The organism is Pseudomonas sp. TWR2-1-1, assembly GCF_049897045.1.
Lineage (GTDB): Bacteria > Pseudomonadota > Gammaproteobacteria > Pseudomonadales > Pseudomonadaceae > Aquipseudomonas > Aquipseudomonas versuta.
Genome location: NZ_JAFCVM010000007.1, coordinates 57,672 through 114,216, shown reverse-complemented (window position 1 = coordinate 114,216; position 56,545 = coordinate 57,672). Strand labels below are relative to the sequence as shown.

The window sequence follows — 56,545 nt, the reverse complement described above, 5'->3', positions numbered from 1 at the left end:
GAACGTGTCCTTTGAAGTGCGCAAGGGCGAAATTTTCGGTATTTCAGGTCTGATCGGGGCAGGGCGTACCGAGCTTTTGCGTTTGATCTACGGGGCCGATTTGCCCGATAGCGGCACCGTGGCTGTGGGCTCTCCTTTGCAGGTGGCCAGTATCCGGTCGCCGGCCGATGCGGTTAAGCAAGGGATCGCCTTGATTACCGAGGACCGCAAAGGCGAAGGCCTGCTTTTGACCCAGTCGATCAGTGCCAACATCGGTCTGGGCAATATGCACCGGGTTTCCAGTCTGGGGGTGGTGAGCGGTGCGCAGGAAGCTGCGTTGGCACAGCGCCAGATAGACGCGATGGGGATCCGCAGTTCAGGGCCGGAACAAGTGGTGTCGCAACTTTCCGGAGGCAATCAGCAGAAGGTGGTCATCGGCCGGTGGCTGGAGCGCGACTGCGCAGTCTTGCTGTTTGATGAGCCCACCCGTGGCATCGATATTGGTGCCAAGTTTGATATCTACCGGTTGCTTGGTGAGTTGACCCGTCAGGGCAGGGCACTGGTTGTGGTGTCGAGCGATCTGCGGGAGTTGATGTTGATCTGTGATCGTATCGGCGTGTTGTCTGCCGGGCGCCTGATAGAAACGTTCGAGCGTAACAACTGGAGTCAGGAGCAGCTGCTGGCAGCCGCTTTTGCAGGTTATCAAACACGAGATGCGTTGCTCGCTGAAGCCGCGCCAAAGGAAGCCTCATGAAGTCCACCTCTGCAGTGCCAAAAAGCGCTCGCAACTATTTCGGCACGGGCACTTATCTGGGGCTGGCCGGTGCGTTGCTGGCCATGATTGTGCTGTTTTCGAGCCTCAGCGATCACTTCTTTTCCTACGACACGTTAAGCACTCTGGCCAATCAGATTCCGGACTTGATGGTGCTGTCGGTGGGGATGACGTTTGTATTGATTATTGGCGGAATCGACCTGTCGGTAGGGTCGGTGCTCGCATTGGCGGCTTCAGCGGTCAGTGTGGCAATTCTGGGCTGGGGCTGGGGGATCTTTCCTGCGGCCCTGCTGGGAATGGCATGCGCTGCGCTGGCAGGTACGATCACGGGGTCGATCAGCGTCGCCTGGCGGATTCCTTCCTTTATTGTTTCTCTGGGTGTGCTGGAGATGGCTCGGGGCGCGGCCTATCAGATGACGGGTTCTCGTACAGCCTATATCGGTGATGCGTTTGCCTGGCTGTCCAATCCGATTGCATTCGGCATTTCACCCTCTTTCATTATTGCGCTGCTGATCATTTTTATTGCTCAGGCCGTTCTGACACGGACCGTGTTTGGCCGTTACCTGATCGGGATCGGTACGAACGAGGAAGCCGTTCGCCTTTCCGGTATCAATCCCAAGCCCTACAAGATTTTAGTGTTCAGCCTGATGGGTTTGTTGGCGGGCGTGGCTGCGCTGTTTCAGATATCCCGTCTGGAGGCTGCAGACCCCAATGCCGGTTCGGGTCTTGAGTTGCAGGTGATTGCTGCGGTGGTTATCGGCGGTACGAGTTTGATGGGCGGACGCGGGTCGGTCATCAGTACTTTTTTCGGGGTGCTGATTATTTCGGTACTGGCCGCGGGGCTGGCTCAAATCGGTGCAACCGAGCCGACAAAGCGTATTATCACCGGTGCTGTCATAGTGATGGCAGTAGTCCTGGATACTTACCGCAGTCAACGCGCACGGCGACGGAATTGAACAATGGCAACCATTAAAGATGTCGCAGCAATGGCCGGCATTTCTTACACCACGGTGTCGCATGTCCTGAATAAAACGCGCCCGGTAAGTGAGCCGGTGCGCTTGAAAGTTGAGGAGGCCATTGCGCGTCTCGACTATGTGCCAAGCGCTGTCGCACGCTCCTTGAAGGCCAAGACCACCGCGACTATCGGCCTGCTGGTTGCCAATAGCCTGAACCCGTACTTCGCCGAGTTGGCGCGGGGTATCGAGGATTACTGCGAGCGCAACAATTACTGCGTGATCCTGTGCAACGGTGACGACGATCCTGACAAGCAGCGCAACTATCTGCGGGTGCTGCTTGAGAAGCGCGTGGATGGTCTGGTTGTGGCTTCGGCCGGAGGCGATCTTGGCCTGGCGAGCGGGCTGGTCGGTGTGCGAACGCCCATGGTCATTGTCGATCGGAACCTCGAAGGTATCGACGCAGACCTGGTACGAATCGATCACGAACTGGGTGCGTATCTGGCCACCCGGCATTTGCTTGATTTGGGGCACAGGGCTATCGCCTGTATTGGTGGCCCTGCAATCACCCGCGTTGCACAGCTGCGCACTGCAGGCTACCTGCGAGCCCTGGCTGAGGCCGGTGTCACAGCGTCCGCACCCTGGATGATCGAGAGTGATTTCAGCAGTGTCGGGGGTTATCAGGCGGCAGTCAGCTTGCTGGAAAACAACCGGCCTTCGGCTATTTTTGCGTGCAACGACATGATGGGGATCGGTGTTTTGCGGGCGGCTGCAGAGCGCAATATCCGGGTGCCGGATCAGTTGTCTGTGATTGGTTTTGATGATGTGCAAATGAGCCGTTATGTCTATCCGGCGCTGACGACAGTCGGGCAGTCGATTTTGCAGCTGGGTGAAATGGCCGCGCAGTTATTGTTGCGCCGTATTGCATCGCCTGAACGGGCGGTGGAGCAGCGAATTGTGACACCAAGCATCGTGCTGCGAGAGTCGACGGCAGCCTATGTTGGGGCGCCGGTGCAATCCTTGCGAAAATCCCATGGGTGAGTCTCGATAACATGCAAGCAAACGTAGTGGTGGTTGGCAGTCTCAACATGGATCTGGTCACCCGCGCAGAGCGCCTGCCGCGCCCGGGAGAAACAGTATTCGGACAGTCTTTCGGTACGGTTCATGGTGGCAAGGGGGCGAACCAGGCTGTGGCAGCGTCGCGCCTGGGAGCACAGGTGGCGATGATCGGGTGCGTAGGCAGTGATGCGTATGGCGTGCAACTGCGTGAAGGGCTGGAGGCCGAGAACATCGATTGTCAGGCCGTTCGTACTGTCACGCAGGGGGTGAGCGGTGTTGCGCTGATCGTCGTTGATGCCAACAGTCAGAACACCATTGTGGTAGTGCCGGGCACCAATGGATGCCTTGCCTCTCAAGACATCATGGCGTTTGACGGCATGCTGCAAGAAACGAAGGTCATCATTTGCCAGCTTGAGGTGCCAATGGAGACGGTCGGCCACACCCTCAAGCGCGGGCGTGAGCTGGATAAAATTGTCATTCTCAACCCGGCCCCCGCCAGTGGACCGTTACCGGTGCAGTGGTATGCCTCGGTGGATTACTTGATCCCCAATGAAAGTGAAGCGGGGGCTCTGACTGGCGTTACAGTCGATTCGCTTGCGTCTGCAGAACTGGCTGCACGCAGCCTCCTGGCGCTCGGAGCGGGCAAAATTATTGTGACGCTGGGCGCGCAGGGCGCGTTGCTTGTCAGTGCGCAGCGCGTCATGCACTTTGCTGCACCCCAGGTTGAGGCGGTCGATGCAACGGCGGCCGGCGATACATTTGTCGGAGCTTTCTCGGCTGCACTGGCCGCGGGAAAAGGGGAGGACGATGCGATTCGTTTTGCCCAGATAGCGGCAGCATTATCAGTGACCTGCGCGGGCGCGCAGCCCTCTATACCTCGGCTGCAGGATGTAAAGGACTTTGCCTTGTCATGAAAAAAACACCTTTGCTCAACATCGCGCTTTCGCGACTTATTGCTTCGCTGGGGCATGGTGACATCGTGGTTATTGCCGATGCCGGTTTGCCTGTGCCCAATGGCGTGGAGCTGATTGATCTGGCGCTGACCCAAGGCGTGCCTGATGTTTGCAGTACGCTGAGCACCGTGCTCAGTGAGATGCAGGTGCAAAGTCATGTTCTGGCGCACGAGCTGCTGCAAATGCCTTGCCCGGCATTGTCATGCATCGATATGCACAACACTCGGGGAGATCTGGGGAGCAGGAGTTTGCTCGATCACAATGCGTTCAAGGCGCTATGCCTGCGGGCAAAAGTGATTGTGAGAACGGGAGAATGCCGTCCCTACTGCAACATCGCTCTGATCGCCGGAGTTACTTTTTAATACGTCATACAGGGAATAACTCATGTCGCGTTTTATGCGGATTTTTCATCACCTGATCAGGAGTGTCGTGTTTTTGTCTGTTCTCAGTATTTCAAGTGTCCATGCTGCCGAAAAAATCGATCTGATCATCGACACTGACCCCGGTGCTGATGACGTCGTTGCTTTGCTGCTGGCGCTTGCGTCGCCAGAGCAGCTCAATGTCTTGGGGATTACCACCGTGGCGGGTAATGTCCGTCTGGACAAGACCTCGCGTAATGCCCGCCTTGCACGGGAGTGGGCAGGCCGCGAAGACGTCCCCGTGTACGCCGGGGCACCCAAGCCTCTGGTGCGCACGCCCATCTATGCCGAGAATATTCATGGTCAGGAAGGTGTAACGGGTGTCCCGGTACATGAACCTGCCAAAGGGCTCGAGCAGGCCAATGCGGTTAACTATCTTATCGATACATTGCGTGCGGCGAAGCCAGGCAGTGTGACAATTGCCATGCTCGGACCACAAACCAACCTGGCGCTGGCGCTGATTCAGGCGCCTGATATCACCAAGGGTATCAAGGAGGTCGTGGTCATGGGCGGTGCTCATTTCAACGGCGGCAACATTACCCCTGTGGCCGAATTCAACCTCTACGCCGATCCGCATGCGGCAGATGTGGTTTTGAAAAGTGGCGTCAAGCTGGTTTATGTCCCGCTTGATGTGACACACAAGATCCTGACCAGTGACCAGCGTTTGAAACAGATTGCCTCACTTGGCAATCAGGCCGGCAAGCTGGTTGGCGATATTTTGAATGAGTATGTGAAGAACGATATGGCGCACTACGGATTGCCGGGTGGTCCTGTACACGATGCCAGTGTTATCGCCTACCTGCTCAAGCCAGAACTGTTCTCCGGGCGCGAGGTTAATCTGGTAGTGGATACCCGCGAAGGGCCTACCTTTGGCCAAACCATTGCAGACTGGTACGACACGCTAAAGCAGCCGAAAAATGCGTTTTGGGTTGAGAATGGCGATGCCCAAGGATTTTTTGACTTGCTGACCGCACGACTGGGGCGGCTGCAGTGATATGAGTCTGCGCCACCTTATGTCAGTTTCGAAAACGCCGTGTCCTTGTACTTTTCGAATATTTGGCTGACAAAGGCTCTGGCTGACTCGGTGCCAAGCTCTTTGACTAACAGGTCGATACCGATGATTGCCAGCTCCTCCGGGCTTCCAGGGCTGTAGGAGCACTGACCTTGAGGCCATTTGGCTTTGATGTCTGCATCGATGGTGACTGTAGTCATGAGTATCTCAAGAGGGGTGTTAAAAACGCGATTTTAGCAAAAAGACCTCCTGATGCTATCAGGAGCTCAAAGTTAATCATGTTACGGGTCTTTTGGGGCTTCAACTTTCGCATGAGGCCCGTGTGCATGCCACACTTGAATTTTTGAGGTCGGGGCCTTCACATGCACATTGATTTAAACAACCCGGATGGGCTGACGCTTGCAGCAGTCAGCCAGCTACTGGCCTCGGCCAGTGATGATGCACATACTCAGTTACGCGTCACGAAGGCAGGTATTGCCTATATCTCTTCTGGTGTTGTGGGTGGTGCCGATATCGAAGGGCTGCTGTTCAGGCTTGAGACTTGGGCTGCCGGCTCCGGGTATGTCGGTAATATTGCCGCAAGCGATGAGGTCTGGGTCATGCAGATTCGTAATGCGCTGAAGGACAATTGGCCGTGCCCTCCTTTCGATTACATTGATGTTTATTAGCGGCTTACACATTCCGTCACGATTAGATGTGCGCGTTTATGATGTGCTCGGGCAATATCTTGTGCCCTGCGGTTAATCAATTTTTGCCGTAAGACTCTGTGCAACCTATTTGCGAAAAAGCTGTCGCAAAGGTTTCGACTATTTATCTTAAGGAGGCTTCATGTCTTGGAAGCTAGCGTCATTGGTTTCGTTGTTGGCGGTTGTAGCGCTGTCAGGTTGTAGTACGCCGAACGCTGCAAAAGAGCCAGTGGCTGAGGCAGGTCACAGTCGTTGCGATGCTAAAGCAGCCAGCTTTGTGATTGGCCAAAAGGCGTCGCCAGAGCTGTTGGAACAGGCCCGCATCAAGGCAGGGGCACAGAATGCACGCATCCTGGCGCCACATGACATCATGACGCTGGAGTACCGTTCGGATCGTTTGAATCTTAATGCGGATGACAACGCCATCATTACCCGAGTTAACTGCGGTTAAGATCATTTAGCGTTGTTGCAGGCATAAAAAACCCCGTCACATGGACGGGGTTTTTTTGTTCGAAGGAGATTTACTCCGGACGAACCTGTGCAGCTTGCATACCCTTTTGGCCTTTCTCAGCCACGAAGGAAACAGTCTGGCCTTCTTTCAGGCTTTTGAAACCGTCGCTTTCGATAGCTTTGAAGTGTACGAACAGGTCGTCACCGCCACCTTGAGGAGTGATGAAGCCGAAGCCTTTTTCATCGTTGAACCATTTTACGGTGCCGGTTTGGCGATTAGACATGGTGTATCTCCAAGAAACTTATATTTTCAGTAGTACTGTGCTGCTCAGGCCAACTGGGCACACCGAGCTATCATAGTCGAAATGTGCGGTTTGGGAGCCCCCCTGAGCTGCAGTTTGCATCATTGTTAGCATTTGTCTGGCGCTTGAAGTGCCTTAAGTCCCCGTTTTATGGGGGTTTAGCGGCTAAAGCGCCTTCGAAAAAAAGCAGTAAAGGATGCATATTTTTTAGCAAAAAGACGTTTCAAGGTCTTTTTTGCTTGGCTCAAGGCTTAAATCAGCCCCCGAAAGATGCTTTATTTTGTTGCCCTGCAGGCCTGGATGGCATCCAGGGCCTTGGTCCGCAGCTCTACGCTCGGCATTTTTGTCTTGCTCATCAACTCTTTGATCTCGGCAGTCGAAAATTTCTCGGAAATTTTATCTGCACCGCATGCGCAATGTTGCTGGGCGGTTTTCTGATCGACACTTTGGCTGGCGGCTGCAGTGCAATCCTTCATATAGGCTTCTTTGGCGCCTGCAGGCCAACTTTCGGCCTGGGCGCTCAAGGGCAAGAGCATTGCCAGAGGTGCTGCTAGGGCAAGCAGGTGAGTCAAGCGCATGTGATTCTCCTTATAGACTTTAAATCTGAATTTGTTGCACTGAGTATCTGAGGGGATAGTGGAGCTCAAGTTCACCATTTTGCAAAAACCGCCTCATTGCTTCGAGTGAGCACCGGCGGGAGGGCGGCGTCCATTCTTCTGTGCTAGCATGCCGCCCTTGGCGTTTTTATGCTATTGCGTGCTCCCGAGCCGCTAAGCAGAGCCATTAACCCTTTTATTTGAACTCCAGTCACTCTGGTTCGGTTTAGTGTTGGCCGCAAGGCTCCTGCCACTGTGAGGCAGGTATACCTCCGAATCGCGTACTGGCTCATCCCAACCCACGTGACCTTTGGTAGGGGTCACCACTAGGAGAGGAGGCGCCATGCCAACTATTACTCTTCCCGACGGCAGTCAACGTACATTTGATCATCCGGTATCTGTAGCTGAAGTAGCCGCTTCAATTGGCGCAGGTCTGGCCAAGGCCACCGTAGCCGGTAAGGTCGACGGCAAGCTGGTTGATGCCTGCGATTTGATCGAACATGACGCCACCTTGCAAATCATCACTCCCAAGGATGAAGAGGGGCTGGAGATTATTCGCCACTCTTGCGCCCACCTGGTGGGGCATGCAGTCAAGCAGTTGTATCCAACAGCCAGAATGGTAATTGGACCTGTTATTGACGAAGGCTTTTATTACGATATCGCCTATGAGCGTCCGTTTACTCCGGATGACATGGCGGCTATTGAAAAGCGCATGCAGCAATTGATCGAAAAAGACTACGACGTCATCAAGAAAGTGACACCGCGTGCTGAGGTCATCGAGCTTTTTGCCCAGCGTGGTGAAGATTACAAGCTGCGTCTGATTGAAGACATGCCGAACGAACAAGCCATGGGTCTGTATTTCCATGAGGAGTACGTTGACATGTGCCGTGGGCCTCACGTGCCGAATACGCGCTTCTTGAAGTCGTTCAAGCTGACCAAGCTGTCCGGTGCCTACTGGCGCGGCGATGCTAAAAACGAGCAGCTGCAGCGAATTTATGGTACGGCGTGGGCTGACAAGAAGCAGCTCGCTGCCTATGTCCTTCGCATTGAAGAAGCGGAAAAGCGCGATCACCGTAAAATCGGTAAGCGCCTGGGGTTGTTTCACACTCAGGAAGAAGCGCCGGGAATGGTGTTCTGGCATCCGAACGGTTGGACGCTTTACCAGGTACTCGAACAGTACATGCGTAAAATACAGCGCGAAAATGGCTATCTGGAGATTAAAACTCCTCAGGTGGTTGATCGCAGCTTGTGGGAAAAGTCTGGGCATTGGGCTAACTACGCTGAAAACATGTTCACCACTGAATCGGAAAACCGCGATTACGCGATCAAGCCGATGAACTGTCCTTGTCACGTGCAGGTCTTCAATCAGGGGCTGAAAAGCTACCGTGAATTGCCAATGCGTCTGGCCGAGTTCGGTGCGTGCCACCGTAATGAGCCGTCGGGCGCATTGCATGGCATCATGCGTGTTCGTGCGTTTACCCAGGATGATGCACATATTTTCTGCACTGAAGAACAGATGCAGGCCGAGTCTGCAGCGTTCATCAAGCTGACACTCGATGTGTATGCAGACTTTGGTTTCAAGGATATTGAGCTTAAGTTGTCGACTCGTCCTGAAAAGCGTGTTGGCTCTGATGAGTTGTGGGATCGCGCTGAAAGCGCTTTGGCCGCAGCCCTTGATAGTGCTGGTCTGGCGTATGATTTGCAGCCGGGCGAAGGTGCCTTCTACGGTCCCAAGATCGAATTTTCTCTGAAAGATTGTCTGGGTCGTGTCTGGCAATGTGGTACCTTACAGCTCGATTTCAACCTGCCGATCCGTCTTGGCGCAGAATATGTGTCCGAAGACAACAGCCGTAAGCATCCCGTTATGCTGCACCGCGCGATCCTTGGATCGTTCGAACGTTTCGTCGGTATTTTGATTGAGCATTACGAAGGTGCCTTCCCTGCGTGGCTTGCGCCAACCCAGGCAGTGATCCTGAATATCACTGATAAACAGGCAGATTTTGCCCTTGAAGTTGAAAAAACTCTCAATCAGAGCGGATTTCGTGCCAAGTCTGACTTGAGAAATGAAAAGATCGGCTTTAAAATCCGCGAGCATACTTTGCTCAAGGTTCCTTATCTCTTGGTTATCGGAGATAGAGAAGTCGAGATGCAGACTGTCGCTGTGCGTACACGTGAAGGTGCTGACCTGGGCTCGATGCCCGTCGCGCAATTCGCTGAATTCCTCGCACAAGCGGTTTCCCGGCGTGGTCGCCATGATTCGGAGTAATTATTATTAAGCGTGAAATGAGACAAGATAAACGAGCTGCACCGAAGGCCCCGATCAACGAGAATATCTCGGCACGCGAGGTTCGGTTAATTGGGGCTGAAGGCGAGCAGCTTGGGATTGTGTCAATTGAAGACGCGCTTCTTAAAGCTGAAGAGGCCAAACTGGATTTGGTGGAAATTTCCGCTGATGCAGTACCCCCAGTTTGTAAGCTGATGGACTACGGCAAATCTATCTTCGAGAAGAAGAAACAGGTTGCCGCTGCAAAGAAAAACCAGAAACAGATCCAGGTTAAAGAAATCAAGTTTCGTCCAGGGACGGAGGAAGGGGATTACCAGGTAAAACTGCGCAACCTGGTACGTTTCCTGAGTGATGGGGACAGGGCCAAGGTGTCGTTAAGATTCCGTGGTCGTGAGATGGCCCACCAGGAGTTGGGTATGGAACTGTTGAAGCGGGTTGAAGGTGACCTGCTTGAATACGGGACCGTCGAACAGCATCCTAAGATGGAAGGACGCCAGCTGATTATGGTCATCGCCCCGAAAAAGAAGAAGTAATCACTAGGGCACGGCAGGCCTTTTGATTATGTTTATCAACTGAATGCGGAGTACCGAACATGCCAAAGATGAAAACTAAGAGTGGTGCTGCTAAGCGGTTTCTGAAAACTGCTAACGGCATCAAGCACAAGCACGCTTTCAAGAGCCACATCCTGACCAAAATGTCGACTAAGCGTAAGCGTCAATTGCGCGGTAGCAGCTTGCTGCATCCGTCTGACGTGGCAAAAGTGAAGCGCATGCTGCGCCTTTGCTAATTTCGGTCAAGAATAGAGGAAGTAACTCATGGCTCGTGTAAAGCGTGGCGTTGTCGCCCGTAAACGTCACAAAAAAATTCTGAAACTGGCTAAAGGCTACTACGGCGCACGCTCACGCGTATTCCGTGTTGCCAAGCAAGCGGTAATCAAGGCAGGCCAATACGCCTACCGTGACCGTCGTCAGAAAAAACGTCAGTTCCGCGCTCTGTGGATCGCTCGTATCAACGCTGGTGCTCGTATCAACGGTCTGTCCTACAGCCGTTTCATCGCCGGCCTGAAAAAAGCTTCCATTGAGATCGACCGTAAGGTTCTGTCTGATCTGGCAGTGAACGAAAAAGCGGCGTTTGCTGCGATTGTCGAGAAAGCTAAAGCCACCTTGGCTTAAGTACCCCCGACAGTTACCAGAGCTTACCTGTGTGAGCTCTGGTGCTAAACGTCTTAAATAGGGGAAGAGCCTTCAAGCTCTTCCCCTATTTTGTATCTGGAGTCTGTACATGGAAAACCTGGATGCGCTGGTCTCTCAAGCACTAGAGGCTGTGCAAAGCGCTGAAGATATCAATGCCCTGGAGCAAATCCGGGTTCAATACCTTGGTAAAAAAGGTGAATTGACTCAGGTGATGAAGACCCTGGGGAATTTGCCGGCTGAAGAGCGTCCGCAGGTCGGTGCTCTGATCAACGTTGCCAAGGAGCGTGTCACAGAGGTTCTCAATACTCGCAAGGCACTGTTTGAAGAGGCCGAACTGGCCGCCAAACTGTCTGCCGAGTCAATTGATGTGACCCTGCCTGGCCGTGGCCAGACCTCAGGCGGTCTGCATCCGGTTACACGGACTCTGGAGCGTATCGAGCAGTTCTTCACCCACATTGGCTACGGCATTGCCGAAGGTCCAGAGGTCGAAGACGACTATCACAATTTCGAGGCGCTCAACATCCCTGGCCATCACCCGGCCCGTTCGATGCATGACACCTTCTATTTCAATGCGAACATGCTGTTGCGCACCCATACCTCTCCGGTACAGGTCCGCACCATGGAATCGCAGCAGCCGCCGATCCGCATTGTCTGTCCAGGACGTGTATACCGTAGCGACTCCGATATCACCCATTCGCCGATGTTCCACCAGGTAGAAGGCCTGTTGGTCGATCGCGATATCAACTTCGCGGACCTTAAAGGAACTATTGAAGAGTTCCTGCGGGTGTTCTTCGAAAAAGAACTTGCCGTGCGTTTCCGTCCGTCGTACTTCCCGTTTACTGAGCCATCCGCTGAAGTGGATATGGAATGTGTGATGTGCAGCGGTAAAGGCTGTCGCGTCTGCAAACAGACAGGCTGGCTGGAAGTCATGGGCTGCGGCATGGTTCATCCGAACGTGCTGCGTATGTCCGGGATTGACCCGGAAGAGTTCTCGGGCTTTGCCTTCGGCATGGGCGTTGAGCGTCTGGCCATGCTGCGTTACGGCGTGAACGACTTACGTCTGTTCTTCGACAACGACTTGCGGTTCCTCGCGCAATTTCGCTAGTCGTAACGAATTCTTAGGAGAGCAGGATGAAATTCAGTGAACAATGGCTGCGTGGTTGGGTAAACCCGCAGGTAGGTCGCGATGAGCTGGTTGCTCGTCTGTCGATGGCCGGTCTTGAGGTCGATAGCGTTACCCCGGCCGCCGGTGTATTCAGTGGCGTTGTAGTTGGTGAAGTGCTCAGCACAGAGCAGCACCCGGATGCCGATAAGCTGCGTGTTTGCCAGGTCAGCAATGGTACAGAGACTTTTCAGGTAGTTTGCGGTGCGCCCAATGTGCGCCCGGGCCTGAAGATCCCGTTCGCCATGATCGGGGCAGAGCTGCCCGGCGATTTCAAAATCAAAAAAGCCAAGCTGCGTGGCGTTGAGTCCAACGGCATGCTCTGCTCGCAAGCAGAGCTGCAAGTGGGCGAAGGCAATGATGGCTTGATGGAACTGCCGGCAGATGCGCCGGTAGGCGAAGACATTCGCGTATATCTGGACCTCGAAGATGCCAGCATTGAGGTCGACCTTACCCCTAACCGTGGTGACTGCCTGTCTCTGGCTGGCTTGGCTCGTGAAGTAGGGGCATTGTATGCGGCCCCGGTCGCACGTCCATCAGTGGCGACTGTCCCTGCAGTGCACGACGAAGTACGTCCGGTTGAAGTGCTTGCACCTGCAGCTTGCCCGCGCTACTTGGGGCGTGTCATCCGCAATGTTGACCTGTCAAAGCCAACGCCACTGTGGATGGTTGAGCGTCTGCGGCGCGCGGATGTGCGCAGCATTGATGCGGCAGTCGACATCACTAACTACGTGATGCTTGAGCTGGGTCAACCGTTGCACGCTTTTGATCTCGCCGAGATCAATGGTGGTATCCGTGTGCGTATGGCTGAAGAAGGCGAGAAGCTGGTATTGCTGGATGGGCAGGAAGTTACTTTGCGTAGCGATACGCTTGTGATTGCTGACCATACCCGTGCGCTGGCCATTGCCGGTGTGATGGGGGGGGAGCACAGTGGCGTTTCTGCTTCGACCCGTGATGTGTTCCTCGAAAGTGCTTTCTTCGACCAAATTGCAGTGGCCGGCAAGGCCCGCTCTTATGGCCTGCACACTGATGCTTCGCATCGTTATGAGCGTGGTGTGGACTGGAAGCTGGCCCGTGAAGCCATGGAGCGTGCTACAGGCCTGCTGCTGGAAATCACTGGCGGCGAAGCCGGTCCGGTTATTGAGACGGTCAACGAGCAGTATCTGCCTTCGATCGCACCGATCACCTTGCGTGCTGCGCGTATCAGCCAGATGCTGGGCATGGAAATGGACTCAGCTGAAATCGAGCGTCTGCTCAGCGCGTTGGGTCTGGCCATATCAGCTGACGGTGCCGGGCAGTGGCGTGTAGAAGTACCTAGTCATCGTTTCGATATCAGCCTTGAAGTTGATTTGATCGAAGAGTTGGCTCGTCTTTACGGCTATAACCGTTTGCCAGTCCGCTATCCGCAAGCCCGCTTGGCTCCTCAGGCCAAGGCTGAAGCACGCAGTGATCTGCCGGAATTGCGTCGATTGCTGGTAGCTCGCGGCTACCAGGAAGCTATTACTTATAGCTTTATTGATCCGAAACAGTTCGAGCTGTTCAGCCCGGGCGTCGAGCCTCTGTTGTTGGCTAACCCCATTTCGAACGATATGGCCGCGATGCGTGCTTCCTTGTGGCCAGGTCTGGTCAAGTCGTTGCAGCACAACTTGAATCGTCAGCAAGATCGCGTCCGCTTGTTTGAAAGTGGCCTGCGTTTTGTCGGTCAGTTGGAAGGTCTAAAGCAAGAACCAATGCTAGCGGGTGTGGTTTGTGGCAGTCGTCTTCCAGAGGGTTGGGCACAAGGGCGCGACGTCGTTGACTTCTTTGATGTCAAAGCTGATGTAGAAGCCGTGCTAGGTTTCGCTGGTGCTCTGGACTCCTTCACCTTTGTGCCAGGGAAACACCCTGCGTTGCACCCGGGTCAAACTGCACGTATTGAACGTGATGGTCGCGAAGTCGGCTATGTCGGCGCGATCCATCCTGAACTGTCAAAAAATCTTGGCCTTGATCGTCCAGTATTTGTTTTTGAGCTGGTTCTTGCAGAAGTCGCATTGGGAAAAATGCCTAAATTCCAGGAGTTGTCGCGCTTTCCTGAAGTGCGTCGTGACCTGGCGCTGTTGGCTGATCGTGATGTCGCAGCCAGTGCGGTACTGGAAGTAATACGTGAAAATGCAGGCGAATGGCTCACAGACCTAAGGTTATTTGACGTTTACCAGGGTAAAGGCATTGATCCGCATAGAAAAAGCCTTGCAGTTGGCTTGACCTGGCAGCATCCATCGCGCACTCTTAATGACGATGAGGTGAATACCACGACACAAAACATCCTCACCTCGCTCGAAAAAAGGTTGAACGCCACGTTAAGGAAGTGACGTATGGGGGCTCTGACGAAAGCTGAAATGGCGGAACGTCTTTATGAAGAGCTGGGCCTGAATAAACGTGAAGCCAAAGAATTGGTCGAGCTGTTTTTCGAAGAAATCAGGCACGCTCTTGAAGACAATGAACAAGTCAAATTATCCGGTTTCGGCAATTTTGATTTGCGTGACAAGCGACAGCGGCCTGGCCGCAATCCGAAAACGGGAGAGGAAATCCCGATCACGGCTCGCCGTGTGGTCACCTTTCGTCCAGGGCAGAAGTTGAAGGCCCGAGTAGAGGCTTATGCTGGAACCAAGTCATAACGACGAGCTCCCGCCGATTCCGGGCAAACGCTACTTCGCCATTGGCGAAGTCAGCGAGCTCTGTGCGGTAAAACCGCACGTGCTTCGTTATTGGGAGCAAGAGTTTCCTCAGCTCAATCCCGTAAAACGTCGCGGAAACCGCCGGTATTATCAGCGCCAGGATGTGCTGATGATCCGGCAAATTCGTGCATTGCTTTACGATCAAGGTTTCACGATCGGCGGAGCGCGCTTGCGTCTTTCCGGCGATGAAGCCAAAGATGACACCACGCAATACAAACAATTGATCCGCCAGACGATCTCCGAGCTGGAGGATGTTTTGCTGGTACTTCGTAAATAACTCTGGCTTTAAAATACTTTCGTATTTCAAAAGGTTAAGGTATATTTCTCGACGTTCCATCAAGTTGTAACGCCTAGTCGGGGCGTAGCGCAGTCCGGTAGCGCACTAGCATGGGGTGCTAGGGGTCGAGTGTTCGAATCACTCCGTCCCGACCATATTATTCAATGACTTAGCCACCTTCTCGGTGGCTTTTTCATTTCTACCCTAGTGACTTTTCGAGTGACCTTGGGCTTTACTGTGAGCCCTGCAGGTGCCCCCGATTTTCTTCCTGCATTTCCTCCAGCACTTCAGCTCACTGCCTTTACCAGCGCATGTACAAACATCGCTTGGGGCGAGTGAGCGTTGGCTGCTTATCCAGGCCACGAAGTCATACTTTGTAGCCTTTTTGCTTATGCATTCTCCCGTGTCCGCCACTCAGTCGCTTCGGCCTGGCCCTGCTTCGATATCTCAGCAGTCTTTGGTGAGGTCAAGATTCCCTGGGCAGTTCACTGAACCTTGGCGTTCTTGATGTCGCCTATGATTTGCTTGGCAATAGCTTCAACCTGCTCTTGGGTCATAGCCGACATAACGCCCTCCCAAGCTGAAGAGGAAGTGTCGTAGGTCCGAGAGCCGATCAACTGACCAGACTTCAAATCTGTAAAGTCTGCGCTTGAGTTGATCCAGGCGTTACCGACCATCACTCCGGCGCCATAACGCGCACCTGGTGTCAGGTATCGAAAGTTGGTCACATTGACCTTGATGCCAACACCGTCTTTTCCATTGGGGCCAAATGGCTGGATTTCAGTCAGGTAATAACCAGCTTGGGTAGCCTCAAAATGCAAGGCGTCAGTCCATTCATCCCTCAATCGAGGCCAGTCCTTATTTTGCTGAACCGCGGTGTTCCCTTGGAGGTCAAGGATGAGGTTTCCCTTGGCTGATTCTTGGATTGCCAAGGTTTCAGTGCCGCCGCTTTTGACCGAGGCAGCGCAGCCGCCCAACATTGAAATGGCAAGAGCGCAGGGCAGGGCAAGTAAGATTTTGCTGCGGCTCATTGAATTTCCTTATCCACAAAAATTAAGACAAACCTCAAGGGGTGCACCAATCCAGATCACTTGGCCTTCACCCCACGTATCAAGGCCCGCTTTTACACAAAACAGTGAGTTTGTTGAATGTGCGGCCATCCGCGCAAGCCGGGAGAGATCACCCTGCAAGAGTGGCGTGGGAATCTGTATAGCATCGTTTATGCCAAGCCCGGCCATTGCGCCGGGCTTTTACGTTTTCTGAAAGAACCGGCCTCAGATAAAGATGGTGCCGCGCATGTACAGCGCGCCGTGGCCGCTGATGATGACTCGGTCGCCGTCCGCGACTTCACAGTGCAGTTGCCCCTTGCGCGCTCCACCTTGCTCTGCACTCAGGCTGCGCTTGCCTAAGCGCTTGGCCCAATAGGGCGCCAGAGAGGTGTGGGCCGAGCCGGTTACCGGGTCTTCATTCACCCCCACTCGGGGGCCGAACCAGCGCGAAACAAAGTCGAAATGACGACTCGGCGCGGTAACCGCGACACCGCGCACGTCGAACGTGGCCAGCGCAGCAAAGTCGGGCTTGAGGCCGGCGATGATGGCGTCATCCTCGACCACTACTAGGTAATCATCTGAGCGATAAAGCGCCTCGATCCGTTCCAGGCCCAAGGCTTGCAAAAGGCCTGGCGGCACCGCTACGGGTTCAGGCTGCTTGGCCGGGAAGTCCATCGCCAGGCGTGCGCCTTCACGGCGGACCCGCAACTCGCCACTGCGAGTGGAAAAGCGCAATACGTCGCGGTTTTCACCCAGCTGTTCGAACAGCACCCAGGCCGCTGCCAAGGTGGCATGGCCACACAGGTCGACTTCCACCGTGGGAGTAAACCAGCGCAACTCGAACACCTCACCGCTGCGCACAACATAGGCAGTCTCGGACAGGTTGTTCTCTGCGGCGATTTGTTGCAGCGTCGCATCAGGCAACCACGCCTGCAGCGGACAAACCGCCGCCGGGTTGCCACCGAAAGTCTCAGAGGAAAAAGCGTCTACCTGGAAAATATCGAGCTGCATTTTGATCATTCCTGCCCGCTTGGGTTTTCTGTATCCCGGATCTGCTCCAGGTAGTTGTAGATGGTGTATCGGGTGACGCCGAGCGCGGCAGCGGCTTTTTCAATCCCACCTTTGACGATGAATATCCCGCGATCCTGCATTTGCCGCACAGCTTCGACCTTTTGAGGTTTTTTCATCCCTGCCACACCGCCGGGGCAAGCGACCTGAATGATCTCGGCCATCAATTGCTCCATATCTCGGGGCTCATCGGCGCGCGGCTCAGGTGCGCTTCCCAGGCCCAGAATTCCTGCGAGAACGGAGTGGGCGGCGGCAACCCGGCTCAAGTCGGCATTGATACACAGACTGGCGAAAGGTTGCCCGCTGCTGTCGCGATAGACCACGGTGGAACTGCGCAGCAGACGGCCGTCAGGCGCGAGCGTCGAATAGTTCTCCACCATGATGGGATCAGAGCTGGAGTGATCTTCCATGGCGCGCCTGACGGCGATGATCCCTAAGTCCTGGCGTGGGCCGCCCAAGACTGACCCGCCCACCTGTCTTCCCGTGACATGGCCATTGGCAATGGCAAGGATGGATCGCTCCGGGTTGGCCAGGTCATGTAATACGATCTCCGTATGCAGGCCTAGCGCATTGCTGAGCATTTTGAGGGTGCTGTGAAGCACGCCAAGAATCAGCGTCCGCTCGGTTGTTAATGCCTCAGAAACCTTCATGGGAGCCTGCAAGTGATTTATCGAAGGCTGAGAAAAATATCAACAATAAGTTTAATTATCAATTTTTTGTTGAATTATGCAGATTTCAGAAGCGTCCCGTCCGGGGCCAGTCTGGTTGATTCGGTCAGGCTCAAGCGGCTCGCTAATTATCAGGCTTCACCCTCGGTGTGAAATCCAGAGGCATCGATAACCCAGCTTGATTTACCCGCCATGCGTTGCATATCGGCAGTTTCAATTTCGCCGAGGCTGGCCCACTCATTACGCTTCCAGCAGACGAAGTGAAAGTAGGGAAAAGTGTGTTCGCCATCTTGATCATTGGTCAGCTTTGCGTCACGCCAGAACCAGCGCTTTGGGAAATTGCTGCTGGCGTCATGCCATTTAATGCAGCCTCCAGGGGTACTGAAGGCTTCGGTAAATTCACTGCGCCGGCGCGAGGGGTTGAATTTTCCCAGCAGGTTGAACAAAGGCGTCGGGAAATTCTTGCGCCACAGGAATATACGGCTGAAAGCGCCCTCATCCAGAGCGTGGTGTTCATCGCGGGTAAAGCGTTCTCGCCAATTGTCGATACGCATAAACAGACGCCGCTCACGCTCAGTATTGCGGATCAAACACAGATGCCCTGATACACGTCTTTCGTGAGTGGAGAGCAGGTGGTAGCGCTTGAGTCGAGCTTCATTAAAGTACTGGCGCAGATTGCCATAAACCAAGTCGATATCACCGAAGGCCCAGAAGTCAAAACCTTGAATACGGTCGGCATGTATGAAGCCCAGGGCCGGCTTTAGATCGCAAAGTTTGTAGGGGGAAGAGGGCTTGAAGTCGATATTCAGTCGATCCGAAACCAGTTGATAGTAATCACTCTTTTTCATTGGCTCGATGCAAACATTGGGGGGTAAGTCCCCGGGGCTGCCGCAATCGCTGAATAACAGCCAGTGGATGTCAGGGTTATGCCTGCAGCTTTCAAGAAAGAAAGGCATCCAGAACGGCCACTTGCCGAAGTAGGGAATCAAGAAAATTATGCTGGGTGGGCTGTTCACAGTTATTTACCGGGTTATCTGTGGAGTGAAAAATATTCGAACTAAGGCCCGGTCGCGAAGTATGTCGTCCCTGAATCTAATAATGACGGGTTGTATAGCTTTACAAGCCGTCTGCAGTGAGAGGCTATGAAAGCAACAGTTGAGTCACACTTATTAGTTTGTCTTGAGCGGTCGAGGGGGCGGGATTTTAAGCGTGGTTATATAGAGGTGCAAGAAGGGAAATGTTATCATTTGTGTATTTTTCCTGGGGGGTCGCTGCGCGTGGCGGTTGCCTGGGCGTAGCCACCGAGCACGGGTCAAATAATGATATAGGGGAATTGCAACAGGGTGCGGGGTATTACTTAACTTTATTGTTTTTTACAAACAACTAACACTTATAGATTGCGACAGGGCAAGTTGCTGCCATGGGTTTTTTAAATATTGAAATCACAGCCCGGTAACGGCTGCCCACCCTCTTGAATAGCGGGGTGGTGCGGGTGAAGTCGACCCGGAAGTTACCGATATCGCCAGCGCCGGAGCGGCTCAGGCCACGAATTAAACCGGCCGCCGCGACTACTCCCGAGGTGGCGCCGACGTACATCAGAAAGATGATCCGCTGGCGATATAAATGAACGTAAGTGTGAGCATGGTGTAACGCCCCTCAGTGAATAAGCCGCCACGGCGGACGCGGCGAGGTTAATCGCTGGAGTATCAAGTTCGGGCATTGATCGGGCGAAGCGGTATTAAGACGCTATATAGAAGACGGTATATAGAAAAATTCAGGCCGGGCGCACGAAAAAAGGGATAGCCCGTTGCTGGGTCATCCCTTGAACAATCAGGGGTTCAACGGATGTTAATAACCCGTTTATTTGGTTTTCTTTTTCTTTTCGCTGCGGGTAGAGAGGTGCTCGAAGCAAAACGCGGCAGTGCCGAAGAGCGCAATCATTGACAGGACAAGCATGCCTAAAGTTGAACTTTCCACGATAACTTCCTACGGCTGTTGGGGTAAGCGGCGACGGTAGAGGATCTGGGCCTGCTGACTCAATAGAGTCGACGTAATCGTTATGGCAAACAGGCAATCTATATGAACTCTTTACGAGGAAATTCTCCCGCAGCGCTGACTCTCGTGTCAGCGCTGTGGCTCCTGCTTTTTACCGTGTAAGGATTAGACCGACAGCACTTGCCTGGCCGACGCTTCAAGCGTCAGCGAGCTGAAACCGGTAGCCCACGCCATACAACGACTCGATGGGCGTTTCCCCGGGGCACGCCCGCTCCAGCTTGCGCCGTAGATTGCGAATATGGCTGTCCACCGTGCGATCGGTGACCACGCGGTGGTCGGAGTAGATCTTGTCGAGCAGCTGGTCGCGTGAAAATACCCGCCCGGCGGAATGTGCAAAGGTGCTGAGCAGTCGCAGTTCCAGGGGCGTGAGGTCCAGTGCGACACCGTCGAGAGACGCTCGGTAATGGGCTTCGTCGATCAGCAGTCGCGGCGGCGCGCTGGTCAGCAGTTGGGGGCCGCGGCGCAGGATGGCCTTGACCCTGGCAACCACCTCGCGCGGGCTGAAAGGCTTGCAGATGTAGTCGTCGGCCCCCAGGTCAAGACCCTGCAGACGATCCACTTCTTCGACGCGGGCGGTGATCATGATGATCGGTACGGCACTGAAAACACGCAGGTCCTGGCAAACTTGCATACCGTCACGACCGGGCAGCATCAGGTCGAGCAAGATCAGGCGCGGGGCCCGGGCGCGCACTGTCGGCACCACTTGCAAGCCGTTGTCCAGGCACAGGGTCGGGTAGCCCGCCGCGACCAGGTAATCCTGCATCAATGCGGCCAGCTTCGGCTCATCTTCGACAATCAGGACCGGGTTTTCGCTGGTCATGGTTCAGTTATCCCGTGGCAGGCGCAGTGTCAGCCACAGGCCCCCGAGGGGCGAGTGAGCCGCGCTGAGGCTGCCGCCGTGGGCGAGGGCGATGCTGTGACAAATTGCCAGGCCCAGACCGGCACCGCCACTGGCACGGTTGCGCGATGATTCGCCGCGATAGAAGCGCTCGAACAGTCGTGGCAGTTGCCCGGCCGAAACCCCGGGGCCGGAATCGAGAAATTCAATGCACACCTGCGTGCGTTCCAGAACAGCGCGGATGCGTATCAGCCCATTCGGGTCGGTGTAGCGCACGGCGTTTTCCAGCAGGTTGGAAAACAATTGCTGCAAGCGACCGGCATCGGCCAACAACTCCAGGGGCTGGGACGGCAGGTCCAGTTCGACGCGCAGGTGCCGGGCGTTCAAGCGTTCCTGGAACATCGACACGCTCTCTTGCAGCAGTTGGTCCAGTGCGCACGGGTTCTTGCGGTAGGTCAGCGCGCCAACATCCGCCAGGGACAGTTCATACAGGTCATCCACCAGCTTGCTGAGCATGCTCACCTCCACTTGCAAAGACTTCATCGAGCCTTGATTCAGGGTGCGTACGCCATCCTCGATGGCCTCCAGTTCGCCGCGCAACACCGACAGCGGAGTGCGCAATTCGTGGGACACATCGGCCATGAATTCGCGGCGCATCTGTTCATTGCGCTCCAGGGTGTAGGCAAGCTGGTTGAAGTCGCGGGCCAATTGGCCCACCTCATCGTTGGAAGCCACCGCTACCCGGCTGCTGTAATCGCCACTGGCCAGGCGGTGCGTCGCAGCAGCCACCCGTTTGACCGGCTCCAACAGCGTGCGGGCGATCCACCAGGCAATCAGCATCGCCAGCAACAGCGAAAATGCGCCCATGACCAGGCTGGTGCGTAACTGGTATTGCTGGAACCGTTCGCCGCCGGCTTCGGTCACGCTCTGGAACGGGGTTACGGCCAGCCAGCCAACGGTTTCGCCGGCCACCTCAATCGGGCGTAGCAGGGCGTCGGTGCCGATATCCGGGTAGCCGTTCACGCGGTTTTTGTGTTTATCCAGCAAGGCGATGCGAAACAGCGCGCCCGTCAGGTCCGAGGCCATGGGCGTGCGCAGGTCGTTCTTGGCCGGATCTTCACCGAGCTCGGGTCGCATCATGTCGAACCAGCGGTCTGGCTGGTTGCGCAGGAACTCCCAATTGCCCTCACGCGCGTAGGCACTGGCCAGGCGCGGCAGCACGGGTGCCATGCGGTCCAGCGCCTGCTCATTGAGATAGCCGAGAAAGCCCCGCCCAAAACTCCAGCTCGTCGCCAAACCCATGCTCAGGATGACCAGCAGCACACCGGCCAGTACCGCAACAAACAGCTTGGTGGAAATACTCAACTTCATGGAGGTGGGCCGTTAAGAATGGACCGGACCATTTAGGCCCTGACGCAGAAAAGATTCAACCCGGGTGGGTAATCTTCAATTTTCCTGCACATTTGCCTCGCAGGATGGCGCCGACTCAAGCCATCCCGTCTTGCAGAGGCCGCTATGTCGACGAAAATTATCGCCAAATTCCTGGTAACCGCCGCGGTTTGCCTGTCCTTGTTCATTCTGTTCTTGCTGGGCGGCTGCTCCAGCGGCGAGCCGGCACCTCAAGCCGTCACCCCTAAAGTCTCGGTGCTCAGCATTAAACCTCAGAGCCAGGTGCTGACCACCGAGCTGGCAGGGCGTACCCAGGCCTTCATGGTGGCGCAGATTCGTCCGCAAGTCGGCGGCATCGTCCAGCGGCGGCTGTTCGTCGAGGGTGCCGATGTCAAGGTCGGGCAAGCGCTTTACCAGTTGGATGCGGCGGCCTATTCCGCTGCCCTGGCACAGTCCCGGGCGAGTCTGGTCAAGTACCGGGCCACCCTCAAATCGGCGCAGGCCACCGCCAGGCGCGACGCCGAACTGGTGAAGATCAACGCCATCAGTCAGCAAGCTAACGAGGACGCCCAGGCGACCTTGCTGACGGCCGCCGCCGACGTACAGGTCGCTGAGGCCGAAGTCCAGAGCGCACGCATCAACCTGGCTTACACGCGTATCACCTCACCGGTCAGCGGGCGTATTGAGACGTCCACGGTGACGCCGGGGGCGTTGGTGGTGGCGAACCAGGACAGCGCCTTGACCACCGTGCAGCAACTCGACCCGATCTATGTGGACGTTACCCAGTCGACCACCGAGCTCCTGCGGCTCAAGCGAGATCTGGCCAGCGGCGTATTGCAGTCCAATGGCAATGGCGAGGCACGGATCAGCCTGAAGCTGGACGACGGCACCCCTTACAACCAGCAGGGGCGGCTCAAGGTCAGCGGTATCAGTGTCAACGAGGGGACGGGCACCGTCACCCTGCGTGCTGAATTCGCCAACCCGGATCACCTGCTGCTGCCGGGCATGTATGTACGCGCGGTGCTGGAACAGGCGCGCAATGACCAGGCCATCCTGATTCCGCAAAAAGCGGTGACCCGCAGTGCCAGCGGTGTGACCACTGCGTTGCTGGTGGTCGACGGCAAGGTTGAACAACGTGAGCTGACCATCGATCGCGCGGTGGGTAATCAGTGGTGGGTCACGGCGGGCCTGAAGGCGGGTGACCAACTGGTCGTCGAAGGCGGACAAAAAGTCCGGCCCGGTGCCGCCGTACAAGCGCAGGACATCAATACTTTGGCGGCCACGGCATCCACCCCGGCGAAGGAGAGTTAAGCGTGGCGCATTTTTTTATTGATCGACCGATTTTCGCCTGGGTCATCGCCATCGTGATCATGCTCGCTGGCGGCCTGTCCATCAGCCAGTTGCCGCTGGAACAGTACCCGGACATCGCACCGCCCACGGTGAAGATTTCCGCCACTTACACCGGGGCCTCGGCCAAGACCGTTGAAGACTCGGTCACCCAGGTGATCGAACAACAGATGAAAGGCCTGGATAACCTGACCTATATGTCGGCCACCAGCAGCTCGGCAGGCAGTGCCAGCATCAGTTTGACCTTTAGCGCCGGGACCGACCCGGATGTCGCTCAGATGCAGGTGCAGAACAAGCTGCAACAAGCCGAGTCGAGGCTGCCGCAATCCGTCCAGAGTGAAGGCCTGACCGTGACCAAGGGCGGCTCGGACTTCCTGATGATTGTCGCCCTCGCATCGGATGACCCCGGTGTTACCGGCACTCAGATCGGCGACTACATATCCACCACCTTGCTGGACTCCATCAGCCGCATCGACGGCGTTGGCGATGTGCAGACCCTGGGCTCAGGCTACGCCATGCGGATCTGGCTGGACCCGGCCCTGCTGGAGAAATACGCACTGATGCCTTCGGATGTCAGCAGTGCCCTGGAGGCGCAGAACACCGAGGTCTCCGCCGGGCAGCTCGGAGCCTTGCCGGCGATCAAGGGGCAACAGTTGAACGCCACGATCAGCGCCCGCAGCAAACTGCAGACCGTTGAAGAGTTTCGCAATGTGGTGGTCAAGGCCAGCAGCGATGGTGCCGTGGTACTGCTGGGCGATATCGCGACCCTGGAGCTGGGCAGTGACAGCTACGACATCAGCACCGCCCTCAACGGCAAGCCCGCCGCGGCCATGGGTGTGCAGCTGGCGGCAGGCGCCAATGCGCTGAGCGTCGGTCAGGCGGTCAAGGCCAGGCTCAAAGAGATGGAGCCGTTCTACCCGACACAGATGCAGCTCAACAATGTGATTGCCTACGACACCACGCCGTTTGTCAGCCTGTCCATCGAGGAAGTGGTCAAGGCCTTGGGCGAGGCCATCGTGCTGGTGGTGTTGATCATGTTTGTGTTCCTGCAAAACCTGCGGGCGACGCTGATCCCGGCGATCACCGTACCGGTGGTGTTGCTGGGCACGTTCGGCGTGTTGGCAATGTTTGGCTACTCGATCAACACCTTGACCATGTTTGCCATGGTCCTGGCGATCGGCTTGCTGGTGGACGACGCCATTGTGGTGGTGGAAAACGTTGAGCGGCTGATGGGCGAGGGGCTATCGCCCGTGGCAGCCACGCGCCAATCGATGGGTGAAATCAGCAGCGCCCTGGTCGGCATCACTCTGGTGTTGAGCGCGGTGTTTGTTCCCATGGCGTTTTTCGGGGGCTCCACCGGGATTATCTATCGGCAGTTTTCGGTGACCATTGTTTCGGCCATGGTGCTGTCGGTGCTGGTGGCGATGACCCTGACACCCGCGCTCTGCGCATCGTTGCTCAAAACCCGCGACGGTCAGGGGCATGCCGCTCAGCACGGGTTCTTCGGCGGGTTCAACCGCACCTTTGAGCGCGCCAGTGCCGGATACGAGCGCTGGGTGGGTGTGGTGTTGCAGCGTTGGGGGCGCAGCCTGCTGCTCTATGGGCTGGTGCTGGCGGTCATGGCGGCGGGCTACATGAGCCTGGCCACTTCGTTCCTGCCGGACGAAGACCAAGGGATCCTCCTGGCACAGATCCAGTTGCCGGTAGGGGCCACGGACAGCCGCACGCAGGCCGTGATCAAGCAGTTCGAGGACTACATCCTGAAACAGCCCGAAGTCGACGCGATGATCAGCATCAGCGGGTTGGGCATGGGGGGGAACAGCCAGAACACCGCGCGGGCGTTTATTCGCCTCAAGGACTGGGCCCAACGCACTGGCCCCGGCCAGAGCGGGGCGGCCATTGCCCAGCGGGCGACCATGGCACTGGCCAGCATCGGTGATGCCGATGCGTTCGTCATGCAACCTCCGACTGTTCGCGGTCTGGGCCAGAGCTCGGGGTTCGACCTGCAACTCAAGGACCTCGGTGGCCTGGGCCATGATGCGTTGGTGGCGGCCCGTGAACAGTTTCTTGAGCTGGCCAGAAAAGATCCACGCTTGCTGGGGGTTCGCAGCAACGGCCTGGACGATGCACCGCAGCTCAAGGTCAGCATTGACGATCGCAAGGCCGGAGCCCTGAGCCTGAGTACCAGCGATATCAACAGCACCTTGTCGACGGCGTTGGGCGGCACCTATGTGAATGACTTTCTCAACCAAGGCCGGGTGAAAAAAGTCTATGTACAGGGCCAGGCATCCTCGCGCATGCAGGCCGCGGACCTTGATCACTGGTTTGTGCGCAACAGTAACAGTGAGATGGTGCCGTTTTCATCGTTTGCCAGCAGCACCTGGAGTTACGGTTCACCCTTGCTGGAGCGCTACAACGGTAACGCCTCCCTGGAAATTGTGGGTGACCCCGCACCCGGGGTGAGTTCCGGGGACGCGATGGAGGCGGTGGAAGCCATCGTCCGTAAATTGCCCCAGGGCATCGGTTACGAATGGACCGGGCAGTCCTATCAGCTGCGGCTGTCCGGGTCCCAGGCCCCGCTGCTCTATGCAATCTCCGTATTGTTTGTATTCCTGTGCCTGGCCGCGCTCTACGAGAGTTGGTCGGTGCCGTTCTCGGTGATTCTGGTGGTGCCCCTGGGGGTGATCGGTGCCGTACTGGCGACCCGCGTTGCCGGCTTGAGCAACGACGTGTATTTCCAGGTGGGGCTGTTGACCACTGTGGGCCTGGCCGCGAAAAACGCGATCCTGATCGTTGAGTTCGCCAAGCACCTGCAAGAGCAGGGCAACAGCGTGATCGACGCGACGCTGATCGCGGTTCGTCAACGTCTGCGGCCGATCCTGATGACGTCCCTGGCATTCATGTTCGGGGTGTTGCCGCTGGCCCTGAGTACCGGCGCAGGCTCCGCCGGGCGCCGGGCCATCGGTACCGGAGTACTGGGCGGTATGTTAAGCGCCACGGTGCTGGGGATCTTCTTTGTACCGCTGTTTTTTGTGCTGATCCGCCGCCGTTTTGGCCGCGTGCGCAGCGCTGACCCATCTGCCCCTACAGGTGATGCATGATCAAGTCACACTGGCCTTTGCTGGCCGTCATGGCCCTGGGCGGCTGCGTTAATCTGGCACCGCCGTATGAGCGTCCTGAAGCACCTGTCGCCGGGCAATGGCTGGCGGCGGTCAGCCTGCCCAAAGGGCAGGTGAGCGCTGATATCAAATGGCAGCAGTTCTTTACCGACAGCCGCCTGGTGCAATTGCAGGCGCTGGCGCTGGCCAATAACCGCGACTTGCGCCTGGCCAGCCTGAATGTTGAAAAGGCCCGGGCGCAGTACCGCATCAAGCGTGCAGATCTGTTTCCCACCCTTGATACGAGCGTCAGCGGCACCCATAGCCGTACGCCGGGGTCGCTGTCCAGCTCCGGCACGGCGGCCACTACCCACGATTACAGTGCGCAATTGGGGCTGAGCAGTTATGAACTGGATGTGTTTGGCCGGGTACGCAACCTTCGGGACGAGGCGCTGGAAGATTACCTGGCGCTGAGCGAAACCCGACGCAGCACGCAAATCAGTCTGGTGGCCGAAGTGGGCACCGCCTGGCTGACCCTGGCCGCCGACAATGAACGGCTGCTGCTGGCCCGGCAAACACTGACCAGCCAGCTGGCCTCTTACGACCTGACCCAGCGTAGTTATGTATTGGGCGGTTCCGCCGCCCTGGCCGTGGCGCAAGCCCAGACCACGGTCGAGTCGGCGCGGGGCGATGTGGCGACTTACGAGAGCCAGATTCTGCAGGATCGCAATGCCTTGCGCCTGCTGGTAGGCAGTGACCTGCCCGAGGCACTTTTGCCGGGTACGCACCTGGAATCGTCGGCGGCGCTGGTGGACATACCGGCGGGACTGCCCTCCAGCGTGCTGCAACAGCGCCCGGATGTGCTCGCGGCGGAACACACCCTCAAGTCCGCCAATATCGACATTGGCGCGGCCCGTGCGGCGTTTTATCCCAGTATAAGCCTGACCGCCAACGCGGGCTCGTCCAGCTCGGCGCTAGCCGGTCTTTTCAAATCCGGCAGTGGCGCCTGGACCTTTGCCCCGAGCATCAGCGTGCCGATTTTTGACGCGGGAAGTAACCGCGCGACCCTGGATTCGGCCAAGGTCGAACGCGAGATTCAGGTGCAGACCTACCAGCAAACCCTGCAGACCGCGTTCCGTGAAGTGGCCGACGCGCTGGCCGTGCGCAGCACCCTGGATCGGCGTATCGCCGCGCAACAGGCGCTGACCGACGCCAGCCGCAAAAGCTACGAGCTCTCGGATGCCTTGTATCGCGGCGGATCGCAAAGCTACCTCGAAGCGCTGGATGCGCAACGCTCTCTCTACAGCGCACAGCAGGACCTGATTACCCTGCGCCTGACCGAGCAGAGTAACCGCATCATGTTGTACAAAGTGTTGGGGGGCGGCTGGAATTAATGACTTATACGAAATGGCTCTTCCACGTGCACACATAACCGCAGTGCTGAAACGTCTTGCGCGTCTCAAATCGGTTTACATCATCCAATGGGGAATAAACATGTGTGCCTGTCGTTCCAATTTCAGCCGTTGTATCTAGGCACAGGCCTGCGCCTGTTTCATCATGATTTCACCGCTTTGCCGTGCGGATGCCGACGTGGATCCATGGGAAAGTTTTAACCGGCCTGTCTTTGCATTCAATGACAGGCTGGATACGTACGCGCTGAAGCCACTTGCCCGGGGGTATCAATTCGTCACTCCGCGCATTGCTCAAGACGGCGTGCATGACTTCTTCAATAATCTGGGGGAGGTCAAAAATCTGGCTAACAATCTTCGCGATGCGCCAGCCATGCTGCCCGACGCCTACGCCAACCCCGTTCGTTACATCGCCGACGTCCCGACGCGTAACAGCCTGTACGGCGTCAGCATAATCGACGGACGCGCTCAATATTTAAAAGCCGAGAAGCTCATCACTGGCGATAAATACAACTTTATTCGAAGTGTTTATCTGCAAATGCGGGTCGTGCCATCGAGCCAGGATCAGAATGAAGCTGCAATTGCCTGTGGGAGTTGTTGATCTGACATACACGGCTGGCGACAGGTCGCTCTGTTGCATCGGGCCGCCTGCTCAAACTCTGCGCCACGGATCTCGCCATCTGAACCAATGAACCTCAGGGCGCTGTTGCAGGGCGGCAGGTGCCGAGATCAAGGCAGATCGGTCGACGAGGGCTTTGGTTTGGTTCTGAAGTGTGAGGTCCGCACGTACCTTCCAAGCAACCACACGCCGTAGGCAATGACTGCCGCGAGTACGCAAAATATCCAGACGCCCAGCACCTCTCCGAATCGATAGGATGTCAAGTACACGGTAAACACCAGCACTGCAGACTTGATTATGGTTTTTGTAACTTCGATCCATATCAGGATAGCGACGGCGTAGAGCGGGAGTGAGGCCGCCAGGCGAAGCGAGTAGAGCGCCTTGTTCATGAGTAGCGTCTTCCTTGAAGGGGCGTATTGAGCGCGACATGTTAAGCGCTTCTCACATCAAGTCCAGCCACCCGCCCCGCAAAGCGTTGCCTGCCCGGAGTAACATCTGCTCCCCTGGCCCGGGGATGAGCGCAAAAGGCCTGGCGACCGACACGGGCGCTCCGGCGCCCACTATCGGCGTATTGCCCGCTGGTGTTATTGGGTGTTGGCCCGGTGTTCCGGCTGTAGCTGAATGCGCCAAAGCTCACGGTGACCTTTAAAGGCAGTTCGACCATGCAGCATGGTGTGGTTGTTGATTAAAGTGATATCGCCGGTCTGAAACTCAACAGCGAAATGATTGGCCGCCTGCAGGGAGAGGCTGGTCAACTCGTGTTCCAGTGCACTCATGTCAGTATAAGTGGACGACTCCAGGATTCTGGAATAATTAAACTGCACACCACCGGGGTTATTTTCTTCATCCCACATTTGCCACCAGCGCAGAACTTCTTTGTGGGTTCCGGGTGCCTCCATGATCAGGGGGTAGTTTCTTTCTATGCCGCCAAAATATGAAAGCTTCACTTGATAAGACAAGGTGGTTTCGCGCAGCGCTTTTCTCTTGTTTCCGTGGAGGGTAAGGGGCGCCATCGTACAATCAATCAGGGTGCTCAGCCCGCCTTCCAGGGTTGCATTTTTATGGCAGTACAATAAAAATTCTTTTGGCGTGTACTCATGGTATTGATGGATGGTTTGATCTATGTCCATGTAAGGAGGAGGGGAGGGCATATCCCAGTGAAAGGGCAATGCTTCCTGTGATTTAACAGAAGAACTATACGAGTCGCCTTCACGCTCTGCTTTCACAACGTGGGTGGCACCAAAGTTCCATTGAAGGAAGCGCCCGCGCTGTGAATACCATGATTCAAGACGGTCAATGCTTTCGAATGGGGTGAAACCACGGAAGACTAACAGGCCGAACTCGCTTAACAGGTGGCTGATGGCGCTGTTGTCAAATAAAGAGATGTCCAGTTCTTTTTCAGTGCTTTCGATCAGCAGGCCGCAGTTTCTTTTATACAAAGAGAACTTCAGGGTTTTTAACGCTTCTCTGGCGTTCGCGCCGGACACAGGCAAATCCAGTAACAGCCATTTGTGGGTATCAAAATAGACCGGAACAATAACGCTGTTGCTGTCCTCTTCTTTCAGGGTCACCAGTCTGAGTTTGTCGACCCGATATTCTCCGGTACGCGATACAAACGTCATGCAGTTATGCCAGGGGGTCTTGAATGTTGCGCGGTCAAAGAACTGGACGGTATGTTTTGCGCTCTCATCAGGGTGGTGATGAATGCTCAGGCGTATGTGCTGCGGGAAGATTTTAACAAGGAAGCGATCCAGTGCTACGCCCTGGATCATCATGCCGCGGGTAAAATCTGACATCTTCTTGTTTCTTTGGGTATTGCTCAGCCCCTGGTTCGCCTGTTTGAGGTCGTCGGTGATGAATCTTTTCAACGCGATATATTTTTTATGGGTATCGCTGTCGTTGGCAATCCGGCTGTCCAAAGCACTTTCGTATTCGCCATCACCGTAGCGTATTCTTAAAACCTCGCTCTGCTCAGCATCGGGGTAGGAGGCAAAATCTTCGTAGTCGGATAAAGACTTGACGTGTAACGCTCCCTCGCAATTAAATTCGCTGACAATGGCCTTCAGGTCTTTGTGGTAGTCATAATAACTCTCGGGGGCGACCGATATATAATTTGAGAACGTGTGAAAGTCCGAGAAAATAATAAACTCGACACCGGGTGCATACCGTTCTTCTATTTGTCGGATGGTCGACACTATTTTTTTGACTGCCGCCCACTCTGTCATATCCAGTTTATTGGAAAGGCATTTTTCCGGGCTGCTGCTTTTACTGGGAAACGCCGGCAGAAGAAAGCGTAAAGGCTCATTGTCAGTCACACTTTTCGACACTTGCTGTTTGAGAAGTGTAGCGCCATAAGTGGAGGGTTTTCTATTTAGCAGGAGCGTTTCATACAGAATACCTAACAGGGTGTCGGACAGGGGTTTTAAGGCGCAAGTGTTCATGAGATCTTGACTCTTCCTTGATATTTAAATGTTGTAGATTCTTAATCTTGCCGCATGGGAGTACACATTGCGTTGAGAATCATCCTAAAAAACGGCGTCCCGCTTTCGGTCGTTCGCAGTATTAGGCTGTAGGGGGGAGTTTTAAGAATTGTCTGATTTCGTTGTCTCTTTAAAGAAAGTGGAGCTGTTAGAACATTTATTCTTCGGGCTCATGGGGTAATAAGTTATTTCGCAAAAGATCCTATTGCGTCTTCTGAGTAATTGAGCATCTCTGCAATGGCATGTGCCTTCGGGCCAGGATGCTCAGAGGCGTTGGTCAGGCAGGTAAAGGTAACCGGCAGCGCTCAATTGCATCCTCCCTCCATACCCCGGAGTGCGCCGCATCAGGTCCGCGGCAGCAGTTCATCAATCACCTGCAAGCAATGGTTGAGCCCGGGCGATACGTCGCCAACCCGCTGGCTGAGGATGATCGGCGAGGTCGCGTTGTCTTCCAGCAACGGGGTAAACCCGATGTCGTCGCGGTGCAGCAATTGCACCGAGGCCGGTACCAGGGTCACCCCCATGCCCGCGCCCACCAGGCCGATGGCAGTCTGCAATTCGTTGGTCCATTGCGCGACATGGATGTTGACGCCATAGGAGTCGAACAGCGCTATCACATGGTCGGCATAACTGGGCCGCGGGTTCACCGGGTACAGCACGAAGGGCTCCTTCGCCAGTTCACGCAGGCTGATGGGGCCTGCCAGCAGTCTATGCCCGGCAGGCAGGGCTGCGACCAGGCGGTCTTCGGTGAGTACGGTCTGGACGATGGCCGGGTCGGCGATGTGGATACGGCCGAAACCTATGTCAATGCGCCCGGCCTTGAGCGCTTGTACCTGCTGCAACGTGGTCATTTCCGAAAGCCCGAGTTCGAGCTCCACAGACTTGCCACTGCGCAGGCGGCGAATCAGCTCCGGCAGCACGCCATACAGGGTCGACGGCGCAAAGCCGATACCCAGCCAGGTTTTTTCACCTGAGCCGATGCGTCGGGTGTTATCGCAAACCTTGTTCAATTGTTCGAGCAGGGCAGTGCTGTGCTCGTAAAAAAACCGCCCGGCATCGGTGAGCTTCAGCGGCCGACTACGTTCGAGCAGCAACACCCCCAGCTCGTCCTCCAGTTGCTGGATCTGACGGCTCAGCGGCGGCTGGGCAATGTGCAGCAACTCGGCCGCCCGGGTGAAGTTGAGCGTTTGAGCCACCACCTGAAAATACCGCAAATGACGCAATTCCATCGGAGTCTCCAGAAGCAGTTTTCATACCCTACAGGTATCAAGCTAGACCAATTCTATATTGGTATCGCGAAAAAAGGCGCACCAGAATCAGTACCAGAATTTCAAGAACCTGACGGGTATAGACATGCTTGCAACAGCCATTGAATCGATCGAGACGATCATTGTCGATTTGCCGACCATACGCCCGCACAAACTGGCGATGCACACGATGCAGAACCAGACCCTGGTCCTGATTCGTGTGCGTTGCGCCGACGGTATTGAAGGGATTGGCGAATCTACCACCATCGGTGGCCTGGCCTACGGCAACGAAAGTCCGGACAGCATCAAAACCAACATCGACTGTCACTTCGCGCCACTGCTGCTGGGTCAGGACAGCAGCAATGTGAATGGCGCCATGCTGCGGTTGGAACGCAGCATCCGTGGCAATACCTTTGCCAAATCAGGTATTGAAACGGCGCTGCTCGATGCCCAGGGCAAGCGCCTGGGCCTGGCGGTCAGTGAACTGCTGGGCGGGCGGGTCCGTGATGCGCTGCCGGTGGCGTGGACCCTGGCCAGTGGCGACACCGCAAAAGACATCGCCGAAGCAGAAATAATGCTCGACCTGCGCCGTCATCGCATCTTCAAGCTGAAAATTGGCGCCGGTGAAGTCAGCCGCGATCTGGCACACGTGATTGCCATCAAAAAAGCCTTGGGTGATCGCGCCAGCGTTCGGGTCGATGTCAATCAGGCCTGGGACGAATCTGTTGCTTTGCGCGCGTGCCGGATTTTGGGGGCTAACGGGATCGACCTGATCGAGCAGCCTATCTCGCGCAACAACCGCACGGGCATGGTGCGCCTTAACGCCATGAGCCCGGCGCCGATCATGGCTGACGAATCCATCGAATCGGTGGAGGATGCATTTAATCTGGCACGTGAAGGGGCGGCTTCCATTTTCGCCCTCAAGATCGCCAAAAACGGCGGCCCCCGGGCCGTGCTGCGAACCGCAGCCATTGCGCAGGCCGCGGGTATCAGCCTGTACGGTGGCACCATGCTGGAAGGCGGTATCGGTACTCTGGCTTCAGCCCATGCCTTTATCACCCTTGACAGGCTGGCCTGGGACACCGAGCTGTTCGGGCCGTTGTTGCTGACCGAAGACATTCTCAGCGAGCCGCTGGTGTACCGCGATTTCGAGCTTCACGTTCCACATACCCCGGGCCTGGGCCTGACCCTCGATGAAGAGCGCCTGGCGTTTTTCCGTCGCGACAAAACGTCCACTGCCATCCATCCAGTCTAAGGAGCGCCGCATGCTGTTCCACGTAAAAATGACCGTGAACCTGCCAGTCGACATGAACCCGCAAGCCGCTGCCCGGCTCAAGGCTGACGAAAAAGCCCTGGCGCAACGCCTGCAGGAGCAGGGCAAGTGGCGTCACCTGTGGCGCATTGCCGGGCTCTATGCCAACTACAGCGTGTTCGATGTCGACAGCGTCCAGGAGTTGCACGACCTCCTTATGCAGCTACCGCTGTATCCGTATATGGCGATCGAGGTCAACGCCATGTGCCGCCATCCTTCGTCCATCCGTGAGGACGACAGCTGAGTCCTGCCTGCCGGGTTGGTCAGGCTAATAATTACAAGATGAGGAAGCACCATGAACGCCAAGATTTCCCATACTGCCAGCGCCCAGAAATTTCTCGACGAGGCCAGCGGCCTGCACAACGATGCGGGCGACCCGCGGGTCAAAGCGCTGGTCAGCCGTATCCTGCGGGACTCGGTAACCATCATCGAAGACCTTGCCGTGACTCCGCAAGAGTTCTGGAAAGCCGTGAACTACCTGAACGTGCTGGGCTCGCGCCAGGAAGCCGGGTTGCTGGTGGCAGGCCTTGGGCTTGAGCATTACCTGGACCTGTTGATGGACGCCGAAGACAAGCAGGCCGGCAAATCCGGCGGCACCCCGCGCACCATCGAAGGCCCGCTGTATGTAGCGGGTGCGCCACTGTCCAACTTCGAAGCACGACTGGATGACGGCCTCGACCCGGGCGTTCAGCTGTTCATGCAAGGCCAGGTCAAAAACACCGCCGGCGAGCCCCTGGCAGGAGCCGTGGTCGATGTGTGGCACGCCAACACGGGCGGAACTTATTCCTATTTCGATGCCAGTCAGTCCGAGTTCAACCTGCGTCGGCGAATCGTCACCGATGCCCAAGGCCGTTATCGTTTTCGCAGCATCGTGCCGTCAGGCTATGGCTGCCCGCCGGACGGTCCGACCCAGCACCTGCTCGATCAACTGGGCCGCCATGGCCAGCGTCCTGCGCATATCCACTTCTTTATTTCTGCGCCGGATCATCGCCACCTCACCACTCAGATCAACCTCGACGGTGATCAGTACCTGCATGACGATTTTGCCTACGCCACCCGTGACGAGCTGATCGCCAAAATCAGTTTCAGCGATGACCAGCAGCGCGCCGCAGAGCATGGCGTCAGCGGCAGGTTTGCCGAAATCGAATTCGATTTCACCTTGCAGTCCTCGGCCCAGCCGCAAGAGCAGCAACGCCAGGAGCGGGTTCGCGCGCTAGAGGACTGATCACCTCAAAAGCCGGGCCGGGCCACGGGATAAACCTCAGGTTTATCCCGTGGCTTTTTGCGTTGTGGTCCGCAGTGAAAATCCGCCAGGGCGAGACTGCATCACCAGCTGAGCCTGACCCCCGCGTTACCACTGACACCCGCCAGGGTATTGGTGTCCAGGTTGGTGTTGTAATCCGCCGCCAGGTACACACTCACCGTCGAAGACAATCGCGCCACCACCCCGACCCCCAGGTCGGCGGAGGAGGATTTGTGGTCGCTCTTGATCCGGTCAACGTCATCGTAGGTAACCGTGTCGCTGCCGCCGAAGGTGTGCCAGGCGTTGGCGCGCAGGTAGGGTTCAACCGGTGTGTTTTGCACCAGATAGCGGCCCTTGAGACGTGCGCCCAGGCGGCCGGTCCAGTAGTCCTGGGAGTCATATGAAACTTTGGAAATGCCATCGTTCTGGCTGTCCATGTCGATCTGCTGGTTGATCACCTGGACCTGTGGCTCCACCACCCAGTGTTCGGAGATTGCTATTGGATAGCCGGCTTCGGCGGACAACGCCAGGGCATGGCCCCTGTTGTTCATCTTCACCCCGCGCTCGGATTTGTTATCGCCGTCCAGGCGGGTGCCCATGGCCACCAGGTCCACGTACCAGCCATCCTTGGGATCGGTCAGGGTCCAGTAGGCGCCCAGGTTGTCGCCATCGAGACTGACCTGGCCCGAGCGGCGGCCCTGGAAGCCCTCGGCAAAGCCTTTGACGTCACCCTGCAAGCGGCTCTGGCCGACGAACAGGCCCAGGCGCTGAATCTGCCCGCCATTGGTTTGCCAGGCGTAAAGGTCATGACCGACTTGATAGCCCTTGATCGAGCCGTCGAAACTCGGCGATACCGTGCCGCTCCAGCTCTTGTTGAAGTCACTGCCGTACACCCGGCCCCAGCCTGCCGCAACTGCACCGGTTTCGCTCAGCAGGCTCTGTTCGCCCTGGCGGTCATGGAAGGTGCCCAGGGCTTGCAGGGTCAGCAATTGCGCAGCCGGCACCACGACCGAGTACACCGGTACTTCGAGGCGATACAACGGGATCGGAGCGGCCCCGGCGACTGCCGTTGGCAGCGGCGGGGTGGTGGCGGCCGGTTCCGGTGAAATTTCTGCGGGCACCTGGGTCGGCGGTGGCGCAGGGGGCGTAACCGGTGCCACGGGCTGCGGCGTCGGTGGTTCGACCACAGGCTCGTCAGGCGTGGACGGCGGTGGCACGGTGGGCGTCGGCGGGATCGGTACCACCACCGGTGGCACGGGCGGTACAGGTGCTACCACCGGAGGCTCTACGGCCACCACGGAGGAGCGCAGGTACCAGTTGTTTTCCGAGCCGGCGGTGACCCCGCCCTTGAACAGGTAGTACTGATAGGCCCCCGCAGACAGCGAGCCTTTGAGGGCAAAGGCGTCGGTGCTGCTGGTGGCACCGTTGAGTGCCTGCACCACTTCGATCCCGTTGCTCTGGGTGAGGCCGCCAAGACCGCCGAGGTTGGTCACGGCCAATTGGGTATTGCCGCTGATAGTGCCGTCAGACACCACCAGTTTGTCCGTGGCCGAGGTGTCATCCCCGAGCACCGTTTGCAACCACAACTGGCCATTGTTGCCGACATAGTTGCCGTGCACCGTCAGCGTGTCGGTGGCGCTGTTGCTGCCGGTGGTCATGTCGATTATCCCGGCGTTGTTCAGGGTGGCCAGCTGGCCGGCTGTATAGGGGCGGATGCTGCCTTGGGTCACGGCGAGTACGCTGCTGTTGTCGATGGAAAATGTCCCGCTGTTGCTGGCGCTGTCACCGAGGTAAAAATCCCCGGCCAGGTCGAAGTGCGAATTGTTGTTGAGATTGACTGTTTCCCAGCCGATGTAACGGGCGGCGTTGCCGGAGGTGGTGTGATCGAAGGTCAGTTGGTCATTGCCCTGCCCGCCATCGATGGACGGGGTGCTGCTGAGCAGGCTTTCGTTCAGGCCGCTGAGCAGTGCGGTGTCGTTGCCGTCGCCCATCAGCACGGCGGATTTGATCTGACCGCCATTGATCCAGTTCAAGGTGTCGTTGCCGACGCTGGCGCGAATCTCGCCGTTGATCACGCCGCCGCTCACGGTAATGCTGTCGTCTCCGCCGCTGGTGCTGATATTGCCGCCGATGGTGCCGCCGGAAACAATGATGGTGTCGCGATCAAAGCCGGTCACCAGATTGCCGAGGATCGTTCCGCCGGACATGTCATAGATGTTCTTGTCCAGTTTCATGTCGACCCGGCCAATGGTGCCGCCGGTCTGCTTCGCTACATCACCGTCCTCGAACGCCCCGACGATGGTGCCCGCGGTCATCAGGAACGTGTCCCGGCCGTCGCCCTGGGCCAGGGACTGAATTTGCCCGCCGGTCATCACGAAGTCGTCGATGCCGTTGCCCTGGGACACGGCGCCCGTGACCGTACCGGCACTGATGCTGAAGCGGTCGGGGCCGTCGCTCTGAGTCACGGTACCGACAATGCGCCCGGAGTTCATGTCGACCACATCGGAGCCCGGTCCGGTCACGATGTTGCCGTTGATGATGCCGGTACCGCCGGCGGGCAGCGTCAGAGTGACATTGCCGACCGTATCCGTGAGACCGGTGGGGCTGCTGCCACTGTCGCAGACATAGTTGTCAACGCCGGGCCCGGTACTGAGTACGCAAGCCGCCTGAGCCTGCTGCGGGGCAAGACTGAGCAGGGAAAGGACCCCTATGCCAAGAACACGAGATTTGGGCAAGATTCGTTCCGGGCGCATAAGGCTTCTCATTTTTTTTTGTTAAAAGATGTTTAATCTCTAGCTCAAGGTTCTCGGGGAGGCAATTAACCGGGTCTGCCAATTGGCTATAGCGGGTGTAACTAACGGATATTAATGCCCGGTGGTGGGTGCGACTTGCAGCGCCGTTCACCGCTCTGTTGCCTGGCGCCTCGCGCTTCAATCCTTGCCTGCCTATCCCCCGTCTGCCTGACTGGCGAGTGTTTTTCCTGCGATGTAGCCAAACGTCATACCGGGCCCGAGGGTGATGCCTCCGCTGGGGTAATAGCCCTGCATGATGCTGTTCATGTCATTGCCCACTGCGAACAAGCCCGGCATGGGCCGGCCATGATTATCCAGCACCCGGGCACAAGCATCGGTATTGAGCCCGGCGAAAGTGCCGAGGCTGCCGGGCACCAGCTTCACCGCGTAGAAAGGCCCATGGCGCAAGCTGCCGAGCGAAGGGTTGGGCGTATGCCGCGACTCTCCTTGAGCGCGGTTGTACAGCGACTTTCCACGCTGAAAAAACGGATCGCAGCCTTTCTCTGCGTATTCATTGAAGGTGCTGACCGTGGCTTGCAACTGTGTCTCATCAATCGCGCATTGCTGCGCCAGACCTGCCAGGGTTGCGTCCTTGAACAGATAGCCCTGGCGAACATACGGCGCCGTGGGGAACGGAAAGGGCTTTGACCAGCCCAGCCCATAACGGCGTTGCGCACGGTGATCGCAGACAAGCCATGAGGTGGTCGTTTGCCCGGGCCCGGTGCCATTGAACACGGCACACATATAGTCGTGGTAGGAATCGGCCTCGTTAACGAAGCGCCGGCCATCCTGACGCACGGCAATGAACCCGGGTTTTGCGCGCTCCATCAAATGGGGAAAGCCACTGAATCCGCCATCGGCGCGCGGTACCCGAGACACCGGGGCCCACGCGGCGGCATGGGGCATGTCCTGTGCAATACCCGCGCCGACACTTTCACCCAGGCGCAGGCCATCGCCGGTATTGCCTTTGGGGGCCGCGCTTAAATGCTCGGTGCCATCAGGCGCATGGGGAAAGAGGCGGGCGATCCGCTGTTGATCATGGGGGAATCCGCCGCAGGCCAGTACCACGCCACGTCGTGCACGGATTTCAAACAATTTTCCGGACCGCTCCACCCGTGCTCCGACTACCCGTTCACCCTCGCGAAGCAGCCCGCGCACCGGCGTATCGGTCAGCAGCCGGACCTTGCGATCCACCGCGCTCTTGAGCAGTCGCGCCACCAGTGCATTGCCATTTACCAAGTGCATGCCCCGCCCATGGCTGATCAGGTCGCGGGCATGGCGCAGCAAGCGCCTGGCGGTATACAGGGCTGAGGCCGGGGAGCGCCGGGCATTGAGCAGATGATTGAGATCGGCACCGCCTGCAATGCCCATTCCGGCCAGGCTGATGATATCCAGCGGGCGCCGCAGTTTTTTAATCCAGGGGCCCAGTCGCCGACCATCGAACGGTTGTGCGCAGACCGAGCGACCGCCTTTGGAGAACCCTTCGCTGGCATGAAAATCAGGCATTTGGCTGCCGGAGAAAAACTGCACGTCGGTATGGCGCTGGAAGAACTCGACCATTTGCGGGCCCTGTTCAAGGAACATCTCCATGCGAGAGTCAAGCACCTCGCAATGCAGCTCATTGCGCAAATAGGTCCTGGACTGCTCAAGCTCTTCAACTATCCCGTCAGCCACGGCCAGCGGGTTGCGAGGAATCCACAACCAGCCGCCCGACCACGCGCTGGTCCCCCCAAATACCGGTTCTTTTTCTGCGACGATAACGTCGAGTCCGAGTTCGGCGGCGGTGACCGCAGCTGCCAGGCCCGAAGCGCCGGAACCTACGACCAGGACATCACAGAACATTGGCTGGTTATTTTGCATAAGGGTTACCGCAACAAGGAGTGAGGTTGGGCCAGACCGGCCGGTGGCATGACATTGCCCTTGAGGAACACCGCGATGCCAGCGATCAGGGCCGGGACTGCCAGGGCGGTAAAGACGGTTGCGAATGTCCAGCCGGCCCCTAGCATGTGGGCTCCGGCGAACCCGCTGGCGATTGAACCCAGCCCGCCGATGCCGCGCATCCAGCTGACCCCGGTTGCGCGCGCCTGGGTGGGATAGAAATTGGCCGCCAGTGCATACATGCAGGCGTTTGCGCCGTTCATACAGAACCCGGCTGCCGCCGCCAGCAGGGCGAACAGGGCGAAGCCGTGGCTGGCGGTGCCGATCAGGTAAATCGCCAGGCCGCCCAGCAGGTAAACCACAGCGAGTGTGCGGTGCGGGTTACTGCGATCAATCAACCAGCCCAGTAACAGCGAACCGACAGTCCCGCCAAACTGGAACAGAGCCGTGATCAGCGCAGCGTCGCTGACGCTCATGCCATTGTCCTTGATCAGCGTCGGTAACCAGCTGCCCAGCAGGTAGACCAGGAACAACCCCATGAAATAGATCAGCCACAGCAGTAAGGTGCCGGTAAAAAAGCCCCTGGAGAGAATCTGCCCGATCGGGCTGGAGACAGTAGCAGGGGCCTCGTCAACGCTCAGGCATGCTTGGCCGTTAGCCTGATCCGGTGCCAGTTGTTGGATGATCCGGGCACTGCGGGCGTGGTGCCTGGCAGGTCGTCGGGCGACCAGCCAGCGCAAGGATTCAGGCATGGCGCTGATTAACAGGGGTAATGCCAGTAAGGGCAGCAGGCCGCCCACCAGCAAGATGCTTTTCCAGCCGAAAACCGGAATCATGTAAGCCGAAGTAAATCCGCCCGCTGCGGCGCCAAAAGTGAAGCCGCTGAGCACGACGGTAATCAGCATCGATCGGCGTTGCAGCGGTGTGTACTCACTGACCATGGTCCCGGCGTTGGGCATGGCCGCCCCCAGGCCAAGGCCCGCCAGCAGCCGCAGGGCCACCATCCAGTCCAGGTCGGGGGCGAAAGCCGAGGCCAGGGTCAGTGCGCCGAAGAATGCTACGGCGCAAATCAGCACCGGCTTGCGTCCCACACGGTCCGCCAGGGGCCCGGCAATCAGGGCGCCGATGGCCACGCCGATCAGCCCCGCACTCATGACCGGGCCCAGGCTCAGCTTGCTGACGGCCCAGTCGCGGGCCAATTCAGGGGCAATGAAACCCATGATTGCTGCATCGAAACCATCCAGGGCGATGACCAGAAAACACAGCAGCACTATTCGCCACTGCATGGGAGTCATGGGGCGGGTGTTGATCAAATGGTCGACATTGACCGACGGCAGGGCGCTCATGGCGGCCTCCATTATTGTTCTTATTAGCGAGGGCTCAGCCGCTCGCAGGTGCAAGCGGCTGAAGGCTGTGATCAATCAGTTCAAGGGTGAAAAATCGGTCGGGCGCAGCAGTCGGGACTCCAGGGTTACCACGGCGTCCAGTTCTTTGTTCTGGCTGGCGAAGGCCTGCCAGCGGGGGTCGGCCGCCATTGCGCTACGGCGGGCAATACGATCGTCGAGGCTGGCATAGCCCCAGATATGCACCACTTGATTGGCCTCGCCAAATTCGGTGGTGAAGAAACCGACCAGATTGCCCAGATACTCTTGCTGCACGGCCAGCGCAGCGCTTTTATACAGGGCCAGCCAGTCACCGAGTTTGGTGGGTTTAATGGTGTAAGTGCGCAGTTCGTAATACATGGTTTTCTCCAGAGTGAGACAGGTGTGAAGGGGGCTCTTGCAACTGGCGGGCGATATCGCTCGCCGCGAGATAGCCGAAAGTGAGGCCGGGGCCCAGCGTGATGCCGGGGCCGGGGTAGGTGCCGTCCATGATCGAATTCATTTCATTGCCCGCGGCATACAGGCCCGGGACCGGAACACCCAGTCGGTTCAGTACGTTGGCCCGGGCATTGGTGACCAGCCCGCGGGCAGAACCGAGGTCACCGGTAAACAACTGGATGGCGTAATAGGGCGCTTTGCGCAGCGGCCTGATGCACGGATTGGGGGTATGCAGGGGGTCGCCCATATAGCGGTTGTAGGCCGTGCTGCCCTTGCCGAACTGGTGGTCCATGCCCTGTTCGGCGTCGGCGTTGAACTGCGTCAGGGTCTGCTGCAGGTTGGCAGCATCAACCCCGGTCAGACGCGCCAGTTCCGCCAGGCTGTCGGCACGCAACAGGTAGCCGGCATCAATCAGCGCACTGTTGTCCACCGGACGTGGCCGCGCCAGGCCTAGGCCATAAGTGTTGAGCGCGTCGGCATCGCAAATCAGCCAGCAAGGCGCATTGGCGCCATCGTTGGCGAACATGCTTTCGACGAAGCTGTGATAGGAGTCGGACTCATTGACGAAACGCCTGCCCGCGCCATTGACTGCGATCACGCCGGGTTTGGCACGGTCGGTCACAAGATGCGGGAAGCGCTCCACACTGCCATCAGCCTTATGCAACACCGAGACCGGGGCCCAGAAGAAGTTGGCCTTCAGGTGTTCGCCCATTGCCGCCTGGACCGAAGCTGCCAGCTGGTGCCCATCGCCGGTATTGGTGGCAGGCGACATGCTCCAGTGTGGCGCACCGGTAACCGGTCGCAGTTCGGCTGCCCCGGGGCTTGCGGCGCACCCACCGGTGGCCAGCACGACGCCGCCATGAGCGAGTACCGAGCGGGTCTGCCCGCGCCAGCTGATCCGGGCACCTGCGACCCTTGAGTTCTCGACTATCAATGATTCTGTAGAGGCTTGCAGCCACAGGTCGACACCATTGGCCAGGGCCGTGGTGGCCAGGCGGGCGATCAATGCATTTCCGACCGTGAGGCGGGTACCACGCGGGTGACTGATGCGGTCTATGGCATAACGCCCCATCAGTTTGAGGCAGTGCCAGAGCGATTTCGCCGAGCGTTTGCAACTGAGGAAGTGCTGTATATCAACGCGATTGACCATCATGCCGCCGAACAACAGCATGCCGTCGGGTGGGCGTTGCAGGTCTTTGAAATGCTCGCCCAGCCGGCGCCCGTCGTACTCGTCGATTTCCAGTGCACGGCCAGTCTGCGTACCGCCGGGCAGGTCAGGGTAATAGTCCGGGGACAGCGGGCGCAGGCTGTATTTCAGTTCGCTGTGGGTTTGCAGATAGCGCAGGGCTTCACGGCCCTGTTCGATAAAAGCCTCGACCAGTTCGGGTTTATAGCCTTTGCCGATCACCTGCTTGAGGTAATTGCGCATCTGTTCTGCCGGCAGATGGTGGCCGGCTGCCCGGGCCTGATCGGTATCGTGCAGCCACACCGCGCCGCCGGAAATTGCCGATGTGCCGCCAAAGGCCGCGGCCTTTTCCACCAGCAACACTTTGAGGCCCCGGCTACTGGCCGTCACTGCGGCGGCGAGCCCTGCAGCGCCGCTGCCCAGGACAATCACGTCATAACTCAGGGCAGGAATTTGCGTCGGCTGGGGAGTCGTTTTAGTCATGGTTCATCACCTTTCAAGAGCACCGGCGGGTCAGATCTGCAGGGGTGTCACGCCCATGAAATGGCCGAGGTTGCCCAGTTGCGCCAGGGCCATTTGCGGACCGGTCTGGATCGGGCAACCCATGCGCCGGGCGAAGGCAAGAAACGGTGTAATGACAGGGGACGTCACGACATCGGCCACCAGTGTCGTACTGGTGAGGGTTTCCATCAGGGCAGCGGGCAGCGGCATGGGACCGTCATCGCTGGCATCCATACCAACCGGCGAGGCGTTGACGACCAGGTCCAAGCCACTCAGCGAGGCCGGGCACAGGTCGATGACAACGTCTGGAAAGTCTCTGCGCAGGAGGTTGCCGAGCGCCTCTACGCGCTCTTTACTCAGATCGTTGATGGCCAGCCGACTGACGCCGGCCTCGCACAGTGAATAGGCAATGGCACTGCCTACACCGCCGGTGCCGATCACCAGGGCCTGTTTGTTCTGCGCACTGAAACCCTGCGCGCGTGCGGCATTCAGAAAACCTTCACCATCAACAATGTCACCCACCAGGCGCCCGTCAGGCTCGCGGCGGATCACATTGACGCAGTGCAAGGCTTTTGCGCGGTCGCTGAGGCTGTCCATATGACTGGCGAGCACTTGCTTGTAAGGCACTGTCACCACGCAGCCGCGCATGTTTTGCCAGCCGCGCAGGGCTTTTACAAAGTCTTGCAGCGCACTGTGCTGCAGGTCGATGGCGAGCATGGCGATGTTCTGCTGATGGTCGGTGAACCAGCGGTTGAAGTTTTCCGGCGACTTCACCTGAGCAACAGGTGAGCCGACGATGGCGACCAGTTCAGTCGAACCCTGAATCATGTGGAGCTCCCGCTTATTGGCTTGTTGTGGGCCAATACTGCGAGCGGGCTGTAAAGCGGACAATCAAGTCGAGGCGCTTGTGCATTGATAATCGCACTGCCAGTGCGATAATCGCGTTAATTTCCAATAATAAGAGCACAGCCGGTGAAACAGCCCACCATCCATTCCCGTGATTTGATCGTCGGCCTGCAAAAAGGCCTGGCGTTGTTGCAGCTGTTTTCCCAGGAGCATCCGCGATTGAGCGTGCCCGAGGCGGCCAGGCTGGCCGGCATGACCCAAAGCGCTGCCCGCAGATTTTTGCTGACGCTGGTGCATGACAGCTTCGTGCAAACCGATGGCCGTTATTACTGGCTCACCGCCAAGGCTTTACGCATTGGCCAGGCGTACGTCGACTCGGCGGTGTTGCCGCGCATGCTGCGCCCGATTGTCGAACAGGTGGCCCGCAGCACTCAGGAGCATGTCTCGGTGGGGGTGCGCGACGGTGATGACATCGTGCATATCGTCCGTAGCCGCTACAGCCACATCACCTCAATGTCGATCCGCCCGGGGTCACGGGTGCCGATGTATTGCACCGGCAGTGGCCGGCTATGGCTGGCGAGCCTGACTGCGCCGGAACTGGACGCCTATTTTTCGCGCAACCCGCCACGAGCCATAACGCCTTATACCCTGACGGATGAAGCACGGATTCGCGATGAAATAGCCCTGTGCGCCGAGCGTGGCCATGTGGTGGTGGACCAGGAGTATGAAGTGGGCATGCGGGTATTGAGCGTGCCGCTGATTGATCGCGACCGGCAACTGCAGGCGGCCCTGACCCTCACCACCCATGCTTCCCGCATGACCGTGGCCGAGATGCGTGAACGTTATCTTTCAGCCCTGTATGAAGGGCAGGCGTTGCTGAGGCCGATCATGATGCTGTGAAGTGCGAAGCCGGTATCCTGGCGGGCGCCGGCCTGAACAGGTCTGCTACCCCGGCTCCACCTGCAACTGCTGTTCAAGGGGTTCGCCGTTGCGTATGCACTCGATCAGCATGGGTTCGGCGGCATCGCTGGCGAGGGCCAGATCAATCACGCCACCGAGCACTTCGTCACTGGCGATGAACACGCCATTATCGTCAGCCAGCACCCAGTCACCGGGGCGCACAGTCACTGCGCCACAAGTGACCGCCACTCCCATGGCACTGCCCGGATCGCTGCGCAACTTGGTGGTCAGCAGGCTGGTACCGCGGGCAAATACCGGAAGGCCCGCTTCGCGCAGTTCGACGATGTCAGTCACCACCCCATCGACAATGATTGCCTTCGCCCCCCGGATCGTGGCTGCGCAGGCAGTCACGGTGCCCACACATGCGTGCTGGTGATCGCCTTGCATGTCGATCACCAGTACGTCGCCCTCGCACAAAGCGGCCAACGCCCGGTTGACCGCATAAGCGTCGGCATTGACAACCCGTAGCGTGAAGGCGCGGCCGACCACTTTTACCCCGTTCAGCTGCGAGCGAATCTCGTGGCTGACGAATCCTTCTTCGAGGTAGTGCCCCAGTGTGGCGAAGCTCACGCGTTGAAGTTTTTCCCGTAGTTCATCGTTGTTCATGGACGGGTGCCTTTTAGTTCAGCGATGCAGTCAATTTCCAGAGCCACGCCCCATAGTGATACGCAGACCGTGGTCCGGGCCGGTGGCGCATGCCCGAGCACTTCGCTGTAGACGCGGTTGAACGGTTCCAGTTGTGCCGGGTCGGTCAGGTAGCCATTGACCTTGATCACATGATCGAAATCGGAACCTGCTGTGATCAGAATTGCCTCCAGGTTGCGCAACGTCTGACGTACCTGTTCTTCAAAGCTTTCAGGTTGCGAGTCGAGCCCGTCATGCGCCGGAATTTGCCCGGCGGTAAACACCAGATTGCCGCTGATAACGGCCTGGGAGTAGGGGCCGACCGGGCCGATCGTTCCGGGAGCTGCGCTAATGCGTTTCATGTATGACCTCATCAAGGCTAAGGGGGCAGGGCAGGTCTGACAGGGGTCAGGCATGGCTGGCATGGGGACTGCTCAAGTCGCGTTTGAAGGTCTCAGTGAGCAGCAGCAGGGCGATCAGCGAGATGACGGCCGAGCCGATCATGTACCAGGCCACGGAAGACCCTTTGCCCGTCCACGACAGCAAGGCGGTGGTGATGATCGGCGTAGCGGCGCTGCCGAGCAGCCCGGACAGCATGTAGGCAACCGACAGTCCCGAATAACGCACTTTGGTGCCGAACAGCTCCGCGAGGAAGGTGGCAATCGGGCCATAGTTGGCCGCAAAAGCAGTCATCAGCAGCATGTAGCCGAGGAACACCAGCGGCAGTTCGCGGGTGTCCATCAACCAGAACATCGGGAACGCCACCAGTGCTTCGGCAATGATGCCGCCGATGATCACCGGCTTGCGTCCGATGCGGTCCGACAGCGCGCCGAAAGCCGGGAGCATGAAGATGCACAGCGCGCAGGAGGCCAGCACTACGCTGAGCATCGCCGGGCGGCTGAAGCCCAGGGTCTGGGTGCCGTAGGTGAGGCCGAAGGCGACGATAATGTTGAACGAGGCCCCGGTCGACATCGTCGCGATTCCGCCCAGCAGCACCTGTTTCCAGTACTTGCGGCAGATTTCCGCGAGCGGGACTTTGACCTGCTCTTCGGATTTTTTCGCCTGCTTGAAGGCGCGTGTTTCTGTGATGTTGAGCCGGATGTACAGCCCCAGGCCGATGAGCAGGGCGCTGCCCAGGAAGGGGATACGCCAGCCCCAGGCCAGCAGGTCTTCGGTGGAAAGCATGCTGGCAATGGCCAGAAAGGCCAGGTTGGCAATCATGGTGCCGGCGGGTACGCCGATCTGCACCCATGAACCGTACAGGCCGCGCTGGTTGGCAGGGGCATGTTCCACCGCCATCAACACGGCGCCCCCCCATTCGCCGCCCAGTGCCAGGCCCTGAATGATGCGCAGGGTCAACAGCAGGATCGGGGCCCAGATGCCGATGGTGGCATAGTCCGGCAGCAAGCCGATGGCGAAGGTCGCGGCGCCCATCACCATCAAGGAGATCAGCAACATTGATTTGCGTCCCAGCTTGTCACCGAAGTGACCAAACAGGGCCGCGCCCACGATGCGTGCACCGTAGGCCGAAGCAAAGGTGCCGAACGCCAGCAGGGTGCCCACCAGGGCATCGAAGGCGGGGAAGAAAATTTTGTTGAATACCAGCGCCGACGCGGTCGCGAAAACGAACAGGTCGTACCATTCGACAGTGGTGCCGATGACGCTGGCCACCGCCACTTTTCTCATGTTGACCGGTGCGTCCTCGGTAGGCAACGGGTCGGGTATGCGCGCAGAACTGTTCATGCCTTATGTCTCCAGATCGAGCGTGGGCTCATGGATATAGTTTTTTTGTTTGGCAGGTATTGAGTAGTGCGGGCGCCCGCGTCCGGGCGCTTGTTTATTGTTAATGCGGGCTTCTATGTGCCCTTGTCTGGTGTGTCAGCGTTGCAGTCGCTCGACCACCGCGTTGAGCAGCACATCGCAGCCCATGCGCGCGTCTGCCGGCAGTACGTCTTCGGCTTCGTTGTGGCTCAAGCCGCCCACGCAAGGGATGAACACCATGGTGGTGGGGCAATGCCGGGCCAGCAGGATGGCGTCATGCCCGGCACCGCTGACGATGTCCTGATGCGGGTAGCCCAGGGCCTCTACCGCTCGACGCACAGCCGCCACGCATTCGCGGTCAAACGGGGTGGCCGGGCTCAGCCAGTGGCGCTCGATCGCCAGGGTCAGGCCACGTTGGTCGGCGATGCCCTGGAAGTGCTCGCGCACCCTTTGTTCCATGACGGCAATCTGTGAGTCCTGGTGATGGCGCAGGTCGACCGTGAACGTCACGCTACCGGCAATGGTATTGCGCGATGACTTGGCGATATTCAGTTGGCCGATGGTCACCAGCCCCTGGGGTGCGAAATCGGCGCATAGGGCTTCCAGTTGCGCGGCCATTTGCGCCACGCCAAACAGGGCATCATTGCGCAGGGCCATGGGGGTCGTGCCGGCGTGGGCACTCATGCCCCGCACCGTGACATCCAGCCAGCAAATGGCCTGTCCACCGGTCACCACACCCACCGGCAAGCCGTTGTCTTCGAGGATCGGGCCTTGCTCGATATGGGCTTCGAAATAGCTGTCGAAGGGGCGCTGGAGCGCCAATTCACCGACATGCCGGGTGGCGTCCAGGCATTGCGCCACACTGATGCCGTCAACATCGCAGGCATCCAGTGCGGTCTGCAGCGCGAGGCTGCCGGTGAATACCGCCGAGCCGAACATGGCCGGGGTGAAACGTGCACCTTCTTCGTTGGTCCACACGGCAATTTCGATCGGGCGGCGGTTCTGTACCCCCTGTTCGTTGAGGCAACGCACTACTTCCAGACCGCTCAGCACGCCATAGATACCGTCGAAGCGGCCACCTTTGGGCTGGGTATCAAGATGGCTGCCCATCACCACCGGGGCCAGATGATCGTCCAGCCCGGGAAGACGGGCGAAGAGGTTGCCGATGGCGTCGAAAGCCAGGCTCATCCCGGCTTCCTTGCACCAGCCCATGAACAGCTCGCGCCCGGCCTGGTCTTCGGCAGACAGGGCCAGTCGGCAGTTGCCGCCCTGGTCGGTGGCGCCGATCGTGGACATTTCCATCAGGCTGTTCCACAGCCGTTCGCCGTTACAGTTCAATACGTTCATGCGATACCTCTGGCGTGTTGCGTCAGTAGCCCAGTAAAGGGTCCACCAGGTTGTTCAAGACTTCGCCGGATAAAAGCCGGCGGGTGTTTTCTGCGACCTGGCGGGCGATGCAGGCGTGGGACGCCGCAGACGCCATATGCGGGGTGATGACCACACCCGGCATGTGCCACAGCGCGTGCTCGGCCGGCAGTGGTTCATGTTCGAACACGTCCAGCACCGCGCCGCGCAACTGGCCGCTGTGCAGTGCCAGCTGCAAGTCGTCAATGCACAGATGCTGGCCGCGCCCCACGTTAACGATGGCGGCACCGCGGGCCAGCCGGTCAAAGGTGCGGCTGCACAAGATGCCGCGCGTGGCATCGGTCAACGGCAGCAGGTTGACCAGCAGATCAAGGCCATCGACAAAACCCTCAAACCCGACCTCGGCGTAATGGCAGGCGACCCCGTCAAGCTGGCGCGGGCTGCGTGCCCAGCCGCGAACGTCATATCCGGCACCAGCCAGATCGCTGGCGATGGCTGCGCCCAGTGAACCGAGGCCCATCACTCCCACCTTGAACTGCCCGGCGGGCCGCTGCGGGTGGCGCTCCCAGAGACGGCTGCGCTGTTGGGCAATGACTCGGTCAAAGTCCCGGTGGAAATGCAGCACGGTCCAGCGCACATACTCGGTCATGCCCTGGCGGTGATCGGGATCGACCACCCGGCAAACCGGCACCACCGGGCCACTGGTGTCGCTGCCAAGGTGATCAACCCCTGCTGCCACCGAGTGCACCAGACGCAGATTCGGCAAGCGGGCCAGGCTGCCTGCGGGCGGATGCCAGCACGCCGCGACCCGGGCCTGAGCGGCTGCGGGATCATCTGCGAGTACCACCTGCAGTGATGGTGCGTGTTCAGCGAAGGCAGCCTGCAATTGTGCGAGCAGCTTGTGGTCTTTGCTCAGCAATACGAGGGTGGTCATGAGCAATAGGACTCGCGCTGGTCTTCGATCAGGGTCAGAACGGCCTTCCAGGTCAGTTGCACGATCTCTGGCGACTCATCACGGTTGAACTGTTGTGCTGTCAGGCGGCACACCTCTTCGCTGGGGTAAACCAGTTTGCTGTTGCCAGAGAGCGCCTGAACCTGTGCCTGGCAGGCACGCTCCAGAAAATGGATTTCATGGAATGCCTGGGCCACGCCGCTGCCGGCGGCGAGCAAGCCGTGGTTGCGCAGAATCATGGCGTTATGCGTGCCCAGGTCGGCCACCAGGCGCTTGCGTTCATCCAGCGACAGGGCGATGCCTTCATAGGTGTGATAGGCGAGCTTGGCGTAGTACTTCAGGGCGTGCTGGGTGATTGGCAGCAGGCCATGCTCCTGGGCCGCAACGGCCATGCCCGCCGCCGTGTGGGTGTGGATCACGCAGTCCAGATCCGGGCGCGCCATGTGGATCGCCGAGTGGATGATAAAACCGGCGGCGTTGACGCGGCTGTGTGCCGCATCCCCATTGATGACGTTGCCGTGCTGATCGATGCGCACCAGATCGCTGGCTTTCATGCGATCGAAAATCACGCCGTAGCGGTTGATCAAAAAGTGATGCTCCGGCCCGGGAATGCGCAGAGTGATATGCGTATCGATCAGGTCGGTCATGCGAAAGTGCGCAACCAGCCGGTAGAGGGCCGCCAGGTCGCAACGCGCCTGCCATTCAACGGCATCGATGGTGTCGGGTTTGAACATGGGAACTCCTGATTAAATTGCGGGCTGCGGTGCAGGTGCTGCTGCCATGGTTTCGCCACGCAGGCGTGCCAGGCCGCACACACCGAACAGTGAGATACCCGCCAGTAAGCTGAAGAAAATAGCCAGCGGCAGCCATTGCCCCGCATAGCGGGTGGCCAGCAAGGTGCCGATGATGGGTGTCGAGCCGCCGGCGATGGCGCAGATCAACTGGTAAGCAATAGAGATGCCGCTATAGCGCAGGTGGGCAGGAAAGGCTTGGGCCATGTAGCCGGCGATCACTGCATACAGCCCGGACAGGGTGACGACTGCCATGGCAATGCCCAGGGTCATCAGCGCCAGGTTTTGCGTGCCCACCAGCAAAAACATGGGGTAGGGCACAGCCATCGACAGCAGTGCGGCAAGCATCAGGAAACGGCCCTCGCCGATGCGTTCTGCCAGCAAGGCACTTATTGGCTGGGAAATGAACTGCAGGATCGTCACCAGAAACAGGCAATCGAGAATGGTCGCGCGGGAGATGCCCTGATATTGCGTGACGTAGGTGAGCATGAAGGTGTTGGTAAAGAAGAAACCGGCCGAGCCAATGGTCACCGCGCAAGCGGCGTAGAAGATCTGCCGCTTGCAGGTGCGCAGCACTTCCAGCACCGGATATTTGGCAGTCTCGCCTTTTTCAGCGATGGCCTTGAACTCGGGTGACTCCTCGACCCCGAATCGAATCGCCAGACCGATGATCATCAACACACCGCTGGCCAGGAACGGCAGGCGCCAGCCCCAGTCAGCGAACGCTTCGGCATCCAGTGAGGTGACCAGGCGAAAGGCAATCAGCGCCAGCAGCAGACCGGCAGGGCTGCCCAGCTGGGCGAACGAGGCATAAAAGGTCTTGCGCCCGGCGGGTGCATGTTCGCTGGCCATCAGCACTGCGCCACCCCATTCACCGCCAACCGATATGCCCTGCACGATGCGCAATGTCACCAGCCCGATCGGCGCCCAGATGCCGACACTGGCGTAGCTGGGTAGCAGGCCGATACCGGTGGTTGCCAGGCCCATCAACAACATGGTGAAGAGCAGCATTTTCTTGCGCCCGAGACGGTCGCCCAAATGCCCGAACACCATCCCGGCCATGGGCCGGGCGATGAAGCCCACAGCGAAGGTGCCGAACGCTGCCAGAGTGCTCAGGGCCGGATTACTGCTGGGGAAAAACACTTGCCCCAGAATCAGTGCCGCTGCCGTGGCATAGATGTAGAAATCATAGAATTCGATGGTGGTGCCAACGAATGCGGCTGCGGCCGCGCGTCGCGGCTGACTGGAAGAGGTTCGCATGCAGAGCCCTTTTAGCATTTGTTATTTGGCAGGGTTCAGGATCAATCACGTAGCGCTCTGTGGCGCTTGCGGGCTTTATCGCCTGCGGCCAATAATTAATCAATTTGCTAATACTTATTCCGTATATTAGCGGTGCTACTAATGGCGGCCCCATGAGTGAGAGCGTGATGAGTGAAGTACCCGGAGCATGGCAGGGCAGGCGATTTCTCAAGGACCGGCTTGACTGGAATCTGTTGCGTACCTATCTGGCTATTGGCCAGGAGCGCAGTATCAGTCGTGCTGCGGCGCGGTTGTATGTGACCCAGTCGGCGGTCAGCCAGTCGCTCAAGCGCCTGGAAGAGCAGCTCGATTGCCCGTTGATTTTGCGCCGGGGCCCGCGTTTCGACCTGACCCAGGCCGGCGAGGAAGTACTGGCCATCGCGCAGGAAATCTACGGCAACGTTTCCCGGCTGGGGATGGCTGTCGAAGGTGTTGAGGAAGACGTCGTCGGCAAGGTGCGCGTGCTGTCGATCAGCCAGGTGCAGTCAGCTTTGTACGATGAGTTTTTGGCCGACTTTCACTGCCTGCACCCTCGGGTCGAGCTTGAAGTGGAAGTCATGCGCAGTTCCGATATCCAGAGTTCGCTGAACCAGAAGACCGCCAGCGTCGGTGTCGGCTTGTCCCGTTTTGCTCACACCAAGCTCGAACGCGTGCCGCTCATGCGCCAGCGCTATGCGTTTTTCTGCGGCAAGCGCCATCGGCTTTTCGGTCAGCGCCGACTTTCTCTTGAGGCGTTGCTAGGAGAAAACTTTGTCAGTTTCACCAGTGACCAGATTGGTGGAAATCTATCGCCGTTGACGGTCTTTCGTGATCAGCAAGGCTTCACCGGAAAAATCGTTGCGTCATCTTCAAGCTTTGAAGAAATCCGCCGCCTGATCATCGCCGGTTACGGCATCGGTTGCCTGCCCGAGCACCTGGTGGACATCGACTTGCATAACGGCCTGATCTGGCGCCTGCCACCCGCCGAGGGCGTGGCGGATGTCGACGTGTTCCTGATGTGGAACCGCGAGCAGCGCATGACTCGCGCCGAGGCGGTGTTTCTTGAGTCTTTTCGCCGGGCGATTGAGCTGCAAAACATCTAGTGTGGCCGTTGACCTGTGGTGTTAACCCCGTCCCATTGCCCCGTCTCCTGGCAACCTGCGCTTCAAGGCACACATCTTGCTCTGCTAACAATCAATCTACCGATAGCTAGCAAAGAGAGTGTGCTTTAACCATGATCGCTACCTCCAGCCGTGCCGTGATCTGTACCCCGCATGCCGATGCCAGCGCCGCAGGTATGCGGATTCTCGATGCGGGCGGTACTGCCATCGATGCGATGCTGGCGGCCAGTGCCATGCTGGCTGCGGTTTTCCCGCATATGACCGGCCTGGGCGGCGATGCCCTATGGATGATCCACGACAGCAAGGTGCGCACCATCGTGGGGATCGGCCAGGCCGGGCAGCGCTTACCTGAAGGCGCAGCCATCAGCGTCCGTGGGCCGGGTGCGGTTGCCAGTACGGCGGGGGCCATGGCCAGCTGGCAGACCGCCGCCAATATCAGTCGCCACCAGTGGGGTTCGAGGTTCGGCTGGGCCGACCTGCTGGAAGACGCGGCAAGCGTGGCCGATTCAGGCACTGCGGTTTCGCAATCGCAACTGTTCTGGCAAACCCTGCGCCAGCCTCTGATCGAGCAATTGCCTGACCTGCATCGTCTGTGCAAGACCGATGGGCGATGGCTGCGCGAGGGCGACACCCTGCGCCAGCCGGAACTGGCCAACACCCTGCGGCACCTGGCCAAAAAAGGCCTGGAGGACTTCTATCACGGCGACCTGGCCCAGGCCTTCGGTGCTGAGTTTGATCGCCTCGGTTGTGGCCTGACGGCTGCCGACCTGGCCGCGACCCGGGCTCCTGAAGTCGCGCCGATTTCAGTGCGCTACCGCGCAGGCCGTCTCTACAATGTCGCGCCCCCGTGTCAGGGTCTGTACACCTTGCAGGCCATGGCCGCACTGCAACACAAGCCCCTGGCGCAAGCCGGCAACACCAGCGCGCTGTACTACCACTACCTGGTCGAAGCGATTAAACAGGGCTTGCTGCGGCGCAATGCGCAGTTATGCGATCCGCTGAGCAAGCCCTGGGATTTCACGGCCAGTCTCGAAGACTTGCAGGTGCGGGCGTATGCCGATGCCATCGACGATCAACATGCCGCCCCGTGGAACGAACCGGGGCGCCCGGCCGACACGGTATGGATGGCCGCGACCGATGCCCAGGGACGCACGGCCTGTCTGATCCAGAGCCTGTTTCACGATTTCGGTTCGGGCTGCATCCTTGGCGATACCGGTGTGCTGTGGCACAACCGTGCAGCCGGATTCAATGCCAACCCCGGGCACGTCAATGGCTGGGCCCCGGGCAAGCGTCCGGCGCACACGCTCAATCCGTCTTGCTACCTGGCTGACGATGGCCGCCGCTGGTTTTTCGGCACCCAGGGTGGCGACGGTCAACCGCAAACCCAGATGGTGCTGGCGACCCAACTGATCGACTTTGAGCAGCCCATCGACCTGGCGTTGCAAACCCCGCGCTTTCTGTTGGGGCGCAGTTTTTTCGACAGCACTGACAATCTTAAGCTTGAAGGCGACATGCAGGCCGCGACTATTGAAGGCCTGGCGACCCTGGGGCATGAAGTGGAAATCATCCCCGCCCGCAGCCCCATGACCGGCCACGCCGGAATCATCGCCATTGATGCCGCTGATCGGCGCAGCGCCATGCATGACCCGCGGGGTGAGGGCACAGGCCTGGGGCAGGCAGACTAATGGTCGAACCCCGGGTTTGCCGGGTCCGGGCTACTGGCGGATAATGCCGCCGATTGCCCGTCAGCCGCAGCCTTGTGTGTTGGCATGAGGTTTTCTGGACAATAGAGGGAAGGATGGGGTTGAGCACTGTCACCGCCAAACAGCTTGAGGTGCAACGTATCGTCGATGCGCTGTTCAAGGCTATCGCCCAGCATCGCCTGCCGCCCGGTACCCGACTGGTCGAAGCACAGATTGTCGAAACCCTGCAGGCCAACCGCAACCATGTGCAAGTGGCGCTGCAGCGTCTGGCCATGCAAAAAGTGGTGACCATCGAAGCCAATCGCGGAGCCATGGTTGCCCAGCCGACGGCGAGGGAAGCCCGTGATATTTTCAGCGCCCGGCGCGCCATTGAACGGGCGATTGTCGAAGCCATCACCCCGGCGGTGATGCGTAAACAACGCCAGCGCATTGCCAGCCACATGAACAACGAGCGCAAAGCCACCAGCGACACCGATCGCCGGGCCATCGTGCGCGAGCTGAGCGAGTTTCACCTGATGCTGGGCGAGATCAGCGGCAATGCCGTATTGAGTGACATCCTCGCCAACCTGATGGTCCGCAGTTCATTGATCGTGGCGCTGTATCAGCGCAATGACGTGCCGTCTTGCGCCTCCGATGAGCATCAGCAAATCATCACCGCCCTGGAGCATGGCGATAACCACAAAGCCGTGACCGTGATGCTGGAACACCTGGATGAACTGGAAGCGCAGCTGGCCCTTGAAGAAAGTGCGCCAGAGGAATTCAACCTCAGGCAGGCGTTGAGTGATTGAAGTTGCACCCAAGACGACATCGCCTGTTGATGTGCGTAACGCACGCCCCTACAAAAAACGCTCTGTGTGTGGTGGCGGGCTTGCCCGCGATGACATCGGCTGTTGATGTGTGTATCGCACGCCCCCTGTAGGAGCGAGCTTGCTCGCGAGCCTTTCAACGCAGCAACGAAGAGCTCGCGAGGCAAGCTCGCTCCTACAAAAAAACGCTCTGTGTGTGGGGGCGGGCTTGCCCGCGATGGCATCGGCTGTTGATGTGTGTATCGCACGACTCCTGTAGGAGCGAGCTTTTCAACGCAGCAACGAAGAGCTCGCGAGCAAGCTCGCTCCTACAAAAAAAACGCTCTGTATGTGGGGCGGGCTTGCCCAAGATGACATCGCCTGTTGATGTGTGTATCGCACGACTCCTGTAGGAGCGAGCTTGCTCGCGAGCCTTTCAACGCAGCAACGAAGAGCTCGCGAGCAAGCTCGCTCCTACAAAAAAACGCTCTGTGTGTGGTGGCGGGCTTGCCCGCGATGGCATCGGCTGTTGATGTACGTAACGCACGCCCCCTGTAGGAGCGAGCTTGCTCGCGAGCTTTTCAACGCCGCAATGAAGAGCTCGCGAGCAAGCTCGCTCCTACAAAAAACGCTTTCTGTGTGTGGGGGCGGGCTTGCCCGCGATGACATCGGCTGTTGATGTGTGTATAGCACGCCCCCTGTAGGAGCGAGCTTGTCTCGCGAGCTTTTCAACGCCGCAATGAAGAGCTCGCGAGGCAAGCTCGCTCCTACAGGGTTTGGGTTTGTGGTTCGGGTTTGTGCAAGGTGGCAGCCGGGCGACTGAACGTTTGCCGGCCGCCCTTGAAGCCCATCAGCGGTGCGCTGATTTCGGCAATTACCGCCGCAGGCGAGCATGCGTCAAACACGATGAAGTCGGCACGACAGCCCGCCAGTAGGCCGTAATCAGTCAAGCGCAACAGGCGCGCCGATTCGCTTGAAACCCAGGCCAGGCATTGGCGCAGTTGCGCTTCTGTCCCCATCTGACTGACGTTGGCAAACAAGTTGGCCTGGCGGATCAGGGACGCATCACCATAGGGTGTAAACGGGTTGCCAAGGTTGTTGGTGGACACCGAGCAGGTCACCCCGCACTCGTGTAGTTGCGCCAGTGGCGCCAGCCCCCGGGGCTTGTTGTGAAAGGCCTCGCGACCCATCAGGAACAGGTCGGTGCTGGGCAGGCATGTCACCTGTACCCCGGTTTCCGCCAGGTGCAGGCCCAGCACCGTGAGTGGCTCGCGGGGCAGGGCCGATAGCTTGGTCACGTGGCCGACGGTCACGCGTCCCCCCCAGCCATGCTGCTGTGTACACCGCGCCACCTCCATCACGGTCATGCCTTCAGGGTTAAGGTCGAAATCCAGATGCAAGTCCAGGTCGCAGTTGTAGCGCACCGCCAGTTCGAACAGGCGGCGGATCTGCCCGTTCGGGTCGCTGTCCATGTAGGGGCAGCCGCCCAGCACGCTGGCACCGCTTTCCAGGGCCTGACACAACAAGGCTTCAGTCCCTGGATTGTTCA

55 protein-coding genes and 1 tRNA gene (2 of these 56 only partly in view) are annotated in these 56,545 nt (G+C 58.2%); 28 read left to right on the top strand and 28 right to left on the bottom strand.

Translation table 11 applies throughout. The features are described 5' to 3' along the window. The 6 genes in view from ACP7BO_RS18065 to ACP7BO_RS18040 are tightly spaced (at most 22 nt apart) and all read left to right on the top strand, a layout consistent with a single transcriptional unit that may run on beyond the window. Positions 1–733, top strand: partial view of a sugar ABC transporter ATP-binding protein gene (locus ACP7BO_RS18065; protein WP_397454214.1) — the 3' portion only. The gene continues 821 nt to the left of window position 1, outside the view; 733 of the gene's 1,554 nt are visible here — the last part of the coding sequence; its start codon lies beyond the left edge, outside the window; it ends in the stop codon at positions 731–733. Beyond that, positions 730–1,707, top strand: coding sequence for an ABC transporter permease (locus ACP7BO_RS18060; protein ID WP_060693548.1), 978 nt, complete (start codon positions 730–732; stop codon positions 1,705–1,707). Before ACP7BO_RS18065 ends, ACP7BO_RS18060 begins: the two co-directional genes overlap by 4 nt. Before the next feature lie 3 nt (positions 1,708–1,710). Then, positions 1,711–2,745 (top strand): LacI family DNA-binding transcriptional regulator, encoded by a 1,035-nt coding sequence (locus tag ACP7BO_RS18055; RefSeq protein ID WP_060693547.1) that lies wholly within the window; start codon positions 1,711–1,713, stop codon positions 2,743–2,745. A gap of 11 nt (positions 2,746–2,756) precedes the next feature. Next, a complete protein-coding gene (gene rbsK / locus ACP7BO_RS18050) occupies positions 2,757–3,677 on the top strand; it encodes a ribokinase (RefSeq protein ID WP_426211874.1) in 921 nt (306 codons plus the stop codon). Then, positions 3,674–4,078 (top strand): D-ribose pyranase, encoded by a 405-nt coding sequence (gene rbsD / locus ACP7BO_RS18045; RefSeq protein WP_397454212.1) that lies wholly within the window; start codon positions 3,674–3,676, stop codon positions 4,076–4,078. Before rbsK ends, rbsD begins: the two co-directional genes overlap by 4 nt. A 22-nt stretch (positions 4,079–4,100) precedes the next feature. Next, positions 4,101–5,129 (top strand): nucleoside hydrolase, encoded by a 1,029-nt coding sequence (locus ACP7BO_RS18040; protein WP_397454211.1) that lies wholly within the window; start codon positions 4,101–4,103, stop codon positions 5,127–5,129. A 17-nt stretch (positions 5,130–5,146) separates the two neighbouring features. Here ACP7BO_RS18040 and ACP7BO_RS18035 read toward each other — a convergent pair whose 3' ends face one another. After that, positions 5,147–5,347 (bottom strand): hypothetical protein, encoded by a 201-nt coding sequence (locus ACP7BO_RS18035; RefSeq protein ID WP_060693539.1) that lies wholly within the window; start codon positions 5,345–5,347, stop codon positions 5,147–5,149. 162 nt (positions 5,348–5,509) lie between these two features. Here ACP7BO_RS18035 and ACP7BO_RS18030 point away from each other — a divergent pair, with 162 nt between their 5' ends. Beyond that, entirely contained in the window at positions 5,510–5,815 is a 306-nt protein-coding gene (locus ACP7BO_RS18030; RefSeq protein ID WP_397454210.1) for a hypothetical protein, read from the top strand. A gap of 160 nt (positions 5,816–5,975) precedes the next feature. Further along, a complete protein-coding gene (locus ACP7BO_RS18025; RefSeq protein WP_397454209.1) occupies positions 5,976–6,284 on the top strand; it encodes an I78 family peptidase inhibitor in 309 nt (102 codons plus the stop codon). A gap of 70 nt (positions 6,285–6,354) precedes the next feature. On the opposite strand, the gene ACP7BO_RS18020 is transcribed toward ACP7BO_RS18025, so the two are convergent. Together ACP7BO_RS18020 and ACP7BO_RS18015 are read right to left on the bottom strand one after the other, a co-directional pair. After that, positions 6,355–6,567, bottom strand: a complete 213-nt coding sequence (locus ACP7BO_RS18020) for a cold-shock protein (RefSeq protein ID WP_003179963.1) — start codon at positions 6,565–6,567, stop codon at positions 6,355–6,357. Positions 6,568–6,860: 293 nt separating this feature from the next. Further along, positions 6,861–7,163 (bottom strand): hypothetical protein, encoded by a 303-nt coding sequence (locus ACP7BO_RS18015; protein ID WP_426212084.1) that lies wholly within the window; start codon positions 7,161–7,163, stop codon positions 6,861–6,863. A 361-nt stretch (positions 7,164–7,524) separates the two neighbouring features. Here ACP7BO_RS18015 and thrS point away from each other — a divergent pair, with 361 nt between their 5' ends. The 9 genes from thrS (at position 7,525) to ACP7BO_RS17970 (ending at position 14,966) form a co-directional block, all read left to right on the top strand. Next, the gene (thrS, locus tag ACP7BO_RS18010) at positions 7,525–9,447 is read left to right on the top strand and encodes a threonine--tRNA ligase (RefSeq protein WP_060693531.1); all 1,923 of its coding nucleotides are present in this window, start codon (positions 7,525–7,527) and stop codon (positions 9,445–9,447) included. Then, positions 9,447–9,998, top strand: coding sequence for a translation initiation factor IF-3 (gene infC / locus ACP7BO_RS18005; RefSeq protein WP_171970586.1), 552 nt, complete (start codon positions 9,447–9,449; stop codon positions 9,996–9,998). Before thrS ends, infC begins: the two co-directional genes overlap by 1 nt. Before the next feature lie 59 nt (positions 9,999–10,057). Next, on the top strand, positions 10,058–10,252 hold the full coding sequence (gene rpmI / locus ACP7BO_RS18000; RefSeq protein WP_003442181.1) for a 50S ribosomal protein L35: 195 nt from the start codon (positions 10,058–10,060) through the stop codon (positions 10,250–10,252). A gap of 28 nt (positions 10,253–10,280) precedes the next feature. Further along, positions 10,281–10,637, top strand: a complete 357-nt coding sequence (gene rplT / locus ACP7BO_RS17995) for a 50S ribosomal protein L20 (protein WP_003442184.1) — start codon at positions 10,281–10,283, stop codon at positions 10,635–10,637. Positions 10,638–10,746: 109 nt separating this feature from the next. Next, the gene (gene pheS, locus ACP7BO_RS17990; protein ID WP_048369332.1) at positions 10,747–11,763 is read left to right on the top strand and encodes a phenylalanine--tRNA ligase subunit alpha; all 1,017 of its coding nucleotides are present in this window, start codon (positions 10,747–10,749) and stop codon (positions 11,761–11,763) included. 26 nt (positions 11,764–11,789) lie between these two features. After that, the gene (pheT, locus tag ACP7BO_RS17985; protein WP_397454206.1) at positions 11,790–14,168 is read left to right on the top strand and encodes a phenylalanine--tRNA ligase subunit beta; all 2,379 of its coding nucleotides are present in this window, start codon (positions 11,790–11,792) and stop codon (positions 14,166–14,168) included. 3 nt (positions 14,169–14,171) lie between these two features. Further along, positions 14,172–14,474 carry an integration host factor subunit alpha gene (gene ihfA, locus ACP7BO_RS17980; RefSeq protein WP_002553164.1) on the top strand — a complete coding sequence of 101 codons (303 nt, stop codon included), beginning with the start codon at positions 14,172–14,174 and terminating at the stop codon, positions 14,472–14,474. Next, a complete protein-coding gene (locus ACP7BO_RS17975; protein WP_019829202.1) occupies positions 14,455–14,811 on the top strand; it encodes a MerR family transcriptional regulator in 357 nt (118 codons plus the stop codon). Before ihfA ends, ACP7BO_RS17975 begins: the two co-directional genes overlap by 20 nt. Before the next feature lie 78 nt (positions 14,812–14,889). Further along, positions 14,890–14,966 (top strand) — tRNA-Pro (locus tag ACP7BO_RS17970). Between the two features lie 330 nt (positions 14,967–15,296). On the opposite strand, the gene ACP7BO_RS17965 is transcribed toward ACP7BO_RS17970, so the two are convergent. From ACP7BO_RS17965 to baeS, 7 genes are all read right to left on the bottom strand, one after another. Beyond that, entirely contained in the window at positions 15,297–15,842 is a 546-nt protein-coding gene (locus tag ACP7BO_RS17965; protein ID WP_426211869.1) for a hypothetical protein, read from the bottom strand. 243 nt (positions 15,843–16,085) lie between these two features. Further along, complete coding sequence (locus ACP7BO_RS17960; RefSeq protein WP_426211867.1) at positions 16,086–16,871, bottom strand: PhzF family phenazine biosynthesis protein; 786 nt, start codon at positions 16,869–16,871, stop codon at positions 16,086–16,088. 5 nt (positions 16,872–16,876) lie between these two features. Next, positions 16,877–17,578: a helix-turn-helix transcriptional regulator gene (locus ACP7BO_RS17955; RefSeq protein ID WP_426211864.1), complete on the bottom strand. Its 702-nt coding sequence runs from the start codon at positions 17,576–17,578 to the stop codon at positions 16,877–16,879. 149 nt (positions 17,579–17,727) lie between these two features. After that, positions 17,728–18,582 carry a DUF6625 family protein gene (locus tag ACP7BO_RS17950; RefSeq protein ID WP_426212082.1) on the bottom strand — a complete coding sequence of 285 codons (855 nt, stop codon included), beginning with the start codon at positions 18,580–18,582 and terminating at the stop codon, positions 17,728–17,730. Between the two features lie 397 nt (positions 18,583–18,979). Continuing rightward, positions 18,980–19,192, bottom strand: a complete 213-nt coding sequence (locus ACP7BO_RS17945) for a hypothetical protein (protein WP_426211862.1) — start codon at positions 19,190–19,192, stop codon at positions 18,980–18,982. Between the two features lie 595 nt (positions 19,193–19,787). Beyond that, on the bottom strand, positions 19,788–20,471 hold the full coding sequence (locus tag ACP7BO_RS17940; RefSeq protein ID WP_426211860.1) for a response regulator: 684 nt from the start codon (positions 20,469–20,471) through the stop codon (positions 19,788–19,790). 3 nt (positions 20,472–20,474) lie between these two features. Continuing rightward, complete coding sequence (gene baeS / locus ACP7BO_RS17935) at positions 20,475–21,860, bottom strand: sensor histidine kinase efflux regulator BaeS (RefSeq protein WP_426211858.1); 1,386 nt, start codon at positions 21,858–21,860, stop codon at positions 20,475–20,477. 144 nt (positions 21,861–22,004) lie between these two features. Between baeS and ACP7BO_RS17930 the strand changes: the two genes are divergently transcribed. The 4 genes from ACP7BO_RS17930 to ACP7BO_RS17915 all read left to right on the top strand — a co-directional run bounded on the left by ACP7BO_RS17930 (position 22,005) and on the right by ACP7BO_RS17915 (position 28,333). After that, entirely contained in the window at positions 22,005–23,189 is a 1,185-nt protein-coding gene (locus ACP7BO_RS17930; protein ID WP_426211856.1) for an efflux RND transporter periplasmic adaptor subunit, read from the top strand. A gap of 2 nt (positions 23,190–23,191) precedes the next feature. Continuing rightward, a complete protein-coding gene (locus ACP7BO_RS17925) occupies positions 23,192–26,326 on the top strand; it encodes an efflux RND transporter permease subunit (protein WP_426211854.1) in 3,135 nt (1,044 codons plus the stop codon). Next, positions 26,323–27,717, top strand: coding sequence for an efflux transporter outer membrane subunit (locus ACP7BO_RS17920; protein WP_426211852.1), 1,395 nt, complete (start codon positions 26,323–26,325; stop codon positions 27,715–27,717). The genes ACP7BO_RS17925 and ACP7BO_RS17920 overlap by 4 nt, the downstream gene beginning before the upstream one ends. A 163-nt stretch (positions 27,718–27,880) precedes the next feature. Next, the gene (locus ACP7BO_RS17915; protein WP_426211850.1) at positions 27,881–28,333 is read left to right on the top strand and encodes an MlaA family lipoprotein; all 453 of its coding nucleotides are present in this window, start codon (positions 27,881–27,883) and stop codon (positions 28,331–28,333) included. Here the strand turns inward: ACP7BO_RS17915 and ACP7BO_RS17910 are convergent. From ACP7BO_RS17910 to ACP7BO_RS17895, 4 genes are all read right to left on the bottom strand, one after another. After that, the gene (locus ACP7BO_RS17910; RefSeq protein ID WP_426212079.1) at positions 28,297–28,404 is read right to left on the bottom strand and encodes a hypothetical protein; all 108 of its coding nucleotides are present in this window, start codon (positions 28,402–28,404) and stop codon (positions 28,297–28,299) included. The two genes, ACP7BO_RS17915 and ACP7BO_RS17910, sit on opposite strands and share 37 nt — an antisense overlap. Positions 28,405–28,461: 57 nt before the next feature. Then, entirely contained in the window at positions 28,462–28,740 is a 279-nt protein-coding gene (locus ACP7BO_RS17905) for a hypothetical protein (protein WP_397454179.1), read from the bottom strand. A gap of 195 nt (positions 28,741–28,935) precedes the next feature. Beyond that, the gene (locus ACP7BO_RS17900; protein WP_426211848.1) at positions 28,936–30,792 is read right to left on the bottom strand and encodes an L-tyrosine/L-tryptophan isonitrile synthase family protein; all 1,857 of its coding nucleotides are present in this window, start codon (positions 30,790–30,792) and stop codon (positions 28,936–28,938) included. Between the two features lie 383 nt (positions 30,793–31,175). Further along, positions 31,176–32,060, bottom strand: a complete 885-nt coding sequence (locus ACP7BO_RS17895; RefSeq protein ID WP_060693430.1) for a LysR family transcriptional regulator — start codon at positions 32,058–32,060, stop codon at positions 31,176–31,178. Between the two features lie 124 nt (positions 32,061–32,184). On the opposite strand from ACP7BO_RS17895, the gene ACP7BO_RS17890 reads away from it, so the two are divergent. From ACP7BO_RS17890 to catA, 3 genes are read left to right on the top strand one after another with little or no spacing between them, the layout of a single operon-like run. Continuing rightward, the gene (locus ACP7BO_RS17890; RefSeq protein WP_426211846.1) at positions 32,185–33,333 is read left to right on the top strand and encodes a muconate cycloisomerase family protein; all 1,149 of its coding nucleotides are present in this window, start codon (positions 32,185–32,187) and stop codon (positions 33,331–33,333) included. A 10-nt stretch (positions 33,334–33,343) separates the two neighbouring features. After that, positions 33,344–33,634 carry a muconolactone Delta-isomerase gene (catC, locus tag ACP7BO_RS17885; protein WP_060693427.1) on the top strand — a complete coding sequence of 97 codons (291 nt, stop codon included), beginning with the start codon at positions 33,344–33,346 and terminating at the stop codon, positions 33,632–33,634. Positions 33,635–33,685: 51 nt separating this feature from the next. Next, the gene (gene catA, locus ACP7BO_RS17880; protein ID WP_426211844.1) at positions 33,686–34,615 is read left to right on the top strand and encodes a catechol 1,2-dioxygenase; all 930 of its coding nucleotides are present in this window, start codon (positions 33,686–33,688) and stop codon (positions 34,613–34,615) included. 101 nt (positions 34,616–34,716) lie between these two features. Here the strand turns inward: catA and ACP7BO_RS17875 are convergent, their stop codons facing one another. The 6 genes from ACP7BO_RS17875 to ACP7BO_RS17850 all read right to left on the bottom strand — a co-directional run bounded on the left by ACP7BO_RS17875 (position 34,717) and on the right by ACP7BO_RS17850 (position 43,638). Further along, positions 34,717–37,398: an autotransporter outer membrane beta-barrel domain-containing protein gene (locus tag ACP7BO_RS17875; protein WP_426211842.1), complete on the bottom strand. Its 2,682-nt coding sequence runs from the start codon at positions 37,396–37,398 to the stop codon at positions 34,717–34,719. A gap of 180 nt (positions 37,399–37,578) precedes the next feature. Then, positions 37,579–39,285, bottom strand: coding sequence for an FAD-dependent oxidoreductase (locus tag ACP7BO_RS17870; RefSeq protein ID WP_426211840.1), 1,707 nt, complete (start codon positions 39,283–39,285; stop codon positions 37,579–37,581). A gap of 5 nt (positions 39,286–39,290) precedes the next feature. Beyond that, positions 39,291–40,649: an MFS transporter gene (locus tag ACP7BO_RS17865; protein WP_426211838.1), complete on the bottom strand. Its 1,359-nt coding sequence runs from the start codon at positions 40,647–40,649 to the stop codon at positions 39,291–39,293. Between the two features lie 75 nt (positions 40,650–40,724). Beyond that, on the bottom strand, positions 40,725–41,045 hold the full coding sequence (locus ACP7BO_RS17860; RefSeq protein ID WP_060693375.1) for an NIPSNAP family protein: 321 nt from the start codon (positions 41,043–41,045) through the stop codon (positions 40,725–40,727). Continuing rightward, entirely contained in the window at positions 41,014–42,792 is a 1,779-nt protein-coding gene (locus ACP7BO_RS17855; protein WP_426211836.1) for an FAD-dependent oxidoreductase, read from the bottom strand. Before ACP7BO_RS17855 ends, ACP7BO_RS17860 begins: the two co-directional genes overlap by 32 nt. A 30-nt stretch (positions 42,793–42,822) precedes the next feature. After that, entirely contained in the window at positions 42,823–43,638 is an 816-nt protein-coding gene (locus ACP7BO_RS17850) for a shikimate dehydrogenase family protein (protein WP_426211834.1), read from the bottom strand. Between the two features lie 144 nt (positions 43,639–43,782). Between ACP7BO_RS17850 and ACP7BO_RS17845 the strand changes: the two genes are divergently transcribed. Continuing rightward, positions 43,783–44,556: an IclR family transcriptional regulator domain-containing protein gene (locus ACP7BO_RS17845; RefSeq protein WP_397457183.1), complete on the top strand. Its 774-nt coding sequence runs from the start codon at positions 43,783–43,785 to the stop codon at positions 44,554–44,556. A 45-nt stretch (positions 44,557–44,601) separates the two neighbouring features. Here the strand turns inward: ACP7BO_RS17845 and ACP7BO_RS17840 are convergent, their stop codons facing one another. From ACP7BO_RS17840 to ACP7BO_RS17810, 7 genes are all read right to left on the bottom strand, one after another. After that, positions 44,602–45,222, bottom strand: a complete 621-nt coding sequence (locus ACP7BO_RS17840; RefSeq protein WP_426211831.1) for an RraA family protein — start codon at positions 45,220–45,222, stop codon at positions 44,602–44,604. Further along, positions 45,219–45,602, bottom strand: coding sequence for a RidA family protein (locus ACP7BO_RS17835; protein WP_426211829.1), 384 nt, complete (start codon positions 45,600–45,602; stop codon positions 45,219–45,221). Before ACP7BO_RS17835 ends, ACP7BO_RS17840 begins: the two co-directional genes overlap by 4 nt. A 46-nt stretch (positions 45,603–45,648) precedes the next feature. Then, positions 45,649–46,983, bottom strand: a complete 1,335-nt coding sequence (locus ACP7BO_RS17830) for an MFS transporter (RefSeq protein ID WP_397457181.1) — start codon at positions 46,981–46,983, stop codon at positions 45,649–45,651. A gap of 135 nt (positions 46,984–47,118) precedes the next feature. Next, complete coding sequence (locus ACP7BO_RS17825) at positions 47,119–48,348, bottom strand: Zn-dependent hydrolase (protein ID WP_426211826.1); 1,230 nt, start codon at positions 48,346–48,348, stop codon at positions 47,119–47,121. Positions 48,349–48,370: 22 nt separating this feature from the next. Next, entirely contained in the window at positions 48,371–49,300 is a 930-nt protein-coding gene (locus ACP7BO_RS17820) for a 2-hydroxyacid dehydrogenase (RefSeq protein WP_060693361.1), read from the bottom strand. Continuing rightward, positions 49,297–50,052 carry a class II aldolase/adducin family protein gene (locus ACP7BO_RS17815; RefSeq protein WP_060693360.1) on the bottom strand — a complete coding sequence of 252 codons (756 nt, stop codon included), beginning with the start codon at positions 50,050–50,052 and terminating at the stop codon, positions 49,297–49,299. The genes ACP7BO_RS17820 and ACP7BO_RS17815 overlap by 4 nt, the downstream gene beginning before the upstream one ends. 12 nt (positions 50,053–50,064) lie before the next feature. Beyond that, a complete protein-coding gene (locus ACP7BO_RS17810; protein ID WP_060693358.1) occupies positions 50,065–51,369 on the bottom strand; it encodes an MFS transporter in 1,305 nt (434 codons plus the stop codon). A 152-nt stretch (positions 51,370–51,521) separates the two neighbouring features. On the opposite strand from ACP7BO_RS17810, the gene ACP7BO_RS17805 reads away from it, so the two are divergent. From ACP7BO_RS17805 to ACP7BO_RS17795, 3 genes are all read left to right on the top strand, one after another. Continuing rightward, positions 51,522–52,490 carry a LysR family transcriptional regulator gene (locus ACP7BO_RS17805; RefSeq protein ID WP_253187788.1) on the top strand — a complete coding sequence of 323 codons (969 nt, stop codon included), beginning with the start codon at positions 51,522–51,524 and terminating at the stop codon, positions 52,488–52,490. Positions 52,491–52,621: 131 nt separating this feature from the next. Next, positions 52,622–54,193 carry a gamma-glutamyltransferase family protein gene (locus tag ACP7BO_RS17800; protein WP_426211822.1) on the top strand — a complete coding sequence of 524 codons (1,572 nt, stop codon included), beginning with the start codon at positions 52,622–52,624 and terminating at the stop codon, positions 54,191–54,193. A gap of 113 nt (positions 54,194–54,306) precedes the next feature. Continuing rightward, positions 54,307–54,999, top strand: coding sequence for a GntR family transcriptional regulator (locus tag ACP7BO_RS17795; protein ID WP_073508655.1), 693 nt, complete (start codon positions 54,307–54,309; stop codon positions 54,997–54,999). Positions 55,000–55,763: 764 nt separating this feature from the next. Here the strand turns inward: ACP7BO_RS17795 and ACP7BO_RS17790 are convergent. Then, positions 55,764–56,545, bottom strand: partial view of an amidohydrolase family protein gene (locus ACP7BO_RS17790; RefSeq protein WP_426211820.1) — the 3' portion only. 463 nt of this gene lie beyond the right edge of the window; 782 of the gene's 1,245 nt are visible here — the last part of the coding sequence; its start codon lies off the right edge, out of view — the gene reads right to left on this strand; it ends in the stop codon at positions 55,764–55,766.

Coding starts and splice junctions, on each gene's coding strand:
- ACP7BO_RS18060 (WP_060693548.1), top strand. CDS start 730: ATGAAGTCCACCTCTGCAGTGCCAAAAAGCGCTCGCAACTATTTCGGC.
- ACP7BO_RS18055 (WP_060693547.1), top strand. CDS start 1,711: ATGGCAACCATTAAAGATGTCGCAGCAATGGCCGGCATTTCTTACACC.
- rbsK (WP_426211874.1), top strand. CDS start 2,757: ATGCAAGCAAACGTAGTGGTGGTTGGCAGTCTCAACATGGATCTGGTC.
- rbsD (WP_397454212.1), top strand. CDS start 3,674: ATGAAAAAAACACCTTTGCTCAACATCGCGCTTTCGCGACTTATTGCT.
- ACP7BO_RS18040 (WP_397454211.1), top strand. CDS start 4,101: ATGTCGCGTTTTATGCGGATTTTTCATCACCTGATCAGGAGTGTCGTG.
- ACP7BO_RS18035 (WP_060693539.1), bottom strand. CDS start 5,347: ATGACTACAGTCACCATCGATGCAGACATCAAAGCCAAATGGCCTCAA.
- ACP7BO_RS18030 (WP_397454210.1), top strand. CDS start 5,510: ATGCACATTGATTTAAACAACCCGGATGGGCTGACGCTTGCAGCAGTC.
- ACP7BO_RS18025 (WP_397454209.1), top strand. CDS start 5,976: ATGTCTTGGAAGCTAGCGTCATTGGTTTCGTTGTTGGCGGTTGTAGCG.
- ACP7BO_RS18020 (WP_003179963.1), bottom strand. CDS start 6,567: ATGTCTAATCGCCAAACCGGCACCGTAAAATGGTTCAACGATGAAAAA.
- ACP7BO_RS18015 (WP_426212084.1), bottom strand. CDS start 7,163: ATGCGCTTGACTCACCTGCTTGCCCTAGCAGCACCTCTGGCAATGCTC.
- thrS (WP_060693531.1), top strand. CDS start 7,525: ATGCCAACTATTACTCTTCCCGACGGCAGTCAACGTACATTTGATCAT.
- rpmI (WP_003442181.1), top strand. CDS start 10,058: ATGCCAAAGATGAAAACTAAGAGTGGTGCTGCTAAGCGGTTTCTGAAA.
- rplT (WP_003442184.1), top strand. CDS start 10,281: ATGGCTCGTGTAAAGCGTGGCGTTGTCGCCCGTAAACGTCACAAAAAA.
- pheS (WP_048369332.1), top strand. CDS start 10,747: ATGGAAAACCTGGATGCGCTGGTCTCTCAAGCACTAGAGGCTGTGCAA.
- pheT (WP_397454206.1), top strand. CDS start 11,790: ATGAAATTCAGTGAACAATGGCTGCGTGGTTGGGTAAACCCGCAGGTA.
- ihfA (WP_002553164.1), top strand. CDS start 14,172: ATGGGGGCTCTGACGAAAGCTGAAATGGCGGAACGTCTTTATGAAGAG.
- ACP7BO_RS17975 (WP_019829202.1), top strand. CDS start 14,455: ATGCTGGAACCAAGTCATAACGACGAGCTCCCGCCGATTCCGGGCAAA.
- ACP7BO_RS17965 (WP_426211869.1), bottom strand. CDS start 15,842: ATGAGCCGCAGCAAAATCTTACTTGCCCTGCCCTGCGCTCTTGCCATT.
- ACP7BO_RS17960 (WP_426211867.1), bottom strand. CDS start 16,871: ATGCAGCTCGATATTTTCCAGGTAGACGCTTTTTCCTCTGAGACTTTC.
- ACP7BO_RS17955 (WP_426211864.1), bottom strand. CDS start 17,578: ATGAAGGTTTCTGAGGCATTAACAACCGAGCGGACGCTGATTCTTGGC.
- ACP7BO_RS17945 (WP_426211862.1), bottom strand. CDS start 19,192: ATGTACGTCGGCGCCACCTCGGGAGTAGTCGCGGCGGCCGGTTTAATT.
- ACP7BO_RS17940 (WP_426211860.1), bottom strand. CDS start 20,471: ATGACCAGCGAAAACCCGGTCCTGATTGTCGAAGATGAGCCGAAGCTG.
- baeS (WP_426211858.1), bottom strand. CDS start 21,860: ATGAAGTTGAGTATTTCCACCAAGCTGTTTGTTGCGGTACTGGCCGGT.
- ACP7BO_RS17930 (WP_426211856.1), top strand. CDS start 22,005: ATGTCGACGAAAATTATCGCCAAATTCCTGGTAACCGCCGCGGTTTGC.
- ACP7BO_RS17920 (WP_426211852.1), top strand. CDS start 26,323: ATGATCAAGTCACACTGGCCTTTGCTGGCCGTCATGGCCCTGGGCGGC.
- ACP7BO_RS17915 (WP_426211850.1), top strand. CDS start 27,881: ATGATTTCACCGCTTTGCCGTGCGGATGCCGACGTGGATCCATGGGAA.
- ACP7BO_RS17905 (WP_397454179.1), bottom strand. CDS start 28,740: ATGAACAAGGCGCTCTACTCGCTTCGCCTGGCGGCCTCACTCCCGCTC.
- ACP7BO_RS17900 (WP_426211848.1), bottom strand. CDS start 30,792: ATGAACACTTGCGCCTTAAAACCCCTGTCCGACACCCTGTTAGGTATT.
- ACP7BO_RS17895 (WP_060693430.1), bottom strand. CDS start 32,060: ATGGAATTGCGTCATTTGCGGTATTTTCAGGTGGTGGCTCAAACGCTC.
- ACP7BO_RS17890 (WP_426211846.1), top strand. CDS start 32,185: ATGCTTGCAACAGCCATTGAATCGATCGAGACGATCATTGTCGATTTG.
- catC (WP_060693427.1), top strand. CDS start 33,344: ATGCTGTTCCACGTAAAAATGACCGTGAACCTGCCAGTCGACATGAAC.
- catA (WP_426211844.1), top strand. CDS start 33,686: ATGAACGCCAAGATTTCCCATACTGCCAGCGCCCAGAAATTTCTCGAC.
- ACP7BO_RS17875 (WP_426211842.1), bottom strand. CDS start 37,398: ATGAGAAGCCTTATGCGCCCGGAACGAATCTTGCCCAAATCTCGTGTT.
- ACP7BO_RS17870 (WP_426211840.1), bottom strand. CDS start 39,285: ATGCAAAATAACCAGCCAATGTTCTGTGATGTCCTGGTCGTAGGTTCC.
- ACP7BO_RS17865 (WP_426211838.1), bottom strand. CDS start 40,649: ATGAGCGCCCTGCCGTCGGTCAATGTCGACCATTTGATCAACACCCGC.
- ACP7BO_RS17860 (WP_060693375.1), bottom strand. CDS start 41,045: ATGTATTACGAACTGCGCACTTACACCATTAAACCCACCAAACTCGGT.
- ACP7BO_RS17855 (WP_426211836.1), bottom strand. CDS start 42,792: ATGACTAAAACGACTCCCCAGCCGACGCAAATTCCTGCCCTGAGTTAT.
- ACP7BO_RS17850 (WP_426211834.1), bottom strand. CDS start 43,638: ATGATTCAGGGTTCGACTGAACTGGTCGCCATCGTCGGCTCACCTGTT.
- ACP7BO_RS17840 (WP_426211831.1), bottom strand. CDS start 45,222: ATGAACAACGATGAACTACGGGAAAAACTTCAACGCGTGAGCTTCGCC.
- ACP7BO_RS17835 (WP_426211829.1), bottom strand. CDS start 45,602: ATGAAACGCATTAGCGCAGCTCCCGGAACGATCGGCCCGGTCGGCCCC.
- ACP7BO_RS17830 (WP_397457181.1), bottom strand. CDS start 46,983: ATGAACAGTTCTGCGCGCATACCCGACCCGTTGCCTACCGAGGACGCA.
- ACP7BO_RS17825 (WP_426211826.1), bottom strand. CDS start 48,348: ATGAACGTATTGAACTGTAACGGCGAACGGCTGTGGAACAGCCTGATG.
- ACP7BO_RS17820 (WP_060693361.1), bottom strand. CDS start 49,300: ATGACCACCCTCGTATTGCTGAGCAAAGACCACAAGCTGCTCGCACAA.
- ACP7BO_RS17815 (WP_060693360.1), bottom strand. CDS start 50,052: ATGTTCAAACCCGACACCATCGATGCCGTTGAATGGCAGGCGCGTTGC.
- ACP7BO_RS17810 (WP_060693358.1), bottom strand. CDS start 51,369: ATGCGAACCTCTTCCAGTCAGCCGCGACGCGCGGCCGCAGCCGCATTC.
- ACP7BO_RS17805 (WP_253187788.1), top strand. CDS start 51,522: ATGAGTGAGAGCGTGATGAGTGAAGTACCCGGAGCATGGCAGGGCAGG.
- ACP7BO_RS17800 (WP_426211822.1), top strand. CDS start 52,622: ATGATCGCTACCTCCAGCCGTGCCGTGATCTGTACCCCGCATGCCGAT.
- ACP7BO_RS17795 (WP_073508655.1), top strand. CDS start 54,307: ATGGGGTTGAGCACTGTCACCGCCAAACAGCTTGAGGTGCAACGTATC.